The sequence below is a fragment of the Sulfitobacter sp. THAF37 genome, assembly GCF_009363555.1.
In the GTDB taxonomy this organism is placed as follows: Bacteria; Pseudomonadota; Alphaproteobacteria; order Rhodobacterales; family Rhodobacteraceae; genus Sulfitobacter.
In genome coordinates, this window is the sequence record NZ_CP045372.1 from 113,175 (window position 1) to 170,845 (window position 57,671).

At 65.9% G+C, this 57,671-nt stretch carries 47 protein-coding genes, 1 tRNA gene and 1 riboswitch (2 of these 49 cut by a window edge); of the genes, 20 read left to right on the forward strand and 28 right to left on the reverse strand.

Annotation, left to right across the window (positions count from 1 at the left end; all coding sequences use genetic code 11):
* From FIU94_RS00605 to FIU94_RS00650, 10 genes are all read left to right on the forward strand, one after another.
* A protein-coding gene (locus FIU94_RS00605; RefSeq protein WP_152463932.1) for a cytochrome b/b6 domain-containing protein crosses the window boundary here: on the forward strand, nucleotides 1-137 show its end. It extends 418 nt beyond the left edge of the window; 137 of the gene's 555 nt are visible here — the last part of the coding sequence; its start codon lies off the left edge, out of view; its stop codon occupies nucleotides 135-137.
* A 65-nt stretch (nucleotides 138-202) separates the two neighbouring features.
* The gene (locus FIU94_RS00610; protein WP_152463933.1) at nucleotides 203-1,306 is read left to right on the forward strand and encodes a TFIIB-type zinc finger domain-containing protein; all 1,104 of its coding nucleotides are present in this window, start codon (nucleotides 203-205) and stop codon (nucleotides 1,304-1,306) included.
* On the forward strand, nucleotides 1,303-1,977 hold the full coding sequence (locus FIU94_RS00615; protein ID WP_152463935.1) for a nitroreductase: 675 nt from the start codon (nucleotides 1,303-1,305) through the stop codon (nucleotides 1,975-1,977). The genes FIU94_RS00610 and FIU94_RS00615 overlap by 4 nt, the downstream gene beginning before the upstream one ends.
* The gene (gene dtd, locus FIU94_RS00620) at nucleotides 1,977-2,423 is read left to right on the forward strand and encodes a D-aminoacyl-tRNA deacylase (protein WP_152463937.1); all 447 of its coding nucleotides are present in this window, start codon (nucleotides 1,977-1,979) and stop codon (nucleotides 2,421-2,423) included. Before FIU94_RS00615 ends, dtd begins: the two co-directional genes overlap by 1 nt.
* A gap of 832 nt (nucleotides 2,424-3,255) precedes the next feature.
* Nucleotides 3,256-5,250: a CocE/NonD family hydrolase gene (locus FIU94_RS00625; RefSeq protein ID WP_152463939.1), complete on the forward strand. Its 1,995-nt coding sequence runs from the start codon at nucleotides 3,256-3,258 to the stop codon at nucleotides 5,248-5,250.
* A 122-nt stretch (nucleotides 5,251-5,372) separates the two neighbouring features.
* Nucleotides 5,373-6,971 (forward strand): ABC transporter substrate-binding protein, encoded by a 1,599-nt coding sequence (locus tag FIU94_RS00630; RefSeq protein WP_152463941.1) that lies wholly within the window; start codon nucleotides 5,373-5,375, stop codon nucleotides 6,969-6,971.
* Nucleotides 6,972-6,983: 12 nt separating this feature from the next.
* A complete protein-coding gene (locus FIU94_RS00635; RefSeq protein ID WP_152463943.1) occupies nucleotides 6,984-7,940 on the forward strand; it encodes an ABC transporter permease in 957 nt (318 codons plus the stop codon).
* Between the two features lie 160 nt (nucleotides 7,941-8,100).
* Nucleotides 8,101-8,916 (forward strand): ABC transporter permease, encoded by an 816-nt coding sequence (locus FIU94_RS00640; protein ID WP_152463944.1) that lies wholly within the window; start codon nucleotides 8,101-8,103, stop codon nucleotides 8,914-8,916.
* Nucleotides 8,913-10,550: an ABC transporter ATP-binding protein gene (locus tag FIU94_RS00645; protein WP_152463945.1), complete on the forward strand. Its 1,638-nt coding sequence runs from the start codon at nucleotides 8,913-8,915 to the stop codon at nucleotides 10,548-10,550. Before FIU94_RS00640 ends, FIU94_RS00645 begins: the two co-directional genes overlap by 4 nt.
* A gap of 200 nt (nucleotides 10,551-10,750) precedes the next feature.
* Entirely contained in the window at nucleotides 10,751-11,587 is an 837-nt protein-coding gene (locus FIU94_RS00650; RefSeq protein WP_152463946.1) for an alkaline phosphatase family protein, read from the forward strand.
* Between the two features lie 33 nt (nucleotides 11,588-11,620).
* On the opposite strand, the gene FIU94_RS00655 is transcribed toward FIU94_RS00650, so the two are convergent.
* From FIU94_RS00655 to FIU94_RS00700, 10 genes are all read right to left on the reverse strand, one after another.
* The gene (locus tag FIU94_RS00655) at nucleotides 11,621-12,571 is read right to left on the reverse strand and encodes an alpha/beta hydrolase (RefSeq protein ID WP_152463947.1); all 951 of its coding nucleotides are present in this window, start codon (nucleotides 12,569-12,571) and stop codon (nucleotides 11,621-11,623) included.
* On the reverse strand, nucleotides 12,568-14,433 hold the full coding sequence (locus FIU94_RS00660; protein ID WP_152463948.1) for an acyl-CoA synthetase: 1,866 nt from the start codon (nucleotides 14,431-14,433) through the stop codon (nucleotides 12,568-12,570). The genes FIU94_RS00655 and FIU94_RS00660 overlap by 4 nt, the downstream gene beginning before the upstream one ends.
* Before the next feature lie 147 nt (nucleotides 14,434-14,580).
* On the reverse strand, nucleotides 14,581-16,383 hold the full coding sequence (locus FIU94_RS00665) for an ABC transporter transmembrane domain-containing protein (RefSeq protein WP_152463949.1): 1,803 nt from the start codon (nucleotides 16,381-16,383) through the stop codon (nucleotides 14,581-14,583).
* A 98-nt stretch (nucleotides 16,384-16,481) separates the two neighbouring features.
* Nucleotides 16,482-16,555, reverse strand: a tRNA-Gly gene (locus FIU94_RS00670).
* Between the two features lie 89 nt (nucleotides 16,556-16,644).
* Nucleotides 16,645-17,679, reverse strand: coding sequence for a pyridoxal-phosphate dependent enzyme (locus FIU94_RS00675; RefSeq protein WP_152463950.1), 1,035 nt, complete (start codon nucleotides 17,677-17,679; stop codon nucleotides 16,645-16,647).
* A gap of 36 nt (nucleotides 17,680-17,715) precedes the next feature.
* Nucleotides 17,716-18,288: a hypothetical protein gene (locus FIU94_RS00680; protein WP_152463951.1), complete on the reverse strand. Its 573-nt coding sequence runs from the start codon at nucleotides 18,286-18,288 to the stop codon at nucleotides 17,716-17,718.
* Nucleotides 18,288-20,528 carry a xanthine dehydrogenase family protein molybdopterin-binding subunit gene (locus tag FIU94_RS00685; RefSeq protein ID WP_152463952.1) on the reverse strand — a complete coding sequence of 747 codons (2,241 nt, stop codon included), beginning with the start codon at nucleotides 20,526-20,528 and terminating at the stop codon, nucleotides 18,288-18,290. Before FIU94_RS00685 ends, FIU94_RS00680 begins: the two co-directional genes overlap by 1 nt.
* A 2-nt stretch (nucleotides 20,529-20,530) precedes the next feature.
* The gene (locus FIU94_RS00690) at nucleotides 20,531-20,989 is read right to left on the reverse strand and encodes a (2Fe-2S)-binding protein (RefSeq protein WP_152463953.1); all 459 of its coding nucleotides are present in this window, start codon (nucleotides 20,987-20,989) and stop codon (nucleotides 20,531-20,533) included.
* A gap of 388 nt (nucleotides 20,990-21,377) precedes the next feature.
* Nucleotides 21,378-22,505, reverse strand: a complete 1,128-nt coding sequence (locus FIU94_RS00695; RefSeq protein ID WP_152466898.1) for an S-(hydroxymethyl)glutathione dehydrogenase/class III alcohol dehydrogenase — start codon at nucleotides 22,503-22,505, stop codon at nucleotides 21,378-21,380.
* A 102-nt stretch (nucleotides 22,506-22,607) separates the two neighbouring features.
* Nucleotides 22,608-23,060 (reverse strand): Lrp/AsnC family transcriptional regulator, encoded by a 453-nt coding sequence (locus tag FIU94_RS00700; RefSeq protein ID WP_152463954.1) that lies wholly within the window; start codon nucleotides 23,058-23,060, stop codon nucleotides 22,608-22,610.
* Between the two features lie 131 nt (nucleotides 23,061-23,191).
* Here FIU94_RS00700 and FIU94_RS00705 point away from each other — a divergent pair, with 131 nt between their 5' ends.
* Nucleotides 23,192-26,590, forward strand: coding sequence for an indolepyruvate ferredoxin oxidoreductase family protein (locus tag FIU94_RS00705; protein WP_152463955.1), 3,399 nt, complete (start codon nucleotides 23,192-23,194; stop codon nucleotides 26,588-26,590).
* 42 nt (nucleotides 26,591-26,632) lie between these two features.
* On the opposite strand, the gene FIU94_RS00710 is transcribed toward FIU94_RS00705, so the two are convergent.
* From FIU94_RS00710 to xylF, 5 genes are all read right to left on the reverse strand, one after another.
* Nucleotides 26,633-27,106: a CIA30 family protein gene (locus tag FIU94_RS00710; protein ID WP_152463956.1), complete on the reverse strand. Its 474-nt coding sequence runs from the start codon at nucleotides 27,104-27,106 to the stop codon at nucleotides 26,633-26,635.
* 3 nt (nucleotides 27,107-27,109) lie between these two features.
* Nucleotides 27,110-28,546, reverse strand: a complete 1,437-nt coding sequence (gene xylB / locus FIU94_RS00715) for a xylulokinase (protein ID WP_152463957.1) — start codon at nucleotides 28,544-28,546, stop codon at nucleotides 27,110-27,112.
* A complete protein-coding gene (locus FIU94_RS00720; RefSeq protein WP_152463958.1) occupies nucleotides 28,546-29,295 on the reverse strand; it encodes an ATP-binding cassette domain-containing protein in 750 nt (249 codons plus the stop codon). The genes xylB and FIU94_RS00720 overlap by 1 nt, the downstream gene beginning before the upstream one ends.
* Nucleotides 29,296-30,597 (reverse strand): sugar ABC transporter permease, encoded by a 1,302-nt coding sequence (locus tag FIU94_RS00725; RefSeq protein ID WP_152463959.1) that lies wholly within the window; start codon nucleotides 30,595-30,597, stop codon nucleotides 29,296-29,298.
* A 140-nt stretch (nucleotides 30,598-30,737) separates the two neighbouring features.
* On the reverse strand, nucleotides 30,738-31,769 hold the full coding sequence (gene xylF / locus FIU94_RS00730; RefSeq protein WP_152463960.1) for a D-xylose ABC transporter substrate-binding protein: 1,032 nt from the start codon (nucleotides 31,767-31,769) through the stop codon (nucleotides 30,738-30,740).
* Nucleotides 31,770-32,058: 289 nt separating this feature from the next.
* On the opposite strand from xylF, the gene FIU94_RS00735 reads away from it, so the two are divergent.
* Nucleotides 32,059-33,243: an ROK family protein gene (locus FIU94_RS00735; protein ID WP_368407138.1), complete on the forward strand. Its 1,185-nt coding sequence runs from the start codon at nucleotides 32,059-32,061 to the stop codon at nucleotides 33,241-33,243.
* Nucleotides 33,240-34,724, forward strand: a complete 1,485-nt coding sequence (locus tag FIU94_RS00740) for a CRTAC1 family protein (RefSeq protein ID WP_152463962.1) — start codon at nucleotides 33,240-33,242, stop codon at nucleotides 34,722-34,724. Before FIU94_RS00735 ends, FIU94_RS00740 begins: the two co-directional genes overlap by 4 nt.
* Before the next feature lie 63 nt (nucleotides 34,725-34,787).
* Here FIU94_RS00740 and FIU94_RS00745 read toward each other — a convergent pair whose 3' ends face one another.
* From FIU94_RS00745 to FIU94_RS00760, 4 genes are read right to left on the reverse strand one after another with little or no spacing between them, the layout of a single operon-like run.
* Complete coding sequence (locus FIU94_RS00745) at nucleotides 34,788-36,131, reverse strand: cytochrome-c peroxidase (protein ID WP_254702581.1); 1,344 nt, start codon at nucleotides 36,129-36,131, stop codon at nucleotides 34,788-34,790.
* A gap of 27 nt (nucleotides 36,132-36,158) precedes the next feature.
* Nucleotides 36,159-37,640: a glucosylglycerol-phosphate synthase gene (gene ggpS / locus FIU94_RS00750; protein WP_152463963.1), complete on the reverse strand. Its 1,482-nt coding sequence runs from the start codon at nucleotides 37,638-37,640 to the stop codon at nucleotides 36,159-36,161.
* A complete protein-coding gene (locus FIU94_RS00755; protein WP_152463964.1) occupies nucleotides 37,630-38,394 on the reverse strand; it encodes an HAD-IIB family hydrolase in 765 nt (254 codons plus the stop codon). The genes ggpS and FIU94_RS00755 overlap by 11 nt, the downstream gene beginning before the upstream one ends.
* A complete protein-coding gene (locus FIU94_RS00760; protein WP_152463965.1) occupies nucleotides 38,394-39,524 on the reverse strand; it encodes an NAD(P)H-dependent glycerol-3-phosphate dehydrogenase in 1,131 nt (376 codons plus the stop codon). Before FIU94_RS00760 ends, FIU94_RS00755 begins: the two co-directional genes overlap by 1 nt.
* A gap of 396 nt (nucleotides 39,525-39,920) precedes the next feature.
* On the opposite strand from FIU94_RS00760, the gene FIU94_RS00765 reads away from it, so the two are divergent.
* Entirely contained in the window at nucleotides 39,921-40,814 is an 894-nt protein-coding gene (locus FIU94_RS00765) for a UTP--glucose-1-phosphate uridylyltransferase (RefSeq protein WP_152463966.1), read from the forward strand.
* A gap of 34 nt (nucleotides 40,815-40,848) precedes the next feature.
* A complete protein-coding gene (locus tag FIU94_RS00770) occupies nucleotides 40,849-42,540 on the forward strand; it encodes an alpha-amylase family glycosyl hydrolase (protein WP_152463967.1) in 1,692 nt (563 codons plus the stop codon).
* Between the two features lie 29 nt (nucleotides 42,541-42,569).
* Here the strand turns inward: FIU94_RS00770 and FIU94_RS00775 are convergent, their stop codons facing one another.
* On the reverse strand, nucleotides 42,570-43,436 hold the full coding sequence (locus tag FIU94_RS00775) for a GTP-binding protein (RefSeq protein ID WP_152463968.1): 867 nt from the start codon (nucleotides 43,434-43,436) through the stop codon (nucleotides 42,570-42,572).
* Nucleotides 43,433-45,061, reverse strand: a complete 1,629-nt coding sequence (locus tag FIU94_RS00780) for an amidohydrolase (RefSeq protein WP_152463969.1) — start codon at nucleotides 45,059-45,061, stop codon at nucleotides 43,433-43,435. The genes FIU94_RS00775 and FIU94_RS00780 overlap by 4 nt, the downstream gene beginning before the upstream one ends.
* A gap of 96 nt (nucleotides 45,062-45,157) precedes the next feature.
* Between FIU94_RS00780 and FIU94_RS00785 the strand changes: the two genes are divergently transcribed.
* The 5 genes from FIU94_RS00785 to FIU94_RS00805 all read left to right on the forward strand — a co-directional run bounded on the left by FIU94_RS00785 (nucleotide 45,158) and on the right by FIU94_RS00805 (nucleotide 50,798).
* Nucleotides 45,158-46,084 (forward strand): LysR family transcriptional regulator, encoded by a 927-nt coding sequence (locus tag FIU94_RS00785; protein WP_152463970.1) that lies wholly within the window; start codon nucleotides 45,158-45,160, stop codon nucleotides 46,082-46,084.
* Between the two features lie 199 nt (nucleotides 46,085-46,283).
* Nucleotides 46,284-47,291 carry a TRAP transporter substrate-binding protein gene (locus FIU94_RS00790; RefSeq protein WP_152463971.1) on the forward strand — a complete coding sequence of 336 codons (1,008 nt, stop codon included), beginning with the start codon at nucleotides 46,284-46,286 and terminating at the stop codon, nucleotides 47,289-47,291.
* A 67-nt stretch (nucleotides 47,292-47,358) separates the two neighbouring features.
* Nucleotides 47,359-47,898 carry a TRAP transporter small permease gene (locus FIU94_RS00795; RefSeq protein WP_152463972.1) on the forward strand — a complete coding sequence of 180 codons (540 nt, stop codon included), beginning with the start codon at nucleotides 47,359-47,361 and terminating at the stop codon, nucleotides 47,896-47,898.
* A complete protein-coding gene (locus tag FIU94_RS00800; protein ID WP_152463973.1) occupies nucleotides 47,895-49,184 on the forward strand; it encodes a TRAP transporter large permease in 1,290 nt (429 codons plus the stop codon). Before FIU94_RS00795 ends, FIU94_RS00800 begins: the two co-directional genes overlap by 4 nt.
* A 15-nt stretch (nucleotides 49,185-49,199) precedes the next feature.
* Nucleotides 49,200-50,798 carry an amidohydrolase family protein gene (locus tag FIU94_RS00805; RefSeq protein WP_152463974.1) on the forward strand — a complete coding sequence of 533 codons (1,599 nt, stop codon included), beginning with the start codon at nucleotides 49,200-49,202 and terminating at the stop codon, nucleotides 50,796-50,798.
* Nucleotides 50,799-50,828: 30 nt separating this feature from the next.
* Here FIU94_RS00805 and FIU94_RS00810 read toward each other — a convergent pair whose 3' ends face one another.
* The 7 genes from FIU94_RS00810 to FIU94_RS00840 all read right to left on the reverse strand — a co-directional run.
* On the reverse strand, nucleotides 50,829-51,209 hold the full coding sequence (locus FIU94_RS00810; protein WP_152463975.1) for a rhodanese-like domain-containing protein: 381 nt from the start codon (nucleotides 51,207-51,209) through the stop codon (nucleotides 50,829-50,831).
* A gap of 69 nt (nucleotides 51,210-51,278) precedes the next feature.
* Nucleotides 51,279-51,905, reverse strand: a complete 627-nt coding sequence (locus tag FIU94_RS00815; protein ID WP_152463976.1) for a d(CMP) kinase — start codon at nucleotides 51,903-51,905, stop codon at nucleotides 51,279-51,281.
* Complete coding sequence (gene aroA, locus FIU94_RS00820; RefSeq protein ID WP_152463977.1) at nucleotides 51,902-53,254, reverse strand: 3-phosphoshikimate 1-carboxyvinyltransferase; 1,353 nt, start codon at nucleotides 53,252-53,254, stop codon at nucleotides 51,902-51,904. The genes FIU94_RS00815 and aroA overlap by 4 nt, the downstream gene beginning before the upstream one ends.
* Nucleotides 53,255-53,439: 185 nt before the next feature.
* On the reverse strand, nucleotides 53,440-54,141 hold the full coding sequence (locus FIU94_RS00825) for a tRNA (guanosine(46)-N(7))-methyltransferase TrmB (RefSeq protein WP_152463978.1): 702 nt from the start codon (nucleotides 54,139-54,141) through the stop codon (nucleotides 53,440-53,442).
* 129 nt (nucleotides 54,142-54,270) lie between these two features.
* Nucleotides 54,271-55,452, reverse strand: coding sequence for a methionine adenosyltransferase (gene metK, locus FIU94_RS00830; protein WP_152463979.1), 1,182 nt, complete (start codon nucleotides 55,450-55,452; stop codon nucleotides 54,271-54,273).
* 4 nt (nucleotides 55,453-55,456) lie between these two features.
* A riboswitch (SAM-SAH riboswitch) is annotated at nucleotides 55,457-55,506 on the reverse strand.
* 38 nt (nucleotides 55,507-55,544) lie between these two features.
* A complete protein-coding gene (gene lnt, locus FIU94_RS00835) occupies nucleotides 55,545-57,050 on the reverse strand; it encodes an apolipoprotein N-acyltransferase (RefSeq protein ID WP_152463980.1) in 1,506 nt (501 codons plus the stop codon).
* Nucleotides 57,047-57,671, reverse strand: partial view of a hemolysin family protein gene (locus FIU94_RS00840; RefSeq protein WP_152463981.1) — the 3' portion only. It continues 275 nt past the right edge of the window; only the last 625 of its 900 coding nucleotides appear in the window; the start codon falls outside the window, past its right edge — the gene reads right to left on this strand; the stop codon is at nucleotides 57,047-57,049. The genes lnt and FIU94_RS00840 overlap by 4 nt, the downstream gene beginning before the upstream one ends.

A 57,671-nucleotide genomic window follows, 5' to 3' on the forward strand; every position in this document is an offset into this window, starting at 1 on the left:
AGATCCACATCTTCGAGTTCTACCTGCTGGCCGCGATCGCCGTGGGACATGCCGCTTTCCACATCTGGCGCCACCTGAAGCTGCGCGACAATGCCCTGCGCATCATGGCCCCCCGCGCGCTGCACCGGTTTTTGTGACGACCCGTCTGGAAGCCCCCGCGCAACGACGCTAACCTGTGGCGGAGACCGCCAGCGGAGCCATCATGGACGAGCAGACACACGCCCCGCAGGCCGAGCACCGCTTTCCCTGCGAAAGCTGCGGATCGGACCTGCGCTATGACCCCGGCGGGGGTCGACTGGTCTGTGATCATTGCGGCAACACGCAACCGCTTGAGGGGGTCGGCGCACGGGTCGGGGGCATCGCCGAACTGGACCTCGACGCCGGGTTCGCCGCCGCGCTGGACGCCGGCGAGATGCAGGAAACCCGCGTCACCACCTGCCCAAACTGCGCGGCACGGGTGGAATTCGACGGCACCGAACACGCCAAGGAATGCCCGTTCTGCGCGACCCCGGTGGTGGTGGACACCGGGATTACCCGTCAGATCAAACCCCGCGGCGTCCTGCCCTTTGCGCTGGACGAATCCGCGGCCCGCGATGCCATGTCGACCTGGCTGGGCCAGCTGTGGTTTGCCCCCGGCGGGCTGCAGGACTACGCGCGCAAGGGGCGGCGCATGCAGGGCATCTATGTGCCGTACTGGACCTACGACGCCGACACGAAATCGGCCTACCGGGGCGAACGCGGCACCGTCTACTACGTCACCCGCACCGTCATGCGCGACGGCAAACGCGTACAGGAACAGGTCCCCCAGATCCGGTGGCAATCTGCCTCGGGCCGGGTCAGGCGGTTCTTCGACGATGTGCTTGTGCTGGCCTCCACCGCCCTGCCCAAACGGTACACCGACGCGCTGGAGCCCTGGGACCTGGCCGCGCTGGAACCCTATGCGCCGGAATACCTGGCCGGGTTCCGGGCCGAAGCCTATTCGGTGTCGCTGCAGGACGGCTTTGCCCAGGCCCGCGCCCACATGGACCGTGTGATCGAACGCGACGTGCGGTTCGATATCGGTGGCGACAGGCAGCGCATCCACGGGATCGAAACACAGCTCGGCAACCTGACCTTCAAGCACATCCTGTTGCCGGTCTGGCTTGCCGCCTACAAGTACCGCGGCAAGACCTACCGCTTCGTGGTGAATGGCCGGACCGGCCGGGTGCAGGGCGAACGCCCCTACTCGGCGGTCAAGATCGCCTTCGCCGTCATTCTCGGCCTTATCGCCGCGGCAATCATCGGATACCTGGCAGCACAGCAATGACCCAATACGACACACTGACCGCTCTCCTGGAGGCGCGCTATTCCTGCCGTGCCTTTTTGCCCGATCCCGTTCCGGACGAGACCGTCGAACGCATCGTCGACGCCGCCCGGCACGTGCCGTCCTGGTGCAATGCGCAGCCCTGGCAGGTCAGTGTCACCCGGGGAGCGGCCACCGACCGCTTCCGCGCGGCGCTGACGAAGGCCGCGACCGAAGGCACGCCGCCCAAGCCGGACCTTGCCTGGCCCAAGGGATATTCCGGCGCCTACGCCGAGCGCCGCCGCACCTGCGGTTTCCAGCTGTACGACGCGGTCGGCATCGAGAAATCCGACCGCAAGGCGCGCCAGGCGCAGATGCTGCGCAACTACGCGCTGTTCGACGCGCCGCATGTTGCCATCGTGCATTCCCCTGCCGAGCTTGGCCCCTACGGCGCCATGGATACCGGCGGTTTTGTCACCGCCTTCACCCTGGCGGCAACGGCCCTTGGGGTCGCCACCGTGCCGCAGGCCGCCATCGCGGCCTATGCGCCGCTGGTCAGGGATCTGCTGGGCATCGGCAACGACCGGCTGGTGCTCTGCGCGATTTCGTTCGGCTATGCGGATCCGGACGCGCCCGCCAATGGGTTCCGCACCGAACGCGCCACGCCTTCCGACATCATGGACTGGCAGGACTGATGCGCGCGCTGCTGCAACGCGTCACCAGCGCCTCGGTCACTGTCGCCGGGGAAAGGGTTGGCGAAATCGGCGCGGGGCTGCTGATCCTGGTCTGCGCGATGCCCCAGGACACGGAAGCGACAGCAGAGGCACTGGCGCAGAAGATCGCGAAGCTGCGGCTCTTCAAGGACGACGAGGGCCGGATGAACCTGAGCCTTGCGCAGACCGGAGGGGCGGCGCTGGTGGTCAGCCAGTTCACCCTCGCCGCCGATACCTCGCGCGGGACGAGGCCCGGCTTTTCCTACGCGGCAAAACCTGATGCGGCGCGCGCACTCTACGAGCATTTCGTGCGGCGGGTGCAGGACCTCGGGATCGAAACGCAGACGGGGTCATTCGGCGCGGACATGTCCGTGGCGCTGGTCAACGACGGCCCGGTGACGATCTGGCTCGACACCGAAGCACCTTGAGCGGGCGATGCGCCATCGCAGGCTGTGTCGCGCAAGAGCTCCGCGCGACGTGGCGCGCCCCGGGTTCGGCGATCGGTTCTTTGCCTTGTCCGCCGCTCCGGGGCCATGACACATTGACCACCTGCCCCGATTGAGCCCGCCCTTCCACCAAAAACCGCCCTTCCGGATCGACAAGGCGCCCTTTCTGCAAAGGCAGACCTTCCTGTAAAAGGCAGCCCTTCCTGCAAAAGGCAGCCCTTCCTGCAAAAGGCAGCCCTTCCTGCAAAAGGCAGCCCTTCCTGCAAAAGGCAGCCCTTCCTGCAAAAGGCAGCCCTTCCTGCAAAAGGCAGCCCTTCCTGCAAAAGGCAGCCCTTCCTGCAAAAGGCAGCCCTTCCTGCAAAAGGCAGCCCTTCCTGCAAAAGGCAGCCCTTCCTGCAAAAGGCAGCCCTTCCTGCAAAAGGCAGCCCTTCCTGCAAAAGGCAGCCCTTCCTGCAAAAGGCAGCCCTTCCTGCAAAAGGCAGCCCTTCCTGCAAAAGGCAGCCCTTCCTGCAAAAGGCAGCCCTTCCTGCAAAAGAAGACATGTCAAAAATGACATGTCTTCTTTTGCATTCATGTGCCCCCAAAGCCCCCCGAATCGCTCATCCTGCGCGGCCGGGACCCGAAATGTTTCGCGCAATTGATCCCGCGCCGGCGCCGCGCGCGGGGCGTCGGGACGCCGGCCCTGCCAGGGCATGGCGCAGCCGGTCCCGCACAGCGCCCCACCCTGAAAGCAGCCCCGCCTGCCGCCCCCGGAGACGCTTCGACATTCCGGCAACAGTTGACAAATCCGACGCCACCACGAATGTCTGGCCGCATGAAAACCCCACAGAACAGCCTGCGCGACATCGTCGAAGAGCCCGACCTGGGCATCACATTGTCTGACGGGTGCCGCCTGTCCGTCCGGATGTGGCGCCCCGAAGATGCCCATGACGATCCGGTCCCGGTGATCCTGGAATATCTGCCCTACCGCAAACGCGACGGCACCTGCGCCCGCGATGCGCTGACCCATCCGTGGTTCGCGAAACACGGCTACGCCTGCCTGCGCGTCGATATGCGCGGAAACGGCGACAGCCAGGGCCTGATGGAGGACGAATACACCGCACAGGAACAGGCCGACGCTGTCGAGGTCATCAACTGGGTCGCGGCACAACCCTGGTGCAACGGCAGCGTCGGCATGATGGGGATCAGCTGGGGCGGCTTCAACGGATTGCAGGTCGCCGCGCTGGCACCGGACCCGCTGAAGGCCGTCATCACCCTGTGCTCAACCGTGGACCGCTTTGCCGATGACATTCACTACAAGGGCGGCTGCCTGCTGAACGAAAACCTCGGTTGGGGGGCGACCATGTGGTCTTTTTCCAGCCGCGCGCCGGACCCTGCCCTGCGCGAGGACTGGCGCGAGATGTGGCTGGAACGGCTTGAGGCGGAACCGTTTCTGCCCTCGCTCTGGCTGCGGCACCAGCGACGCGACGCCTATTGGCGGCATGGTTCGGTGATCGAGGACTACAGCGCCATCAAGGCAAAGGTGCTGGCCATCGGCGGCTGGGGCGACGGGTACAAGAACGCGGTACCGCAACTGGTCGAGGCGCTGCCGGGGGCCAAGGGCATCGTCGGCCCCTGGGTCCACAAATATCCGCATTTCGCGATCCCCGAACCGCGCATCGGCTTCCTGCAGGAGGCGCTGCGCTGGTGGGACCGCTGGCTCAAGGGCATCGACACGGGTGTCGAGAATGACCCCGATTACCGGGCGTATCTGATGGACGGCGTGCCGCCCGCCACATGGTATACCGAACGACCCGGACGCTGGATCGCAGAGGCCAAGGGGGCGACGGCGCATCTGGAGACCAGCAGGCTGCACCTGACCGACACCGGCCTGTGCGACAGCGCCGCGCCCCTGACGGCCACCGTGTCCTCCCCGCCCCATTGCGGTGCCGATGCAGGCGAATACTGCGCCATCTGGCTGGGGCCGGAACTGCCCGGCGACCAGCGCGGTGACGATGCGCTTTCCACCACCTTCGACAGCGCGCCGCTAGAGCGTGACGTCGACATCGTCGGCGCGCCCCGGATCACCCTGACCCTGTCCAGCGACCGGCCGCAGGCGCAGATCGCGGTGCGGCTGAACCACATCCACCCCGATGGCGCCGCCACCCGGATCACCTACGGCGTGCTGAACCTCAGCCACCGCGAGGATGCGGAAGCGGTCCGCCCGATGACACCGGGCGAGCCCGTGGTAATCACCCTCGATCTGGACCACATCGCCTACCGCGTGCCCGCAGGACATCACCTGCGCGTCTCGATCTCGGACGCCTACTGGCCGCTGATCTGGCCCAGCCCCACGCCCACGCGGCTATCGCTGACGGCAGGACACATCGACCTGCCGCAACGCCCCACCCCCGGCGGAGACGAACACCAGTTCGAGCCGCCGACCGCCGCCGACCCCTGGGAAACCGAAGAGCTGCGCCCCGAGGCCCACATCCGCCGGCGCGAAACCGACATGGTGACTGGCGACATCACCCTCTTTATCGAGGATGACTTCGGCGCGGTCCGTGACTGCGATCACGGGCTCATCCACGGCTCGGTCGCCCGCGAGGCCTGGACCATCAATCCCGACGATCCGTTGTCGGCGCGCGGGCAGTGCCACTGGACCGACGAACTGGTCCGCGACGACATCGCCCTGCGGACGGAAACGACCTGCATGATGACGGCCAGCGCCACGGCATTTCACCTCAATGCCCGCATCGAAGCCTATGAAAACGACGAGATGATCTACGCAAGAGACATCGAGGACAGCATCCCGCGCGATCACATGTAGCACTGACGTCACAGAAACTGCCGTATTAAACCTTGCGACATGCCGAGAAATGGGCAAACTTGACTCATCAATCAATAAAACGGGCGAACAAGCGCCCAATTCCAAATGGGGAGTATCAAAACATGAACGAACAGCTGAAACACATGACCGGTCAGGTGGCCAAGGGCCTGATGACCCGCCGCGAATTTGTTGGCCGTGCGGCGGCGCTCGGCGTGACCGCTGCCGTTGCCAACTCCATGCTGGCCGACCGCGCCGCGGCGCAGGATGCGCCCAAGCGCGGCGGCACGATCAAGCTCGGCTCATCGGGCGGCGAATCCACCAACACGATGGACCCGGCACTGACCGCATCCGAAGTGCCGCTCTCCAACATCCGCCACTGGGGGGAAACCCTGACCGAGGTGAACCCCGATGGTTCCGTCGAAAACTGGCTGGCCGAAAGCGTCGAGGCGTCAGCCGACGCCAAGACCTGGACTTTCAAGATTCGCCAGGGCATCGAGTTCTCCAACGGCAAGACCATGACCTCCGAAGACGTGCTGAAAACCATGCAGCGCCACTCGGACGAGAAAAGCCAGTCAGGTGCCCTGGGCATCATGCGCGGCATCGTGGACATGAAAGCGGACGGCGACAATTTCATCGTGGAACTGGACACGCCCAACGCTGACCTGCCCTACCTGATGGCCGATTATCACCTCATGATCCAACCCGATGGCGGCATCGACGATCCCGCCGCGGGGATCGGCACGGGTGCCTACACCATCGAATTCGATGAGCCCGGCGTGCGCCACGGCTTCAAGATCCGCGACAACTACTGGAACCCGGACAAGCGCGGCTTTGCCGAATTCTCCGAAGTGCTGGTCCTGAACGACGCGACCGCGCGGACCGCTGCGCTGCAATCCGGCCAGGTGCATCTGATCAACCGCGTCGATCCCAAGGTGGCAAGCCTGCTGGACCGTGCGCCGAACCTGACGGTGGAATCCGCCTCCGGTCGCGGGCACTATGTCTTCATCGCGCATATCGACACGGCACCATTCGACAACAACGACCTGCGGCTGGCGCTGAAATACGCGATCAACCGCGAGGAAATGGTGGACAAGATCCTGCGCGGCTACGGCTCTGTCGGGAACGACATGCCGATCAACGAAAGCTATCCGCTGTTCGACGAGAGCATTCCGCAGCGCGAGCATTCCATCGAAAAGGCCAAGGAGCATTACGCGAAATCCGGCCACGACGGCAGCCCGATCATCCTGCGCGTCGCCGATGGTGCCTTCCCCGGTGCCGTGGATGCCGCCGCCCTGTTCCAGCAATCCGCCGAAGCCGCCGGTATCCCGCTGGAGATCAAGCGCGAACCCAACGACGGCTACTGGTCCGAAGTCTGGAACGTGCAGCCCTTCTGCGCCTCCTACTGGGGCGGTCGTCCGGTGCAGGACCAGATGTATTCGACGGCGTATCTGTCGACCGCAGACTGGAACGACACCCGCTGGAAGAAGCCGGAATTCGATGCGATGCTGCTTGAGGCGCGCGGCGAACTGGACACGGCCAAGCGCAAGGAAATCTATTCCGAAATGGGCCAGATGCTGCGCGACCAGGGCGGTCTGATCCTGCCGATGTTCAACGACTTCATCTCCGGCGTGGCCAACAACGTCGGCGGTTGGGAAACCGATCCCAATGGCGAAGTGATGAACAACAAGGCCAACATCAAGTGTTGGGTGACGGACGCGTAAGGACGCGCCCGGATGCATCCGATCCTGACCCTCATTGCCCAGCGCCTTGCGCTGGGCATCCTGCTGCTCTTTGCGGCCTCGATCCTGATCTTCGCCGGCACCTCGATCCTGCCCGGCGATGTCGCCCAATCCATTCTGGGGCAATCCGCCACGCCAGAGGCCCTTGCCAACCTGCGCGCGGAACTGGGCATGAACGAACCCGCCCTGTCGCGCTATTTCTCCTGGCTCGGGGGATTCCTGCAAGGCGATCTCGGCACCGCGCTGACCAATGGCCGCGACATCGCGGAAAGCCTTGGAGGCCGTCTCAAGAACACGCTGTTCCTCGCCTTCTGGGCCGCGGCCATCTCCGTGCCGCTGGCGATTTTCCTCGGCCTGCTCGCTGTCCGCTTCAAGGACCGCTGGCCGGACAAGCTGATTTCCGGCATCACGCTGACCACCATCTCAATTCCCGAGTTCATGATCGGTTACGTGCTGATCTACTGGATTTCGATCCAGCTGGGCTGGTTCTCCTCCGTCGCCATCATCAATGACGGCATGACGCTGGGCCAGAAACTGAACGCCATCGCCATCCCGGTCATGGTCCTGACCCTCGTGGTGCTCGCGCATATGATGCGCATGACCCGCGCCGCGATCCTGAACGTGATGCAATCGGCCTATATCGAAACCGCCGAGCTCAAGGGCATGCGGATGCTCACGATCATCCGCCGCCACGCGTTCCCCAACGCAATCGCCCCCATTGTGAACGTGGTGATGCTGAACCTCGCCTATCTCGTGGTGGGTGTCGTCGTGGTCGAGGTGGTCTTTGCCTATCCCGGCATGGGCCAGTACCTTGTCGATCACGTCAGCAAACGCGATGTGCCGGTGGTGCAGGCCTGCGGGCTGATCTTTGCCGCGGTCTACATCGGGCTGAACCTGGTGGCCGACATCGTGTCGATTCTCGCCAATCCAAGGCTGAGGCATCCAAAGTGAATTTTTCACCGAAAAAATTCACGCCGTGCGACCAAGCGTCTTTTAGCCAAAAAGACGCGGGGAGGCACCCGGTAGCGTTCAATCAGAAACGGGACGGTGGGCGGGGCGACTTGCGCGCCAGCGCAACAGCGCCGCATGCCGTCCACCGAAAGTCACCGATATGAAAAACATCCCCCTGTCCGCCATGATCGGCCTGTTCTTCACAAGTGTCTACTTCCTCATGGCCATCTTCGCCCCGCTGATCGCCCCCTACGGCATGGCCGAAACCGTCGGCGACGTCTGGGAAGCGCCCTCCTCCCAGTTCCTGCTGGGCACCGACAGCATCGGGCGCGACCTGCTGACCCGCCTGATCTACGGCGGGCGTACCACCATCTTTATCGCCACGATGGCGACCATCCTCAGCTTCGTCACCGGATCGGTCCTGGGGTTCTTCGCCGCGGTTTCCGGCGGCTGGATCGACCAGACCATCTCGCGCTTCGTCGATCTGATCATGTCGATCCCCTCGCTGATCTTCGCGCTGGTGGTGCTGTCGGTGATGCCGACAACCACCACGATCCTGATCGTGCTGATGGGTCTGCTCGATTCCACCCGCGTCTACCGTCTGGCCCGTGCCGTGGCAGTGGACATCACCGTGATGGATTATGTCGAGGCCGCCCGCCTGCGGGGCGAAAAGATCGGCTGGATCATCTTCCGCGAGACGCTGCCCAACGCATTGTCTCCGCTGGTCGCGGAAATGGGCCTGCGCTTTATCTTCGCGGTGCTCTTCATCTCTACCCTGTCGTTCCTGGGCCTTGGCGTTCAACCGCCGCTGGCGGACTGGGGCGGCATCGTGAAAGAGAACAAGGAAGGCATCAACTACGGCATTCAGGCGGCGCTCTACCCCGCCTATGCCATCGCCACCCTGTGCATTTCGATCAACCTGGTGGCGGACTGGATCCTGAACCGGACCACCTCGCTGAAAGGGGGCAGAGGATGAGCGACCCGCTTCTCAAAGTGCGCGGCCTGAAGATCGGCGCGACAATCTATCCGCCCGGCGAACGGCCCCGCGACATCGAGATCGTGCATGGCGTCGACTTCGACCTGGAGGCTGGCAAGGTCCTGGGCCTGATCGGCGAATCCGGTGCCGGCAAATCCACCATCGGGCTGGCCACGATGGCCTATGGCCGGGGCGGCGTGGAACTGACCGGCGGCGAAGTCTGGGTCAACGGCCGCGACATCCTGCAGACGCGCGTCGGCGACATCCGCCGCCTGCGTGGGGGTGAAGTCACCTATGTCTCACAATCCGCCGCCGCCTCCTTCAACCCGGCGAAAAAGATCATGGAACAGGTGACGGAGGCCGCGATCCGCCAAGGCAAGTTTTCCCGCAAGGAGGCCGAGGCCCGCGCCCGCGAATTGTTCGCCAAGCTCGGCCTGCCCGACCCCGACAACATCGGCAACCGCTACCCCCACCAGGTGTCGGGCGGCCAGCTGCAACGCTGCATGACGGCCCTTGCGCTGTGCCCCGAACCCGACCTCGTGGTGTTCGACGAACCGACAACGGCGCTGGACGTGACCACCCAGATCGACGTTCTTGCCGCGATCAAGGAGGCCATCGCCGACACCGGCGTTGCCGCGCTCTATATCACGCACGACCTTGCGGTCGTCGCACAGGTCAGCGACCACATCATGGTGCTGCAACAGGGTGCGATGGTCGAATACGGCACCACCGACCAGATCATCAACAACCCGCAGGAAGAATACACCCAGGCGCTGGTCTCTGTCCGGTCGATCAAGCACGAGGAAAAGAAGCCGACCGACAATCCGCTGCTGCGCGTTGAGAATATCACCGCGCGCTACAGGGGCACCGATTTCGACGTGCTCAAGGATGTGAACGTGGAGCTGCACCCCGGTCAGACCCTCGCCATCGTGGGCGAAAGCGGCTCCGGCAAATCGACGCTCGCACGGGTGATCACCGGTCTCCTGCCGCCCAATGAGGGGCAGATCGTGTTTGACGGGCGCAACCTGTCGCCCGCGCTGGCCCAACGCAGCTACGAGGACCTGCGCGAGCTGCAGATGATCTACCAGATGGCCGACACCGCCATGAATCCCCGCCAGACCGTGGGCACGATCATCGGGCGTCCGCTGGAGTTCTACTTCGGCCTCAAGGGCAAAGCCAAACAGCAGCGCATCCAGGAACTGCTGGACGAGATCGAACTCGGCGAGGGTTTTCAGGACCGCTTTCCAGCGGAACTGTCCGGCGGTCAGAAACAGCGCGTCTGCATCGCCCGCGCGCTTGCGGCCAAGCCCAAGCTGATCATCTGCGACGAGGTGACATCGGCGCTCGACCCGCTGGTGGCGGACGGCATCCTGAAACTGCTGCTCAAGCTGCAAAAGATCGAAGACGTCTCCTATCTCTTCATCACCCACGACCTGGCGACGGTAAAGGCCATCGCGGACAGTATCGCCGTGATGTTCCAGGGCGAGGTGGTGCGCTATGGGCCAAAGTCTCAGGTCTTGGCCCCGCCCTTCGATGCCTACACGGAACTCCTGCTCAGTTCCGTGCCCGAAATGAAACTGGGCTGGCTGGAAGAGGTGATCGAAACCCGTCGCATGGAAAGCGCCGGGAACTGACGCCTGACCGGCGCATTGCGTATCATTGCGCCCGGCCCGCAGGTGGTGAGGGCAGTCCGGGGGTGTGGGGTGCAGGTGCCGCCAGCGGTCACACGGGGCGCGATCGCGCCGTGATCTGACGGCCGGCGGCATCAGGTTAGACGTTGCACCCGTAAGAACCCTGCGCCACCATCCCCCCAACACTCACCGGAGGCCCCGACATGGACAAGAAACTGCTGCTGATCATCCTTGATGGCGTGCCCTACCGGAACTGGCGCCGCCTGTTCGGCAACCTCGAAGGCTGGGTGCAATCCGGCGATGCGCGGGTCTGGAAGCTGCGGGCGGTCCTGCCGTCGATTTCCGCCTCCTGCTATGCCTCGATCCACACCGGCGTTGCCCCGGCCCAGCACGGGTGTACCGGCAACGGAAACGTCTTTCGCCTGAAGGAAAAGGATGTCTTTGCCCAGGTCCGCGCGGGGGGCGGCGTGACGGGCGCGGTGGCGCATTCCTTCTGGTCGGAATTCTTCAACCGCCACCCCTTCGATTACGTCCGCGACATCGAGTACGACGAGCCTGACAGCGATACCATCAACCACGGACGGTTCCACACGATGACCGGCTACGGACATGTCAACCAGATGACCCCGTCCGACGTCGATCTCTTTGCCACGCTCACCAACCTCTGCCTGCGGTTCGGGCTGAACTACGGCATGCTGCACACCTGCACGCTGGACAGCATGGGGCACCGTTTCTTCCACGACTGCCAGGAAATGGACCACGCCTGCGCGGTCATGGACGAGATGCTGGCCCCCTTCATTTCCAAATGGATGGACGCGGGTTACGAGATCATCGTGACGGCGGATCACGGGCAGGACGACCGGGGCCATCATGGGGGCCGGGGCGAATTGCAACAGGATGCGGCGCTCTACTACTTCGGTCCGGCAGAGGGGCCGCGCCCCGATACCGTCATCGACCAGCTGCAGCTCGCACCCACGATCCTGCACCGGCTGGGCGCGCCGGTGGCCGATACGATGAAGGCGCAAAGCTTTCTCGGCTGAACGCCGCCGCCCGGGCGTCGTGCCCGCGCGGGGTCAGCCGTGAACCTTCCCATAGGGCCAGTCGCCACGCCCCAGCGCGGCGATCCCTTCGACCACCCGGTCGAAGAAGACCGCGGCACGCGACGACATGCTGCGCGCCCGCAGGCAGCCATGCACCATCCCCGGCTCGTTGAACCAGACCGCCTGCCCGCCCGCGGCGCGCAGCTTGTCGCGGTAGGCCTCGCCGTCGCTGGCGAGCGGGTCGCATTCCGCCGTGATCAGCACGCTGGGTGGCAGACCGGAAAAGTCGCTGTCACTTAGCGGCGCATAGCGCGGGTCATCCACGGGCGGCTCGGCCCCGCCGGTGCGGACCTTCTGATAGAACGCCATGTCCGCCAGGGTCAGCTGGGGCGCTTCGGCATGTTCCACGTAGGACCCCTGCCCCCAGTCGCCGCCCAGACCGGGATAGATCAGCACCTGCCCCACGATCCGGCCCTTCGCGCCCTGCCGCGCCTGATGCGACACAGCGGCGGCCAGGTTGCCCCCCGCGCTGTCCCCCGCCAGGATCAGCGGCCCCGGATGCACCCGCGCAATGCCCGTAAAAGCCGCATAGGCATCGTCGAAACAGCCGGGAAAGACGGTCTCGGGCGCCAGCCCGTAATCGACTGAGATCACGCGGTACCCCGTCCGGTCGCAGAGCGCGGCGCAGACGTCATCGTGGCTCTCCAGCCCGCCCACCACGAAGCCGCCCCCGTGGTAATAGACCACCGTAACGTCCGTGGGCGTCTTTTCGTAGATGCGGCAGGGCACGGCGCCATAAGGCAGGTCGCGCACCATGATACCCGGCGGCCTGCCCTGGTCGAAGATCCGGCACATCGCATCGTAGACGCGCCGCTGATCCTCGATGGACAGATCGACCGCATCCGGCGGATAGGCCGCGTCGAGCCTTTCGATATAGGCCCAGGTCTCGGCGTCGATCAGTGTCCGGTAGTCAGGCTGGCTCACGCAGGGTCCCAGGGCCGGGTAAAGCTGTCGAGAACCGCGCCGACCGCGTCGTTGGAGGCGCCGTTCATGCTGACCTTGGCCACCAGGCCGCGCTTCTTGTCGTCCACCACATGGTCCACCCGCGCCGCGCAGTCCGCGTCCTTGAGCGCCGCGTCATAAATCCGCGTAATCGCGTCCTTGCGCAGATCGGGCTTGAAGATCTTGCCCACCGCCGTCTTGGGCAGCTCCTTCATGATGGTGATGTGCTTGGGCTGCGCCGCGCGTTCATGCACCTTGTCGACGGCATAGGCCAGCAGTTCCTCCTCGGTCACTTCCGAGCCTTCGACAAGTTCGACGTAGGCGCAGGGCAACTCGCCCGCATGGGCGTCCGGCTGGCCGATGGCCCCGGCAAAGGCGACCGCGTCATGGCCCAGCAGCGCCTCCTCGATCTCGGCGGGGTCGATGTTGTGACCGCCGCGAATGATCAGGTCCTTGGAGCGGCCCGTGATCCACAGATACCCGTCCGCGTCCATCCGGCCCAGATCGCCGGTCCGCAGGAACCGCCCCTCGTAATAGAGATCCTTGTTCTTTTCCGTCTCGGTATAGGTGTTGCCGACATAGACACCGGGGTTCGACACGCAGATCTCGCCAATCTCGTCGACGCCAAGTTCCTTGCCGTTGCTGACGATCTTGACCTCGGTATAGGGAAAGGGAATGCCGATGGAGCCGACCTTTTTCACCCCGTCGATGGGGTTGCCCGACACCAGGCAGGTCGCCTCGGTCATGCCGTAGCCTTCGACGATGGTCATGCCGGTTGTCTTCTCGAACCGGCGGAACAGTTCCAGCGGCAGCGGGGCCGAACCGGAGAACGCTGTCTTGACGGTCGAAATGTCCGCATCCACCGGGCGCTGCATCGTCGCTGCCAGCGCGGTGGGCACCGAGACGACAAATGTCACCTTCCAGCGTTCCACCAGCTTCCACAGGTTGTCGAACACGCCTTCGCCCCGGTAGCCCTGCGGTGTCGGGAAGACGATATGCGCCCCCGACGACAGCGCGCCCAGCAGCATCACCTGGCAGGCCATGACGTGGAACAGCGGCAGCGGGCACAACATCACGTCGTCCTCTGTCAGCAGCAGTTCAGAGCCGACCCAGCCGTTGTAGATGGTGCCGGAATACAGGTGCTGCGCGACCTTGGGCATGCCGGTGGTGCCGCCGGTGTGGAAATAGAAGGCGACCCGGTCCTCCTGCACATCCTCGAATGTCAGCTCCTTGGGCTGCTTCGCGATCTCGGCGTTGAAGTCCAGGTACTTGGCCTGATTTCCCACCATCCCCTTGGGCCGGATCAGCGGCACGATCCAGGATTTCGGCGGCGTCAGGTAACGCACCAGGTCCACCTCCAGCACCGTGTGCACGCCGGGCGCCTGTTTGACCGCCTCGGCGGTCTTCTGGGCCACGTCGGTCTTGGGGAAGGGCCGCAGCGTGACCACGACCGATGCCCCCGTTTCGCGCAGGATCGACCCGATCTGGTCCGCATCCAGCAGCGGGTTGATCGGATTGGCGATGCCTGCCACGCCCCCGCCGAGCAATGCCAGCACGGTTTCGTTGCAGTTGGGCATGACATAGGCCACCACGTCCTTTGGCCCGACCCCGAGAGAGCGGAGCAGGTTGGCCGTCTGGCTGACCTTGTCCTTCAGCTGGGTCCAGGTAAACGTCTCTGCCTTGTCTTTCGGCCCCGACAGAATCTGATAGCTGATCGCCTTGTGGTCCGGAAACCTGGTCGCGGTGCGGTCGATCAGCCCATACAGCGTCTTGGGCACATCCCGTTCCGCCCAAGGCATTTCGCTTTCGATCTTCTTGCGATCTTCGATACCACTGTAACCCATGATCTATCCTCCCCGATTGCCGGTTTCCGGCTGAATTTTTCCAATCCGAAGGATGCGATGAAAACCTGCTTTCCGCAAGGTGATGTCCACCCGTGACGCAGGGGCAGCCGCAATGACGCAGCGGAAAACCCGCGCAGGCGGGCGGGGTTACTCGGCGGCGATGCCGTCGGTGAACTGCAGACGGGCCAGCCGGGCGTAAAGCCCCCCATTGGCCACCAGCGTATCGTGGCTGCCCATGGCGACCACGCGCCCGGCCTCCAACACCACGATGCGGTCGGCCTTCTTGACCGTGGCCAGGCGGTGCGCGACGATCAGGGTCGTGCGGTCCCGGCTCAGCGTGTCGACGGCGCTCTGCACCGCGCGCTCGCTCTCGGCATCCAGCGCGCTGGTCGCCTCGTCCAGCAACAGCACCGGCGCATCGCGCAGGATGGCGCGGGCAATGGCGATGCGTTGTTTCTGCCCCCCCGACAGCATCACGCCACGCTCGCCCAGGTAGCTGTCGTAGCCCTCGGGCAAGGCCGAGATGAAATCATGCGCGGCGGCGGCCCGTGCGGCGGCTTCAACCTCTGCATCCGTGGCGTCAGGTCGGCCGAAGCGGATGTTTTCAGACGCGGTCGCGGCGAATATCACCGGATCCTGCGGCACCAGCGCGATGGCGCGGCGAAAGGTGTCGCGCGCCACATCGCGCAGATCCACCCCGTCCAGCGTGATACGGCCCGATGCCGGATCGTAGAACCGCAGGATCAGCTGGATGATCGTGGTCTTGCCCGCGCCGGACGGCCCGACAAAGGCCACCGTCTCTCCCGGCTGGATGTCCAGCGTGACCCCGTCGAGCGCGGCAGTCCCGGGCCGGGCGGGATAGGCGAAATGCACGTCCTCGAACGAGATATGGCCGCGCGCCGGTTCCGGCAGCGCCGCCGCGGTAGCCGGGTCCTGCACCATGTCTTCGGCATTCAGCAATTCGACCAGCCGTTCCGTCGCGCCCGCCGCGCGTTGCAACTCGCCCCAGATCTCGGACAGGGCCGCGACCGCGCCGGCGACCATGACCGCGTAGATCACGAATTGCACCAGTGCCCCCGGCGTCATGTCGCCCGCGCGCACGTCGTTGGCGCCGATCCAGAGCACCCCGACCACGCCGCTGAAGACAAGGAAGATCACGATCACCGTCATCGCCGCGCGGGTCTTGATCCGGCGGCGCGCCGCGTCGAAGGACCCTTCCGTCATCCGGGCAAAGGCGTCGCGGGTGACTGTTTCATGGGTAAAGGCCTGCACCGTCTGCACCGCGCCCAGGCTTTCCGATGCGTTGCCCGACGAGGCCGCGATCCAGTCCTGGTTCTCGCGGCTGATGACCCGCAACCGGCGCCCCAGGACCAGGATCGGGATGATCACGGCAGGCACGATCAGCAGCACCAGCCCGGTCAGCTTGGCCGAGGTCAACAGCATCAGTGCCAGACCGCCCACGAAGATCAGCGCATTCCGAAGGGCGATGGAGACGGACGACCCGATAACGCTGAGGATCAGCGTCGTGTCGGTGGTGATCCGGCTCAGCACTTCACCGGTCATGATCCGTTCGTAAAAGGCCGGGCTCATGGAGATCACCCGGTCGAACACCGCGCGGCGAATGTCGGCCACCACCCGTTCGCCCAGCCGCGTCACCAGCGCATAGCGCAGCCCGGTGCCCACCGCCAAAAGCGCCGCGATCCCCAGGGCGGCCAGGAAATAGCGATCCAGAAGCTCCGTCTCCGCGACGCGGAAATTGTCCACCACCCGGCGCACCGCCAGCGGCAGGGTCAGCGATACCGTCGCCGTCAGCACCAGTGCCAGCACCGCCATCGCCATCAGCCCCCGATAGGGCCGCATGAAGGGCATCAGCGACTTCAGCGCGCCGATCCGCCGCGACTTTTCGCGTTCTTCGGTCTGGGTCGGTGCGGGTGCGGGAGTGCGTGCCATGCGTCGTCCTTTGTGTCGTGACGTGTCATGGCGCGGCAACAGGCGCGGGTCAAGCGCCCGAGGTGTCGCAGTCATTGAACAGGTGGAAAGCGGCAGGTTGGAGCGGGCGACGGGAATCGAACCCGTATCATCAGCTTGGAAGGCTGAGGTCTTACCATTACACAACGCCCGCGCTACCCCGGAGTTAAGTCATCCCGTCCGAAGCGTCAAGCCGGGGCATGGCAGCTTTGTGCCGTCCCCCGGCTGGCAGGGGGCTTTTGTCTACGTCTCGGGCCCCTCGCTGAGAACACACAGCACGGTCGATTCCGCCGTCAGCTCCAGCGCCGCGCGTCCGGCGTCGTCCACCGCCAGCAAGGCAGACAGCCCCGCCGCCCCGGACGGCGTCGAAGCAAGCCCGGCGACCATCGCCGTCCCGGCGCCCACCTGCGCCTCTTCCTCGGTGATCAGCGCAAAGGCATCCGCATCCCGCGCCAGCCCCTTCAGGGCGATGTGCGACGGCACCTTGCAATCGAGCCGTCCCATGATGCTGACCGGCCCCTGCGCGGTGACAACCCGGCCCGCGGCAACTGAATCCCGCAGGCAGGGCGCCGCTTCGGGCTCGACCACCACGATCCGGGGGGCATCGCCCCATGCCGCCCGCGCCAGCACCGCGCAGGCCGCCGCCAGCCCGCCGACACCGGCCTGAACAAAGACATGGCTGGGCGCCACCGGCATCTGGCGTATCGCCTCTGCCATGAGCACGAGGTAGCCCTCCATCACCCGCAGCGGCGTTTCGGTATAGCCATCCCACGACGCATCCGACAGCAGGTGCCAGCCCTGCGCCTGCGCTTCCATCTCTGCCGCCGCCATTGCCGCCTCGTAGGTTTCGCCCACCCGGCGTACCTCGGCGCCCTGCTCCTGCAGGCGTTCGGCAAAGGCGTCGGGCACCGTCTGCGCGATATAGATCACCGCCCGCGCGCCAAAGGCCGCCGACCCTGCGGCGACCGACAGCCCGTGATTGCCCGCGCTGGCGGTGACATAGGTGCGTCCCCGCGCCTCTGCCCCGTGGCGGGCTATCACATGGGCCGCCCCCAGGGCCTTGAAACTGGCTAGCCCCATGCGCCCGCGCTCATCCTTGACCCAGACCTGCGCCACCCCGGCCTCCACCGCGATGGCCTCGGCCTCGACCAGCGGGGTTTCCGCCGCCACGGGACAGCGCGCCAGCAGCGCCTCCACCCCGGCGGGATCCGACAGCGGATAGGGCACATCCCCCAACCCCGAAACGGCGACCGGGCGGGCGACCTTCAGAACATCCATGTGTCACCGCTCCGGCCCGACCGACCCGCTATCGGGTCAGTCGCAGGGGCCACCGGCGGCCCCCCAGATCTCCACATCGCGGGCGATGTCCTCGGGCGTGCCATCGGGCGCAGAACGTCCAGCGCCGGGCGCGTAGCCCCAGGCGACAAAGGCCGAGGTGCGCAGATGCTCGGCCAGTTCGGCAAAGTCGTTGCCATCGTTCGTGTCGGGGTCGCGCATCTGGGCGCAGACCTCTGCACTGGTGCGGCCCAGCCATTGCAGCTCGACCGGCGCCAGCCGCCATGCGTCGTCGATATGCGGCGGCGCATGGGGCACCGCGTTGGGCCGGTCGGCGGAGATATGACAGGTCCGGCAGGGCATGCTCAGCGCGCCGATCCGGGTCTCGTCCGCCATCACCCCCATGCCGTGGACGGTATCGGGCCCGTACCCAAGGCCGTTCCACATCGGCACATTGCTTTCGCCCACATGGCAGTTGGTACAGCGCGGGTGCGACACCTTTTCGAATATCCGCTCCCACGCCGCCAGCCCCTCGGCCCGGCTGGCGGTGGTGGTGGTGTCCTGTGCGGCCAGCGGGGTGGCCAGCAGGAATGCGGCGATCAGCAGGCGCATCAGACGAAATCCACGTGTTTCGAGAACGGCAATTCGCGGATGCGCTCGCCCGTCGCGGCAAAGATTGCGTTGCCCAGCGCGGGCGCCGCGGGCGGCACCCCCGGTTCGCCGATGCCGCGGATCCGGTCGCCGTTTTCCAGGCCGCGCACCACGATCTGCGGCGTCTGGTACAGGCGCATCCCCTCGAAGACGTGGTAGTTGTCCTGCTGGGCCACGCCATCCGCATAGGTCAGTTCGCAGTTCATCGCATGACCCAGCCCCCAGATGACGCCGCCGGAAAGCTGCGCCTCGAAGTTCACCGGGTCCAGCACCCGCCCCACATCGGCAGCGACAAAGACCTTGTCGATGCGGATGCCGCGATCGGTCCGGCTGACCTCCACCACCTCGGCAACCGGCACGCCGAAAGACAGGGTGAAGGCGACACCGCGCCCGCGTCCTGCCCCCGGGTCGCTGCCCCAATCCGACATCTCGCCCACCGCTTCCAGCACCTTGCGCGACGTGTCATGCCGACACAGGCGCAGACGTTCCTCCAGCGGATCGGCCCCGGCGGCGTGGCACAGCTCGTCCAGAAAGCACTCGTGCAGGAACCCGTTGCCCGAGGCCCCGACGGACCGCCACGAACTGACCGGGACCATCGGCGGCACGCGGTATCCCGTGACCCGGTAGTCCGGAATGGCATAGGGCTGATCCCAGGCCCCCGCCACGATGGCCACATCCGGCCCGATGGCGGGCTGGCCCAGCCGCTCTAGCGAAGACGCCGACACCGAGGGCGCGGCGATGCCGAGGTCGTAGACCGCGACCTGCCCCCCCGCCACCGCCCCGCGGGCCCGGCTGATCGCCAGCGGGCGGGGGAAGTCGTGGGTCATGTCCTCTTCCCGGCTCCAGACCATCTTGATCGGCGTGTCGGGCATCTGGACCGCGATTTCCACCGCCTGGCGGATGTAATCGTCCTCCAGCCGCCGACCGAAGCTGCCGCCGGACATCAGCACATGAACCCGCACCGCCTCTGGCTCCAGCCCCGCGACGGCGGCGGCGCCGTCCTGGACAAAGCGGGGGATCTGCGTGCCGGTCCAGATGTCCAGCACGCCCTCCGACAGGCGCACGACGACCGACATCGGCTCAAGCGGCGCATGCGCCAGGTAGGGAATGCGGTACTCGGCCTCCAGCACCTCCGCCCCCTCCAGCGCGGCCGCCACGTCGCCCTCATCCTTGAACCGGCTGTCCTGCCGGTCATCGACAAAGGACGCGGCCACATCCGCGAACTGCGCGGCGCTGTCGCCTTGATAGGGCGACGGGCCCCAGTCCGCCTTGACCGCATCCGCCGCCCGGAAGGCACGCCAGGTGTTGTCCGCAACCACCGCGAAACCGCCCGAGATCGGCAGGATCGCCTGGACGCCGCGCATCTGCTCGGCCTCGCCCGCGTCAAAGCCCAGGATGCCGCCGCCCAAGGCCGGATTGGTGCGGGTGGTGGCATGGACCATCCCCTCCATCCTCAGGTCGATGCCATAAGGCTGGGTGCCGGTCGATTTCGCCACGATGTCCGTGCGCTGATGATCCCTGCCCAGCGCCCGCCACTCGGAGGGGTCGCGCAGGTTCACATCCTGCACCGGCTCGATTTCGGCCGCCGTGGTCGCAAGATCGGCATAGGCCAGCCGCATGCCGTCGGGCAGCACCACCGCGCCGCCCTGCGTGCTCAGCTGGTCACGCTCCAGCCCGGTCTGGCGGGCAGCGGCGGCCAGCAGCGTCTCACGGGCGACGGCCCCCGCGTGGCGCAGGCGCTCGTACATGTCCGGCACGGTCGAAGACCCGCCCGTCAGCTGCAGGCCCATGACCTTGGCCATCACCTGTGCCGCGCCGCGCCCCGTGCGCGCCATCAGCGTGTCCGAGGTCGCCGCGATGGGAAATCCCTCTGCCGCCACCACGCTGTTGTAATAGGCGGGCGAGGGCATGCCCGGCTCAATCCGCACATCTGCCAGGTCCACATCCAGTTCCTCGGCCAGAAGATGCGCCTGGATCGAATAGGCCCCCTGCCCGACATCGGCACGCGGGGTAATCAATGTCACCCCCTGCGCATCCACCTTGACGAAGGGGTTGAACGTGGCCTCGCCCGGTTGCAGATCGGCTTCAAGCGGGTTCTTCACGTCGCGTTTGTAGAGATAGGCGCCAAAGGCGACGCCCCCCACCACGGCGACCGACCCCACCAGGAATGTGCGCCGCGCGATTGTTCTGGCCCGCCCCATGCTCAGACCCCCTGCAATTTGGCTGCGGCGGTTTTGACAGCGGCACGGATGCGCGGATAGGTCCCGCACCGGCAGAGGTTCCCGCTCATCGCGGCGTCGATCTGGGCGTCCGTCGGTTCGGGGTTCAGATCAAGCAAGGACGCCGCCTGCATGATCTGACCCGACTGGCAATAACCGCACTGGGCGACCTGATGTTCAACCCAGGCCGCCTGCACCGCATGCAGCGCCACCGGCGTGCCCAACCCTTCGATCGTCGTCACTTCGCCGTCGACTTCACCGGCAAGCAACTGGCAGGACCTGACGGCAACCCCGTCGACGTGAACGGTGCAGGCCCCGCACTGCGCGATCCCGCAGCCGTATTTCGGTCCGGTTATTCCCAGCTCATCGCGCAGCACCCACAAAAGCGGCATGTCCTCTTCGACATCCACCTCGTGGTCCGCCCCGTTGACGCGCAGCCGCATGATCTGTCTCCTGCTGATCCTCTGCACCCAGCTTAACGCCTGATACGGGCAGGTAAAGGACATGAAATCCGCGCGCCGGATGACGGCACGGCAGTTCCCCAGCTTTGAGGCACTCGTTTTCCATGTCGTCGCGCCGCCCGATCCGACATCCGCGCAGCGAAACAGAAATGATCAGCGACAAAGAAGGTCGGCGCGTGCCGGACGTCCGGCACGGCGGCAGCGCGGGCGTGACGGCGCGGAAGGCGGCCCGCCTGTTCGCAGTTCCTGGTCAACACACCCTGGCCAAAAAGAAAGAACCGGCCAGTCCCCGCGAAAACGGGTACCGGCCGGCCTGAGGTCAAACGTCTTTGAGGGGCCAGTGCGGTGACACCCTGCCGGTGTCAGTCCCCTAGAACTCCACCACCGCGCGAATGGACTTGCCTTCGTGCATCAGCTCGAACCCCTTGTTGATCTCGTCCAGCGTCAGCTTGTGCGTGATCATCGGGTCGATCTCGATCTTGCCGTCCATGTACCAGTCCACGATCTTGGGCACATCGGTACGGCCCTTGGCACCGCCGAACGCCGTCCCCTTCCAGACCCGTCCTGTGACCAGCTGGAAAGGCCGGGTCGAAATCTCGGCCCCTGCCGGGGCGACACCGATGATGACGCTCACCCCCCAGCCGCGGTGCGAACATTCCAGCGCGTCGCGCATCACCTTCACATTGCCCGTCGCGTCAAACGAATAGTCGACACCGCCGAAGGGGTCCTTTTCGGTCTTGGTCAGGTCGATGATCGCCTGGACCGTGTTCTCGACCTTGGACGGATTGACGAAGTCGGTCATGCCGAACTTCCTGGCCATCTCCTGCTTGTCGTCGTTCAGGTCCACGCCGATGATCTTGTCGCAGCCCGCCATGCGCAGGCCCTGGATCACGTTGAGGCCGATGCCACCCAAACCGAAGACCGCCGCGGTCGAGCCGATTTCGACCCCCGCGGTGTTGATCACCGCACCGATGCCGGTGGTCACGCCGCAGCCGATGTAGCAGATCTTGTCGAATGGCGCGTCATCGCGCACCTTGGCCAGCGCGATCTCGGGCATCACCGTGTGGTTCGCAAAGGTCGAACAGCCCATGTAGTGGTGGATCGGGGTGCCGTCGTCAAAGGAGAAACGCGACGTGCCGTCGGGCATCAGCCCCTTGCCCTGCGTGCCCCGGATCGCGGTGCAGAGATTGGTCTTGCCCGACAGGCAGGCGGCGCATTCGCGGCATTCGGGGGTATAAAGCGGGATGACATGATCCCCCGGCTTCAGCGTGGTCACACCCTCGCCCACTTCCATCACCACGCCCGCGCCCTCATGGCCCAGAATTGCGGGAAACAGCCCTTCCGGGTCATCGCCCGAGCGGGTGAATTCGTCGGTATGGCAAATACCGGTCGCCTTGATCTCGATCAGCACTTCGCCCTTCTTCGGTCCCTCCAGGTTCACTTCCATGATTTCCAAGGGTTTTCCCGCCTCAAGGGCGACGGCGGCACGGGTCTTCATCATGCGGTATCCTCCGGTGTTGAATTTGTCGCAAAAGGCCCGTCCCGCACCGCGATGTCAAGCGGCAGGCAACGCAGGCGGGGAATTTAGATGCGCCGGGGTTCAGCCACCCAGCGGCGCGTTCGCCTTGATCCGCCGCAACACCACGTTTGTCTGGGCCGAATTGACGGCGGGTTGCAGGAACAGGAATTCCTCAAGAAAGCCGTTATAGGCGTCGATGTCCCGGCACAGGACCCGCAGGTGGTAATCCGCCTGCCCCGTGGTCGCGTAACACTCCGTCACCTCTTCGCGCAGCTGGACCGCCGCGATGAAGCGCGCCAGCGCCTCGGTGTCGTGCCGGGTCAGATGCACATGCACGATCGCCTCGAACCGCAGCCCCATGCGCGCCGGGTTCACCAGCGCGCCGTAGCGTTCGATCACCCCGGCATCCTCAAGCGTCTTGACCCGACGCCAGCACGCGGAGGTGGAAATGTTCAACTTTTCCGCCAGCTGAGCGTTTGACTGGCGGGAATCCTGCTGCAACTGGTGAAGGAGCTTGCGGTCGATGTCATCCATGAGCTTTTGAACAACCTTTTCGTAAATCAGCCATTTTCCGGAAATCGAATCCAGAATTCCGGCAATTCACCGCGAAGATAGACAGGAAAAACCCCGAAGACCATGCTAACCTGACCTTTCAGGAGGATACCATGACCAAGCAGGACCAGACGTTTCCCACCTACAAGCTGGACGACCGCTACGCGCTGCCGCGCGGGCGTGTCTTCATGACAGGCACGCAGGCGCTGGTGCGCATCATGCTGGACCAGGCGCGGCGCGATCGGGCCGCGGGGCTGAACACCGCCGGATTCGTCTCAGGCTACCGCGGCTCCCCGCTTGGGGGGCTGGATCAGGAGATGTGGCGCAACAAGCCGCGCCTTGACGAGGGCCGCATCAGGTTTCTGCCCGCCGTGAACGAAGACCTTGGCGCGACCGCCGTTCTGGGGGCGCAGCAGGCCCACCTGGACCCCCATGCCGAGGTCGAAGGCGTCTTTTCCATGTGGTACGGCAAGGGACCGGGCGTGGATCGGTCGGGCGACGCGCTGAAACACGGCAACGCCTATGGGTCCGCGCCCAAGGGCGGTGTGCTGGTGGTCGCGGGTGACGATCATGGCTGTGTGTCTTCCTCCATGCCCCACCAGTCCGACGTCGCATTCATGTCGTGGTTCATGCCGACGCTCAATCCCGCCAGCGTCGCCGAATATCAGACCTTTGGCGAATACGGCTTTGCCCTGTCGCGGTTCAGCGGCACCTGGGTCGGGTTCAAGGCGATCTCCGAAGCGGTGGAATCGGGCGCGTCGATTGATCTGGCCCACGACCGGGACTTCGTACAGCCCGATTATACCGCCCCGCAGGGCGGGCTGCATGTGCGGCTTGGCGACCTGCCCTCGCCGCTGATCGAGACCCGGCTGCATGACAAGCTGCAAGCCGTCGAAGCCTTTGTCGAGGCCAACCCCATCGACCGGCGCATCTACGACCTGCCCGATGCGCCCTTCGGGATCGTGACCACCGGCAAGGGGCATCTCGACCTGATGGAGGCACTGCGCCTGCTGGGCCTGACCGAGGACCGCTGCCGCGCGCTTGGCATCGACATCTACAAGGTCGGCATGGTCTGGCCGCTGGCCCGCCGCGACGCGCTGGCCTTTGTCCGTTCCAAGCGCGAGGTGCTGGTGATCGAGGAAAAGCGCGGCATCATCGAAAGCCAGTTCAAGGAAGCGTTCTACGACTGGCCGGGGTCCAAGCCCAAGCGCATGGTCGGCAAGCACGACGAGAACCTGGAAGAACTGGTGCCCTGGACGGGCGAGCTGTCGCCGCTGAAACTGGTGCCGATCCTGGCCGCGCGGCTGCACGCGTTCTTTCCCGACGAAGGCTTGCAGGACAAGGCCCACGCGCTGACCGACACGCCGCCTACCCTGCTCAACGTGCCGGGGGCCACCCGCACGCCCTACTTCTGCTCGGGATGCCCGCACAACACCTCGACCAAACTGCCCGAAGGCTCCACCGCCAATTCCGGCATCGGCTGCCACGTCATGGCGTTCTGGATGGACCGCGACACCGCCGGTTTCGCCCAGATGGGCGGCGAAGGTGTGCCGTGGATCGCCACCTCGATGTTCAACGGCGGCAAGCATGTGTTCCAGAACCTCGGTGAGGGAACCTGGTATCACTCCGGTTCGCTGGCGATCCGGCAGGCCGTCGCCGCCAAGACGAACATCACCTACAAGGTGCTCTACAACGACGCCGTCGCCATGACCGGCGGACAGCCCGTAGACGGCCCCGTCTCGGTCAACGCCATCGCCCAATCGGCCCGTGCCGAAGGCGTTGACCGCATCGCGGTCGTCTCGGACATGCCGGAAAAATTCATCCGCTCGGACTTCCCAAGCGGGACCAGCTTCGACCACCGCCGCGACCTCGACACGGTACAGCGCGAACTGCGCGAGATTCCGGGCGTCACGGTCCTGATCTACGAACAGATGTGCGCGACCGAGAAACGCCGCAAGCGCAAGCGCGGCACGCTGGAGGACCCGCCGAAGTTCGTGATGATCAACGATCTGGTCTGCGAAGGCTGCAACGATTGTTCACTGGAATCCAACTGCCTGAGCGTGGAGCCGAAAAAGACCGAATTCGGGACCAAGCGCCAGATCAATCTCAGTACCTGCAACAAGGATTACTCGTGCCTCAATGGCTTCTGCCCGTCCTTCGTGACGATCGAGGGCGCCACCCGCCGCCGCAAATCCGGCGCCGGTTTCGACGTGGCAGAAATGGCCGCCGCCCTGCCCGCCCCCGACCTGCCCCGGCTCGACGCGCCTTATGACCTTCTGGTCACCGGCGTCGGCGGCACGGGTGTCGTGACCGTGGGCGCGTTGATCTCGATGGCCGCGCATCTGGAGGGCAAAGGCGCCTCCGTACTCGACTTCACCGGCTTTGCGCAGAAGTTCGGCACGGTGCTGGGCTATGTGCGCCTCGCCAACCGGCCCGACGATGTGCATCAGGTCCGGATCGAGCAAGGAAGCGCCGACGCCGTCATCGGCTGCGACATGGTGGTCAGTTCGGCGCCCAAGGCGTCGGCCCACTACCGCAAGGGCACGCGGATCGTGCTGAACCGCGCGGAAATGCCCACCGGCGACCTGGTGCTGAACCGCGATGCGCATCTGGCGATGGACACCCGCGAGGCGGTGATCGCCGATGTGGTGGGCGCGGACAACCTCGCCGCCTTCGACGCCAACGCGATGGCCGAACGGCTGATGGGCGACGCGGTCTTTGCCAATGTGATGATGCTGGGCTTTGCCTGGCAAAAAGGGCTGGTGCCGGTCTCGCTCCCCGCGCTTCATCAGGCGATCGAGCTGAACGGCGTGGCCCCCGACCGCAACAAGGATGCCTTTGCCTATGGCCGTGTCATGGCGGCGGCCCCGGATAAGCTGGAACTGCCGCGTGCGGCAGAACCGGATGACACGGTTCAGGGCCTGATCGACCGGCGCATGTCCTTCCTGACCGACTACCAGAACGCAGGCTACGCCCGGCGCTATGCCGACACGCTGGCCCGCTTTGCCGAAGCCGGGGCCAGCGACGACATGCAGCGCGCGGCGGCGAAATCGCTGTTCAAGCTGATGGCCTACAAGGACGAATACGAGGTCGCCCGCCTGCACAGCCAGACCGGCTTTGCCGACCGCATCGCCGAGGAATTCGAAGGCGACTACAAGGTCAAATACCACCTTGCCCCGCCGATGTGGCCCACCGGCCATGACACCCGCGACCGCCCGTTCAAGAAAACCTTCGGGCCCTGGATGGGCGCGGCCTTTGGCGTTCTGGCGCGCCTGAAGGGCCTGCGCGGCAGCTGGGCGGATGTGTTTTCCTACGGGGCCGACAGGCGGATGGAGGTGGCGCTGATCGGCTGGTACGAGGACCTGCTGCACCGGGTGGCCCGCAGTGCGCTGCCCGAAGAGGACAAGCTCGCCCTGCTCGCCGCGCCGATGGACATCCGGGGCTATGGCCCGGTGAAGGAAAAGGCGGCTGAAAAGGTCCGCGCCGAGGTTGAGGCAGGTCTGGCGGCGTAGGTTCCTACAGCGCAAACGCCGCTGCGTGTGCCAGCAGGGCGATCAGACGTTCACCAGCCGCACGGTGCCCACCGCCACCTCCGCATGAAACACCCGGCCGATGCCCAGCACGCCGATCCGGCGCAGCCGCGCGGGATCGAACCTGGCGTCGGTGCGGTGCGGCTCGAACCCGGAGAACGGAAACGTCAGTGTCCGCCAGTCGGGCTCAGCGACGAAGGCGCTGCGAAAGGACTGCCAGGGCCGGGTCAGGTCCTCTGTCCGCAGGCGCAGGTCATAAGCTCCGCCATTGCCCCGCACCTCCAATGCGATGGCGTTCCAGCCACTGGCGTCGAAACCACCGCCGTCCGGCTGAAGATCAAAGGCCATCTGCACGAAACCGCCGTCATTCTCCAGCGATACGTCGCCGGTCAGCCGCATGGCGTCGCGCCCCGCCACAGGCTCGCGCCGCGCGTGGCCGGTGGACACACCGCCCATCACGGTATCCGCGACGAATTCCCAGTCGGGGTTCAGCTGCATCGCTCAGGCCAGGCCGCGCAGCAGTTCATACGCGGCGCGATACCGTTCGTGCCCGTCGGCCAGAGCCGCGCCCAGGTCCGCGTCCGGTGCGACCGTCCGGTCGATCGGCGGCTTGGTCGCACTCTCGGCGCCGGTCCCGGTCGCCGCCATCTGACCCAGCCGGGCCGCCCCCAGCGCCGCGCCGAAATCGCCCGCCCGTGGCACCTCCAGCGGAAAGCCCAGCGTGCTGGCCAGCATCGACAGCCAGTGGTCCGACCGCGCCCCGCCGCCCATCGCCAGCGCGCTTTCGATCCGCGTGCCGGTGGCGGCCAGCGCACGGTTGCAATCGGCAAAGGCATAGCTGACGCCCTGCAGCACCGCCCGCGCCGCCGCCCGGGCATCGGTCGCATGATCCAGGTGCAGGAACTGGCCACGGATCGCCGCATCGTTATGCGGCGTCCGCTCTCCGCCGAGGTAGGGCAGGAACAGGGTCCGGCCCGGCGGTTCGACCCGCCCCAGATCGCGCGTCAGATCGGCCGCCGATTGACCGGTCAGCCGCGACAGCCACTCCAACGCGTCGGTGGCCGCCAGGATCACGCCCATCTGGTGCCAGGTGTCCGGCACGGCATGGCAAAAGCTGTGCACCGCAGTTTCAGGGTCAGGCCGGTAGCCGTTCGTGGCGGCAAAGAGCACCCCCGACGTGCCCAGCGACAGGAACGCGGTGCCGTCCTGCACCACCCCGGCCCCGATGGCCGTCGCCGCATTGTCGCCCGCGCCCCCCGCGACCACGGCCCGCGGCAGGCCCAGCAGTGTCGCGAGGTCCGCGCGCAAACGCCCCGAGGGCGCGGCGCCTTCGACCAGTGCCGGCATCTGGTCACGGCTCAGGTTGCAATCGGCCAGCAGTTCGTCCGACCAGTCCCGCGCGCCGGTATTCAGCCAGGCGGTCCCGGCGGCATCGGACATGTCCGACACATGTTCACCCGTCAGGAACAGACGCAGGTAGTCCTTGGGCAGCAGCACCTTCGCTATCCTGTCAAACACCTCGGGCTCGTTTTCCCGGACCCAAGCGACCTTGGGCGCGGTAAAGCCGGGAAAGACGATGTTGCCGGTGATGTCGCGGAACCGGGCCTTGGCGTCCATCGCGGCGGCCTGCGCATGGCTGCGGGTGTCGTTCCACAACATGCAGGGCCGCAGCGGCGCGTCGTCGCCGCCGATCAGCGTGGCCCCGTGCATATGCCCCGACAGGCCGATCCCGGTGACACCGGAACAATCGTGCGTTGCCGCCAGCGCCCCCAGCGCCTTGACCGCCGCGTCGCACCAGCTTTGCGGGTCCTGCTCTGACCAGCCGTCCGCGGGGCGCTGCACGCTCAGCGCGACCGCCTGCTCCGCCAGCACCTCATGCGCGTCGTCAATCAGGATCGCCTTCAGCGAGGAGGTGCCAAGGTCCAGACCTATGTACATCAGGCCGCCTCCCTCGGGTTCTTGCCCAGTATGATCATCGACAGGATGTCGTCCTCCGTCACGTCCTCCACCCGTTCCGTGCCGACCATCTGACCGTTCTTCATCACGGCCACGCGGTCGCACAGATCCATCATCTCGCGGGTATCGTGGCTGATCAGGAAGATGCCCAGACCCTGTTTCTTGAGCTCCTGAATCAGATCGGCCACCATCGCGGTCTCATGCACCCCCAGCGCCGCCGTGGGTTCGTCCATGATCAGGATCTTCGCGTTGAAATAGACCGCACGGGCAATCGCGACCGACTGGCGCTGCCCGCCGGACAGGGCCGACACCGGCTCTTTCAGCTTTTTGAAATTGGGGTTGAGCCGCGCCATGATCCTGCGCGTCTCCGCCTCCATCCGGTCGTCATCGACAAAGCCCAGAGGGGTGGTCAACTCACGCCCCAGAAACAGATTGCTCGCCGCATCGAGATTGTCGGCCAGCGCCAGCGTCTGGTAGATCGTCTCGATGTTGTAGTCGCGGGCATCGCGGGGCGACTGGATCGTGGCACGTTCACCCTCGATCCAGATCTCGCCCGAATCCATCCGGTAGGCGCCCGACAGCATCTTGATCAGCGTCGACTTTCCGGCCCCGTTATGGCCCAACAGGCCCACGACCTCACCCGCGTTGAGCGTGATGCTGACGTTGTCGACCGCCTGCACCCCGCCAAAGGCGATGGAGACGTTCTTCATTTCGACCAAAGGCGATGTCATCTACTTGGCCCCCATACGTTTTCTATACAGAATGTCGATAAAGACCGCAAAGACCAGCACCGCCCCCACCACGATGTTCTGCAGCGGCGCATCGACGCCGACCATCGCCATACCCGATTGCAGCGATTGCATGATCAGCGCACCCAGTATCGCGCCATAGATCGTGCCGATGCCCCCCGACAGCGCGGTGCCGCCAATGACAGCCGCCGCGATCACCCGCAGTTCGTCCAGAGTGCCGAGATCGTTGGAATGGTTCGCCAGCCGGGCCGAGGCGACGATGGCGGAAATCGCGCAAAGCGCGCCGATCAGGGCAAAGATCTTGACCGTCAGCAGCCGCGTGTTGATGCCCGACAGCTCCGCCGCGTCGGGGTTGCCGCCGGTGGCAAAGATGTAGCGCCCCAGCCGCGTCCGCCGCGCGATCACCGTCATCACGATGGCAATCGCCAGCAGCAGCAGGACGGAAATCGGCAGACCGTAGACGGCCGTGCACCCTTCCGCCTCTGCGCAGCCGTACTTGGCGGGGTTGCGGGCCACCACCCGCTCGGGCACCTCGTAGGCGGTCAGGATTGCGATGAACCCGCCGATGGCCAGCGCGGCGATCACCGCCAGCGCGACTTCGGCCCAGAGCGGCTTGACCGGAAAGTCATGCGCCACCTTGACCCGCCGCGCGTTGAATATCAGCGCAACCGTGGCCAGGATTGCCACGATACCGATGCCCCAGCTCAACGGGCCGCCCAGGGTGCCGTTGATGCCGCCGAAAACCATGAACGTCTGGTCCAGCGGACCGATGGTCTGACCCGCGGTCATGTACCAGCCGACGTTGCGCCAGACCAGGAAACCGCCCAGCGTGACGATAAAGGCGGGAATGGCCAGGTAGCCGACCATCCAGCCGTTGAAGGCCCCGATCACGGCGCCCAGCACGATCCCCCCCGCAATGGCGATCCAGGGAATGGCCCAATGCCCTATCTCAAGGCCCAGTCCCGGCAGCCACCGCACCTGCAGCATCGCCATCAGCGCCGAACAGGCCGCCAGCACCGCGCCCACCGACAGGTCGATGTGCCGGGTGACGATGACAAAGACCATCCCGGTCGCCATGATAGCGACCGAAGCGGTCTGGATCGTCAGGTTGAAAATGTTGCGCGGCGTCAGGAACCGGCCATCGGTCAGGATGTTGAAGACCAGCGCAACCAGCACGAAGGCACCGATCATCCCCAAGAGCCGGGTGTCGATCTCAAGCTGGTTGAGGAAACTGCGCTTCGGCGCCTTCTGGCTTGGCCGCGTATCTGTGGTGGTGTCGGTCATGTATCAGCCCCTCGCATGTGGCTCGGGCGGCCCCGGGGGGACGGCGTGGCGCTCTGCGGTTGATGGGAATTGGCGTCAGCCCGCACGGCGCGCGGGCGGCGGCGAGAGGGGGCGACTGGCGCCGCCCCCTCTGTGCACGATCAGTTGCAGGGGGCCGGACCGTCGGTCACGCCCTGGCACAGCGCGTCCTGGCTGATCCAGCCTGCGTCGGTGACGACCGTGAGATTGTCGGCGGTCACTGGCACGGGGGCCAGGAACTTGGCCGTCAGCGTGGTGCCGCCGGGCGAGGTCCATTCCTCGGCGCCGTCGATGGCCGACATGTCGGTGCCACCCGCCAGCGCCACCGCGATTTCACCCGCGGCCTTGCCAAGCTCGCGCGCGTCCTTCCAGACGGATACGGTCTGCGTGCCCTTGGCGACGCGGTTCAGCGCGGCGTGGTCGCCATCCTGACCTGACACCGGGATGCCTTCCATGCCCTGCGCGGTCAATGCCGCGACAACACCACCGGCGGTGCCGTCGTTGGAGGCGACGACCGCATCGACGTTGTTGTCGTTGGCGGTCAGGATCTGCTCCATGTTGCGCTGCGCGTTGGCAGGCAGCCAGCCGTCGGTGTAGGCCTCGTCGACGATGGTGATCTCGCCCGCGTCGATCGCCTCTTGCAGGACTTCCTGCTGACCGCCGCGCAGGAAATCCGCGTTCGGATCGGTGGGCGAGCCCTTGATCATCACGTAGTTGCCGGTCGGCTGGGCCTCCAGCACCGCGCGGGCCTGCATCCGGCCCACTTCGACGTTGTCGAAGGTCAGATAGAAGGCGCGGTCGTCTTCGATCAGGCGGTCATAGCCGACAACCGGAATGCCCTCGTTCGCCGCGGCATTGATGGCCGGGCCGATGGCGGCGCTGTCCTGCGCCAGGATGATCAGCGCGTCGACCCCCTGCGCGATCAGGCTTTCCACATCCGACAGCTGCTTGGCCGAGGACGACTGCGCATCGGCGGAAACATAGGTCGCCCCGGCGGCGTCCAGAGCTTCCTTGATCGCCGCCTCGTCGGTCTTCCAGCGTTCTTCCTGAAAGTTCGACCAGCTCACGCCGACCGTCATGCTGTGACTATCCGCCCAGGCGAATGAGGTGAATCCTGCGACCGCAACGCCAGCCGCGAGCATTTTCTTGAACATCGGTTCCTCCCTTATGATTCCCCCTGTCCCGCAGGAGGCGAGTCAGATGACCCTGAGCTTAACGTCGCCCAATTTATTTCAGCTGTCAAAATAATACTTCTCTGATCGCCCGGTTTTTCACAGATTTTCCTTCCCAAACGCCGCGACCTTCGCCAGAATTGCGCCATCCCGTCAAAAATCGGCGGCTTTATGTTTAGAGATTGAACTTATGGATGGTCACAGCGCCGACCTCGCACATACCCCGCTGACGGGATGCGGTCCTCAACTGACCAGAGGGCGGGCAGCCAACGTGCCGCTGCGACTCCAGATTTTCGATTATGTGCGCGCAAACGGGTCCGCCGCAAGGGCCGACATCACCCGCGCGCTCGACATCAGCGCAGGGTCGGCCACCACCCTCACCGCGGACCTGATCGCCGCGGGCCTGCTGCGCGAGGTGACAGGCGTCGCCCGCGAATCCGGCCGCGGCCGCCCGCCGGTGGCACTTCGGGTCGTGCCCGAAGCGGCCCATGTCATCGGGATCAAACTGTCCTACAACCGCCATACCGCCGTCCTGACGGATTTTGCCGGCACCATGCTGGCCGACGCCGCGCTGCCCACGCAGCACACCACCCGCAGCATGCCGCAGTTGCTGGACGAAATCGCCGCACTGATCGACGGCGTGCTGGCCAACGGCGGCAAGTCGCGCGCCGACATCCGCGCCGTCGGCATCGGGATGCCCGGCATCATCGAATTCGATACCGGCACCATCGCCTGGTCCGCCCTGCTGGAGGACCGCGACCAGAACCTGCGCAACGCCTTCGCGGCGCATTTCGACATGCCGGTCTATATCGACAATGACGCCAACATGCTGACGCTGGCCGAACTGTGGTTCGGCGAGGGGCGGCAGAAAAGCGATTTCGCCGTCGTCACCATCGAGAACGGCGTCGGCATGGGGTTGGTCCTGAACAACAGGCTTTACCGCGGTGCGCGCGGCATGGGGCTGGAACTGGGCCATACCAAGGTGCAGCTCGACGGGGCGCTCTGCCGCTGCGGGCAGCGCGGCTGCCTCGAAGCTTACCTGGCCGATTACGCCCTTGCCCGCGAGGCGGCCACCGCGCTGGGACAGCCCCCCGATACCCCGCAAAGCAGCCAGATGCTGCTGGAAACCCTGTTCCGGCGGGCCAAGTCCGGCAACCGCGCCGCCCGCACCATTTTCGAACGCGCGGGGCGCTACCTGTCGGTCGGCCTGTCCAATGTGGTGCAGCTTTTCGATCCGGAACTGATCATCCTGTCCGGCGAGCGGATGCAATACGACTACCTCTACGCCTCGGAGGTGATGACCGAAATGCAGGAGCTGACCCTGTCGGAGGGCCGCGCGCCCTGCGAAGTGGCGATCCACGCCTGGGGGGACCTGGTCTGGGCGCGGGGTGCCACCGCACTGGCGCTGTCGGCGTTGACCGATACCCTGCTCGGCGGTGAAGGAGACGCGGCGTGAAATGGCGCGCGGCCCTGCTCGCCTGCCTGATCGGCACCGCCGCACAGGCCGACCCGCAGTTCGAAGACCGCTCGACCGCCCTGCCCGACCACCGCTACACCGGCGGATGGGAGCATTTCGTCGGCGGGGGCGTCGCGGTCTTTGACTGCGACGGCGACAGCCTGCCCGACATCTTCGCCGCCGGGGGTGCCTCTTCTGCCACGCTGATCCGCAATCGGGGCGGTTTCCGGTTCAGTCCGGCGTCGCTTGCGCCCCTCACAGGTGTCACCGGCGCTTACCCCATCGACATGGACGGCGACGGCATCACCGACCTCTTCGTGCTGCGGGCGGGCGCGAACCTTGCGCTGCGCGGGGGGCCGGACTGCACCTTTACCGATGCCACCGAGGGCTGGGGCCTGCCGACGGACACCCGGTGGAGCACCGCCTTCACCGCCTGGTGGGAAGGCGATGACAGCCGCCCCACGCTGGCCATCGGCAACTACGTGGACCGCACCGATCCCGACGGCCCCTTCGAGGCCTGCGATGAAAACACGATCCTGCGCCCGGTCACGGGCGGATACGACGCCGCGCCGCTCACGCCGGGCTTCTGCCCCCTGTCCATGCTGGCGGCACGGGATGCGCGGGGGCGGCCCGCGCTGCGGCTTTCCAACGACCGGCACTATTATGTCACCGGCGGCCACGAACAGATGTGGGACATCGCCGAACGCCGCTTTCTCGGGCCCGAAGACGGCTGGCAGAACGTCGCGCTCTGGGGCATGGGCATCGCCTCGCGCGATATCACCGGGGATGGCGCGGACGAGGTGATGCTGACCTCGATGGGCGACCAGCTGATGCAGATCGCACAGCCGGACGGCACCTACGCCGCCGCCCCTTACAGCATCGGCACCTATGCCCAACGGCCCCATGTGGGCGACGACGGGCGCCCCTCCACCGGCTGGCATGCCGAGTTCGGCGACATCGACAACGACGGCCGCGCCGACCTGTTCATCGCGAAGGGCAACGTGGACCAGATGCCCGGCCTCGCCACCCGCGACCCGAACAACCTGCTGATGCAGCGGCCCGACGGCACCTTCGTCGAACGGGCGGCCAAGGCTGGCGTCGCCACCACCGACAGGTCGCGCGGGGCCGCCCTGGCGGATTTCGACGGCGACGGGCGGCTGGACCTTCTGGTGCTGAACCGCCGCGCGCCGCTTGAGATCTATCGCAACGTGACCGAGGGTACCGGCAACTGGATCGGCCTGCGCCTGCAGCAGCAGACCGGCAACCGCGACGCCATCGGGGCCGTGGTCACGGTCGAAACGCCCCGCGGGCGCCAATCGGTACAGCAGGTGATCGGCGGGGGGCATGCGGGCGGTCAGCTCCTGCCCCGGCATTTCGGTCTGGGGGCGGCACCCCGCGCCGACGTCTCCGTGCGCTGGCCGGATGGCGTGACCACGAGGCACCGTCTGGATGCGAACCGCATCCACCGCATCGCGCGCTGACACAAAGGCACCCGGTGCCGCCCGAAACCGGGGCTGCCAGACGTTCCGCCCCGACCGGATGGCTCAGCGCGGAACCGGCAAGCCGCTGGGCACCGTTTCCGGCACCCCCAGCCGACCCTCTGCCGCGACCGGGTCGGTCAGGGTATTCAGGAAGGCGACGATCTGCCCCACCTCCTCGGGCGACAGACGCACCGGTGGCACCCTGACCGCGCCGAGGATCGCCGCGACCTGCGCGGGGTCCCGCATCACCGCGAAATCCTCTGCCTTTGGAACCGTCAGCACCGCCTGATCCTCGGTATAGGCGGCCATGCCCGCCGCCGGATCCGCATGGGCGGCGACAAAGGCCGCAAGATCGCGGTGTCCGCCCGCATGACCATAGGGCGCCGTCAGCGCCACGTTGCGCAGGGACGGCGTGCGGAACGCGTAAAGGTCGTCGGGATCGCCCGTCACCCGAAACCGCCCCTCGTCGCGGTGATGATCCTCAAAGCTTGCCGATTTGCCCGGCCCGATCTGGGGCGTCCCCATGGCGTGAAAATCGTGATCGGTCAGGAACGGTCCGCTGTGACAGCCCGCGCAGCCCGCCGCGCCGTAGAACAGCCTCAGCCCGGCCTGCGCCGCGCCCTCCAGCGCCGCCTCCCCCCGCAGCACCGCGTCGAAAGGGGCGGTGTCCGATCGCCACTCATGCGCCATGAACACGGCGATGGCATTGGAAATGTCGGTAAAGGCGATGTCTTCGGGACCCGCGACATGCGGATAAACGGCCCGGAACCGCGCGGCATATTCGGGCACCGCCGCCACCCGGCGCGCGATCAGGTCCCATGCGCCGCCCGGCCCTGTGATGACCCCCTGCCGCACCGCCCGTGCCACGTCGTTCTCGCGGTGAGAACCCGCCATTTCGTCCCGGCTGAGCACCGGGAACATGGTCTGTGCCGACAGGACAGAGGCAAAGCCGCCGACCATATCCGCATCCATCGGCGTCCGCAGCCCCCCTGGCCGGTCGGCGTCCACCTCCAGCCTGCCATCGTGGAACATGACCGAGAACTCATGCGCCCCAAGGTTGAACAGCCCCGGCGCGTTGCGGGGGATACGTTCTTCCGGCGGATTGTCGGGGTCCGCCACCCGGTCGGGACCCAGACCCAGACCGCCATCGCCCAGCGCCAAAGATACCCCGTCGCCGGTGCCGAAATCCGGATGATGACAGGTGGCGCAGGCCACGCTGCGGTTGCCCGACAGGATCGGATCGTAGAACAGCACCTGCCCCAGCCGCGCCTCTTCGAGGTCGACGGGCCGGTAATCGGCGTCGCCGACCGGGTCGGGCAGCGTCTGGGCAGGCGCAGCTGCGGGCCAGCACAGCGCCCCCAACAGCACCCATCGCAATGGAAAGGACCGGATCATGCCCCGCAGCATAGCAGCTGTCCGGGCCCGTGAAAGGGGTCAGCCGCCGGTCTTGGCGTCGAACTGGCGTTTATGCTCATCCGCCCAGGCGTCCAGCGTATAGCGGAACACGGCCTTGCGCAGTTCCGCCATACGGGCGCGGCGTTCCTCCTCGGGCATGTCCAGCGCCGCCAGGATCGCATTGTCCATCGACCGATGCGAGAACGGATTGGTGATCACCGCCGAATGCAGTTCCACCGCCGCACCGGCGAATTCAGACAGCACCAGCGCCCCGTCGCCATCGCTGCGCGCCGCGACGAATTCCTTGCAGACCAGGTTCATCCCGTCCACCAGGGGCGTGATCCAGGCCACATCCGCCGCCATGTAATAGGACAGCAGCTGCTCGAACGGAATCGCCCGCGAGATCAGCGCGATGGGCTGCCACTCCAGCGTGCCAAAACGGCCGTTGATCCGGCCCGCCGTCTCTTCGATCCCGGTCTGGGTGCGGGCATAGGCCGACATGTTGCGGTCCGCACTGACCGAGACATGCATCAGCCGCACCTTGCCGCGCAGCTTCGGATTGTCGTCCAGCACCCGCTCGAAGCTTTCCAGCTGGTCCACGCCACCCTTGGTATAATCCGTCCGCCCGACCGACAGTATCAGCTTCTCGTCGCCCATCTCCTTGCGAATGTCATCCGCCTTGGCGATCAGCTCGGGTTCTTTCGACCGGCCCGAGATATACTCGGCGTTGACCCCGACAGAGGCCGAGCTGATGGCGATCCGGCGCCCGTCCTGAACGATCGCGGTCGGCACCCGCCGTTCGCTCAGCGCCGTGCCGTCCGACACCAGATCGTGGTTGACCGGCCCGGTGGTGATGTCGTCCAGGTCGAACAGCGAATTGGCCACCGCGACGAAGTTGGACGCGTAGCGCGGGATATGAAAGCCGATGATGTCGCATTTCAGCAGGCTGTCCACGATCTCGCGCCGCCACGGCAGCACGTTGAACATGTCCGCCGCCGGGAAGGGCGTGTGGTGGAAAAAGCTGATCGTGACATCCGAGCGCAGCTGCCGCAGGTAGCCCGGCACCAGCCACAGGTTGTAGTCATGCACCCAGACCCGCGCGCCATGCCCCGCCTCGCGCGCCGCCGCTTCGGCAAAAGCCCAGTTCACCTCGCGAAAGGTGGGCCAGTCGACCGGATCGTAATTGAACTTTTCCTTGAAGCTGTGAAGGATCGGCCAGAACGCCTCTTTCGAAGAGACGTGGTAAAAGCTTTTGACCTGCGCCTCGCTCAACGGCAGGCGGGACACGTTGTAGGTGCCGTGATTGTCGTTGATCTCGACCACCTTGTCGAACTCGGGGTTGGCCGGATCATCGGCCAGTTTCCAGGCAACCCAGGTGGCATGTTCGGCGGTCCCGAAAAAGCTCTTGAGCGTGGGCACAATGCCATTCGGGCTCTTGTTCTCGCGCAGGACCGTCTTGCCGTCCTTCTCGATTTCCTCGTAGGGCTGGCGGTGGTACACGATGACCAGATCAGATGACATCTGTCAGTATTTCCTTTGCATCGGGATGAAGATCGAACGCGATCATGGCTTCGACGATACCGGCAGCGCCGATGGCGCTGGCGCGGTGGATACGCGGCAGGTCGGGCAGCGCCGCGATCAGCTTGCCTTCGGACCCGCCCACAGCCACGGCGGGTGTGCCCGCCACCAGCATCGACAGATCGTTCAGCGTGTCACCCGCCGCCAGCACCCGCGACGTGTCGACCCCCAGATGGTCCAGCAGCCGCAGCAACGACGGCCCCTTGCTGACCCCCCGCGGCAGCACGTCCAGAAACCGGTTGTCCGATATCAGCACGTCATGGCCCATGCCCTCGATCACCTCGGCGGCGCGTGGGTCATAGGCATCCGGCTCATAGTCAAAGCTGACCCGGTAGCGAAACGCGGTTTTCTGTTCCACCAGCCCGGGAAAGGGCTTCAGCGCCGCCCGCACCCGATCCGCGCTGTCGTTCCACCGGGCCGCGATCTCGCGCTCAAGCGGCTCGATCGGAGTGATCCCCTTGTCGGGATGCACCTGTGCGATGCTGGTGCCGACGTCGCAGACCGCGTATTCAGGCCAGGGCAGTTCCTTTGACGCGCAGGTATCAAAGATGAAATCGGGGTCGCGTCCGCTGACAAAGATCAACCCGACGGTGTCGCGGTTGTCCTCGATCCAGCGATAGAGCGCACGGCGGTCCGCCTCCGTTCCGCCCAGAAACGTGCCGTCAAGGTCGGTCGCCAGAACAAAAGGCTTGTCCATCAGGCCACCCCGCCGTCGAGCCGGGTCATGGATTTCTGCGCCGGGTTGTTCAGCGTCAGGTCCATGGCCCGGGGTTCGGCCGAAATCGGTTGCGTCCAGAGATCGGCAAAAGCCTCGTTCAGGTCGCGCCCTTCGTGCAGGATGGCAAACACCGTCTCGCAGATCGGCATCGCAACCTTCACCCGCTTCGCCAGATCGATGACCGACCGCGCGTTCGCCTCGCCTTCCACGACCACCGGCGCCCCGTCAAAGCACTGGTCGCGCGCAATCCCCTGCCCCAGTTGCACGCCCAGCGACATGTTGCGGGAGGTCTGGCTGGAACAGGTCAGCGTCAGATCGCCGGTTCCCGCCAGCCCCGTCACCGTCTCGCGGCGTCCGCCCAGCGCCTCGGCCAGGACCTTCATCTCGTCCAGACCCCGCGTGATCAGGGCCGCGCGGGTGTTTTCGGCAAAGCCCGCGCCGGTCATCATGCCACAGCCGATGGCAACCACATTCTTGACCGCGCCGCCGATTTCGACCCCGACGAGGTCGTCTGAAATATAGGTCTTGAAGAAACCCGTGCTCATCGACAGGGCCAGCCGCGCGGCGGGGCTGTGCGACGGCTCCAGCCGGTCGCGGTGGCTGAATTCGAAAGCCACGGTCGCCGCCGTGGGATGGCCCAGCGCCGTCTCGCGGGCGAAGGTCGGACCGGAAATCGTGCCCACGGGCACATGCGGCAGCTCTTCGGCCACCACCTGCGACATCAGATAGCCGGTGCGCTGCTCGATCCCCTTGGTACAGATCGCCACCGGCGTCCCGTCCTTGACCAGCCCCGAGATGCGCGCGGCCATGCTGCGCACCGCGCCCGATGGCACCACCAGCAGGACAGCGTCCGCCCCGGTCAGCGCCGCCTCAATGTCGTCCGTTGCCTCCAGCGTCGGCGGCAGGTCGATGCCGGGCAGATACTTGGCGTTCACATGCCGCGCGTTGATGCCCGCCACCGTCTCGGCGTCGCGGGCAAAAAGCCGCACGTCGCGCCCCGCCTTCGCGGCAACGCTTGCCAGCGCCGTCCCCCAGGCACCGCCGCCAATGACAGCAAGTCGCGCATAGGGTTGTTCCTGTGTCGGCAACACCTTGATGTCGGCTGTCATTCCTGCACTCCTCTTTTGGTCGCCTGCTGCCCGTAGGTCGGGGTTTTGCTGAATTAAGACCTAAGGGGATGACTTGTCAGTTCAATGAAAGAGCCGGTTATGCCCCCCAAAACATGGGAAAACCTTTCGAATTCTGCCTAAGAATTGAGCATGTGGCAATATATCGGGCAATCGCGTTGCGGGCTGACCGTCGGCGGCAAAGCCACGCGGGCACCGCGTAAGAATTTGATAAGGATCGAAAAATTCCCCACCACTCCGGTATTTTCGCGCAGAGTCAGGCCAGCGGGTGGTTCGATCGGCATGACTGCCCCTGGCAGAACAAACCGCCACTTTTTTTGACTTTCTGCAGGTGCAGCCTTACCTCTTTCAGGTGGTGTAAACAGGAGTGGACGAGCAATGAAAAAGACAGTGCGCACAGCAATTTTCCCGGTGGCCGGCATGGGGACCCGGTTCCTTCCCGCGACCAAGGCGGTCCCGAAAGAGCTGCTGCCGGTGCTCGACACCCCCCTGATCCAATATGTGATCGACGAGGCGCGCGACGCCGGGATCGAGCGGATGATCTTCGTCAATCACCCGTCGAAATCCGCCATCGAACACTACGTCCTCGATGACACCGATCTCTGCGCCTCGCTTTGTGAAAAAGGCAAGGATGCCCTGGCCCGCGAGCTGAAAAACGCCGCGCTGGACACGGAAACCCACGACATCGTCTTCGTCCATCAACACGAACCACTGGGCCTTGGCCACGCCATCCTCTGCGCGGCCGAGCACGCCCTGCCGGGTGCCGTGGCGGTGCTGCTGCCCGACGATCTGATCCTCAGCGGCACCGGGTGCCTCAGCCAGATGATCGAAGCCTACGAGGCCGGGCCGGTGGATCACATGCTGGCCACGATGGAGGTCCCGCGCGAGACGGTTTCCAGCTACGGCGTCCTGTCGATCTCCCACCACGACACCACGCTGGCCTATTGCGACGGGCTGGTGGAAAAACCGGAGGTAGAGGCGGCCCCTTCCACCCAGGCGGTGGTCGGGCGCTATATCCTCCACGGCGACATCTTCGACACCCTGCGCGGCCAGAAGCCCGGCGCGGGCGGCGAGATCCAGCTGACCGACGCCATCGCGGCGGACATCGGCGAAAAGACCGTCGCGGGCTTCCGGTTCATCGGCAAACGATTCGACTGTGGCTCCAAGGACGGTATGCTGAGCGCGCAATTGTTCCTGGCCCAGCAGGACGCCCGCTTTGACCACGTCATCGGCGACTTTCTCAGCGCCAATCAACAGATGAACGTCGCCTGACCGGACGCGCTGCGGGACCATCCCAAAGGCTGACATGAAAGACATACCTTCCCCAGACCCCGACTGGTGGCGCGGCAGCGTCATCTACCAGATCTATCCGCGCAGCTTTCAGGACAGCAACGCGGACGGCATCGGCGATCTTCAGGGCATCGTTCAGCGCATCGACTATGTGGCCAGCCTCGGTGTCGATGCGATCTGGGTCTCGCCCTTCTACCGGTCGCCGATGCAGGACTTCGGCTATGACGTCAGCGACTATTGCGACGTCGATCCGATCTTTGGCTCGCTGGCGGATTTCGACGACCTTGTCGCGGCGGCGCATGGCGCCGGCGTCAAGGTGATCATCGACCTGGTGCTGTCGCACACCTCGGATCAGCATGCGTGGTTCGCCAACAGCCGCGCCTCCCGCGAGGGTACGCTGGCGGACTGGTACGTCTGGTCGGACCCAAAGCCAGACGGCACACCGCCCAACAACTGGCTGTCGATCTTCGGGGGCTCGGCCTGGCACTGGGACCCCCGGCGCGAACAATACTACCTGCACAACTTCCTTACTTCTCAGCCCGATCTGAACCTGCACAATCCACATGTGCAGTCCGCCCTGCTCGAAGTGATGCGCTTCTGGCTCGACCGCGGCGTCGATGGCTTCCGCTTCGACACCGTGAATTTCCTCTTTGCGGACAAGGACCTGCGCGACAATCCGGCCTTGGCAAAGGCACAGCGCAACGAGATCCTGACGCCGTCGGTCAATCCCTACAACTACCAGGACCACGTCAATTCCAAGAACCGCCCCGAAACGCTGGACTTCATCAAAAGGGTGCGCGCGCTGCTGGACGAATACGGCGCCGTCACCTCGCTGGGCGAGATCGGCGATGCCGCCAAGGGGCTGGACCTGCTGGGCCAGTACACCCGCGGCACCGACGGGCTGCACATGTGCTACGCCTTCGAGTTTCTGGCCGCAGAGCCGCTCAACGCCTCCCGCGTGGCGGAGGTGCTTTATACCATCAACCAGGTCGCCCGCGACGGCTGGCCCGCCTGGGCGTTCTCGAACCACGACGTGATGCGCCACTCCAGCCGCTGGCATCTGACCCCGGCGGCGCAACGCCTCTATGCGACGCTGTTGATGTGCCTGCCCGGCGCGGTCTGCCTCTATCAGGGCGAAGAGCTGGGCCTTGAGGAAGACGCGATCAGCTTTGAAGACCTGCAAGACCCCTACGGCCGCGAATTCTGGCCCGAATACAAGGGCCGCGACGGATGCCGGACCCCCATGGTCTGGGATCAGACCGAGGCCAACGCAGGCTTCAGCACCGGGGTCCCCTGGCTGCCGCTGAGCAACGAGAACCGGCACCGCGCCGTACACACCCAGGAGGCCGAACCGGGCGCGATCCTGCATCACTACCGCAATGCCATCGCGTTTCGCCGCAAACACCGGGCATTGCAGGTCGGGCGACAGGAAAACGTCTATGTTTTCGGCGACGTCCTGCACTTTCAGCGCGTGACGGAGGATGCGACCATCTTCTGCGCCTTCAACATGTCCGACACCCCGTCGATCCACAGCCTGCCCGCGGGCGAATGGAAAACCATCGGTCGCAAGATCGGCAGCGCCAGTCCTTCCCCCGACGGGCGGCTGCATCTGGGGCCCTGGCAGGTCTGCGTGGCCCGTAAACTGTCGGACGAGGCGGGGTCAGACCCCGCGCCGGACAAGGGCGACAGCACAGCCGACGGCCCGTAGCCGGGGCGCGCTGCGTCGTGGGCGCTGCGTCAGCCCGCCCGCCACCAGTCGTCGATCTGCCGGGCGGTGATCCGTGCCGCCGGACCCAGCCCCACCAGCGACGTGGCCTGCGCGTCCTCGGCAGGCAGAATGTCCGCCTGCCGCCCCACCGCCTGCACCTCGACCCCGCCGCGGTCGGTCCGGCAGAACCCCTTCAGCCGGTACAGCCCCTCGGGTCGCGCCGCCAGCTTGCGCTCCAGCACCGCGTGGGGGATCACCGCGTCCGACCGGTGGTGCCAGGTGGCATAGGCCGGGTGCGCCTGTGCGGTGCGGGACCGGGGCTGCGGCATGAGGTCCAGAAGCAGCTCCGACACCGACACGCCGCCCAGTGCCAGCGGCAACGGCAGCCCCTCTGCCTTCAGCCGGGTCGCCAAGGGCTGAGGCATCTCATCCACCTTGGTCAGCACCGTCAGATCCGCCGCCGTGACCTGGCGCAGCACCTGCGGCGCGATCAGCGGATCGTCCAGCAGCCCGCCCATGGCCAGCCCGTCGATCAGCGTGACGATCCCGGCATAGCTCAGGTCCGGCTCCGCAATGGCGGCATTGGCGATGGCCATCGGATCGGCCACGCCGCTGGCCTCGATGAGCAGGTGATCGGGCCGCGGCCTGCGGTCCAGCGCATCGCCCAGCGCCATGAACAGATCGGCCCCCATGGTGCAGCAGACGCACCCGTTGGTCAGCGCGATCACGTCCTTCGTCCGGCGGCTGATCAGGGCCTGGTCGATGTTGATGGCGCCGAAATCGTTCACCATCACCATCAGCTTCAGCCCGTGGTCCTCGGCCAGCAACCGATTGATCAGCGTGGTCTTGCCCGCGCCGAGATAGCCGCTGATCACCGTAAGCGGCAGCCGCATCATAGCAGTGCCACCTGCCCGCCCAGCACCGTGCCCAGCACCGGCACATCCTTCAGCGCCGCGGGGTCCACCGCTGTCGGGTCCTGCCCCAGCACCGCGAAATCGGCATATTTGCCCGGCTCGATACTGCCGATCTCGGCATCCATCTTGAGCGTATAGGCCGCCCCCAGCGTGATCAGACGCAGCGCCTCCTCGACCGTGATGCGCTGTCCCTCGCCCAGGGTCCGGCCGGTCATGGTCTGGCGCATCACCGCACACCAGGCGGTAAAGAGCGGCCCCAGCGGCGTCACCGGCGCGTCCGAATGGATCGCCACGTTCACGCCCGCATCCAGCGCCGAGCGCACCGCATTCATCCGCCGCGCACGGCCCAGCCCCAGCGTCAGCTCCGCATGCTGGTCCCCGAAATAATAGAGATGGTTGGCAAAGATATTGGTGCAGACCCCCAGTTCCGCCGCGCGACGATACATGTCGGCGTCCATCATCTGGCAGTGCTGCAAGACGTGCCGCGCCCCGGGCCAGGGGTGCTTGCGCGCCGCCGCCTCCAGCGCGTCCAGCGCCACCTCGGCGGCCTCGTCCCCGTTGACATGGATGTGCATCTGGATGCCATGCTTCTGCATCCCCTCGCACACGGCGAATATTTCCTCCGGCGGGGCGTTCCAGATCCCGTTGGGCTGCCCGCCCACATAGCCCGGCCATTTGACCCGCGCGGTCCAGCCCTGGATCGACCCGTCGGTCATGATCTTGATCGCGCCCAGCCGCAGCTTGTCTGTGGACCGTTTGCGCATCGCCTGGACCCGCGCCGCCAATGCCTCGGGGTTGGCCCCCGTCGCGCCCAGCGCGGGCACCAGCCGCACCCCGAAATCGGCGGCGTCCGTGACCTGCACCATGGCGTCGATGTCCTCGTCCTCCATGCTGGAATAGAGATCTGTCACCGTCGTCACCCCCGCAAGGCGGCAGACCTGCGCATAGGTGCGCATCGTGTCCCGGCCCTGCGACAGCCCGCGAAAGTCGATGCCCACCCGGCGCATCACCGGGAACATCGCGGCCATTTCCTGCAACTCGCCCGTGGGCGCGCCATCCGCCCCCTTTACCACACCTTCGACATTGCTGGCCGCCGTATAGCTCGCCTGTTCCAGCGCAACGGAATTCACGCACATCAGATGAAAATTGGAAAACAGCACCGCCACAGGCCGGTCAGAGGCCACAGCATCCAGATGCGCCTTGTTCAACCGCTCGGTGCTGAGGAAGATCGGGTCGAACCCCCAGGCGATCAGCGGCGCGCCGTCGTCCAGGGTCTGCGCATGGGCGCGCAGCCGCTCGATCACCGCGTCGATGGTGGTCATGCCCGGATGACGCTCGCCCTGCGGGTCGATCCGGTCGTGATAGCCCGCATAGGCGAAATCCCACATGCTGCCCGCCATCATATGCGCGTGCCCCTCCACCAGGCCCGGCATCAGCACCGCGTCCGCCAGCCGGTTGTCGACCTCGGCCTTGCCCCATTGGTCGGCGCAATCCGCCCCGCCCACTGCCAGAATGCGCCCGTCGCGCACCGCGACATGGGTGGCGACCGGCATCGACGGGTCCATGGTGATGATCTTTTTCGCGTTGAATAATGTAATGCTGCCCATGTCGGCCCTCCGCTTTGGCGTTCTTGGTAACGCAGCTTTATTGCTGGCCAAAATAGATTTACTGTCCCTCAAAGGCACAGAAAATGTAGTGACGCGATGAATTTCACCCTCAAGCAACTGCTCTATTTCGACGCGGCGCGGCGCAACCGGTCCATCGCGCGGGCCGCGGCCGAGATGAACATCTCGCAGTCCTCGATCACGGCGGCAGTCGACCAGATCGAACAGAGCGTGGGCGTCGAGCTGTTTCGCCGCATCCCGGCCAAGGGGGTCGTGCCCACCCGAATGGGCGACGAAGTCGGCCGCCACATCTCGGGCTTTCTGGAACAGGCGCGGCTGTTCCAGTCCGACATGATGTCGCTGGGCGGCAACCCCACCGGCACCCTGCGGCTGGGATGTTTCGAACCCACCGCCCCCTATGTGCTGCCGCCCCTGCTGCGCCGCATTTCCGACGGCTACCCCGAGATCCGGATCGACCTGATGGAGGGCGACATGGAACAGATGTCGGATGTGTTGCAGACCGGCGCGGTGGATGCCGCCCTGACATACGAGATGGAAGTGCGCCCCGAGCACAGCTTCGTGCCGCTGTTCGAGGCACCGCCCTACGCGCTGGTGCCTGAAAGCTCGCACCTCGCCCACCGGACGGAGCTGTCGCTGCAGGACCTCGTGGACGTGCCGATGGTGGCGCTGGATGTGCCCCGGACCCGGGGCTACTTTCAACGGCTGTTCAAAAACGCCGGGCTGACCCCCACCGTGGTTCATAGCACCAAGTCCGGCGCCGTGCTGCGCGGGCTGATCGCGGCGCAGTTCGGGCATGGCATATTGAACATCTGCAGCCCCGCCGACCGGGACCCGACGCAGGGCTACCTGTCACTGCCGATCGTCGCACCCGTTGAAAACCCGGTCTTCGGGATCGCTTACGCCCCGCAGCTCGAAAACTCTGCCGTGGTGCGCGCGGTGATCGACACCGCCTCTGAACTGGCCGCCGAGGGCGGGTTCGACCACCTGTCCATCGCAAGCCGCTAACTGCATTTAATGCAACATTACAGAACAGAAAAAACATTTTGTGTAGATAGGGCTCTCCTCTAGCCTTCTCGACAGGGGACAGACTGCCGCCAGGTGCGCAGGCGGGCCGCCGGCCCGCACCGCAGGTTTCGCACCACACGAGAGCCCCACGATAATGTGCCACCCCGAATTGGCACGCGACACCGACATGGAGTATCCGATGCTGAAACGAACTTTCCTCAAACTGGCTTCGACCACGGCGCTTTCGCTGGGCGTGGCCCTGTCCGCCCTGCCCGCGATGGCGCAGGACGTCACCATGAACCTCGGCTTCGGCGCGCCCGAAACGTCGATCTACGGCCGCTTCGGCACGCTTTTCAAGGACAACCTCGAAGAGATGTCAGACGGCGCGATCGAGGTGAAGCTGCGGTGCTGCAACCAGATCTCGACCGAGGATGACGCCTTCAAGGCGATGCAGCTCGGCACCGTGGACGGCTTTATCATCACCGCCAACAACGTCTCCCCCCATTGGCCGCTGATGGATGTCACCGTGCTGCCCTATATCTTCCAGGACGGCGACCACCTGCTGCGCGTGCTCGACGGTGAGGTCGGCCAGGAGATCAAGGACAAGCTGCAGGCCGAAACCAGCGTTCACCTGCTGGCCTACGGCCCCGCGCTCTACCGCGACTTCTACAATTCGGTCCGGCCCGTCAACACGATGGCGGACATGGAAGGGCTGAAAATCCGGGTACCGAAAAACGAAGTCATGATCGCCACGTTCGAAGCTTTCGGCGCAGAGCCGGTGCCGCTGGCCTGGTCGGAAACCCCCACCGCCCTGCAGACCGGCACGGTCGACGGCGGTGACAACGGCACCTCCTTTATCCGCGACATGAAGTTCTACGAGTTCGAACCGCACCTGGTCATCCTTGAGCATTTCGTCTCCATGTCGCCGCTCTTTGCCTCCGACGCGTTCATGAAGCGGCTGACCGACGAACAGCGCCAATGGGTTCACGACGCCGCCGATGCGGCAGGCGCGGAACTGCGCGAGCAGGTCGAGAACGAGACCCAGGAAATCCGCGAGTGGCTCGCGACCGAAGGCGGCATGGCCATGACCACGCCGGACAAGACCGACTTCATCGCCGCCGCCGAAAAGATCCAGAACGAATTCGCCGAGGCCCGCGGCCCCGAGTTCGTGGAACTTGTCGGCAAGATCCAGGACGCCGCCAACTAAGGCGCCCCGGCGGGGCCGCTGCCTGCGGCCCCCCCCTTTCCCCTCTCTCCCTTTCAGAGGAAAAGCCATGGCCGCGCTGAAACGGATCATCCGTCATTTCGAAGAAGCGATCGCCTGCGTCTGCATCGTCGTCATCGCGGTCTGCGTCTTTGCGCAGGTGGTGGCGCGCTACCTGTTCGGCACCGCCCTGCACTGGTCAGAGGAAGTCGCCTCAATGGCGATGGTCTGGGCCGTCTACATGGGCGCGGCCTATTGCGTGCGCGAACGGTTCCACATCCGCATCCTCGTGGGGGTCAAGGCGCTGCCCGAAGCCTTCGGCCGCTGGGTCATCTTCCTGTCCGACGCGCTCTGGGCGTTCTTCTGCATCTTCATGATCCGGGTCGGGTCCGACTATCTGACGACCATGTGGAAATACAAATCCTACAGCCCCAGCCTGGGCATCGACCAGTTCTGGCCCCAATCCATCCTCGTCATCGGCTACGCCCTGATGCTGCTGCGCCTGATCGAGCTTTACATCGGCTGGTACCGCGAGGGCCGCAACGGCCTGCCGGGGATGTTGAACGAAGACTGGGAAGAGACCCTCGAAGACAAGGAACAGACCCTGTGAGCCCGCTTCTGATCCTGTGCATCGCCTTTGTCGTGCTGACCGTCATCGGCGTGCCGCTGTTCGCGGCCGTGGGCCTGACCACCGCGCTGGCGCTGTTTCTGATCGACATCCCCTACACGCTGATGGCGCAGACGGGCTATTCCAGCCTCACCCCCTTTCCGCTGCTGACCATCCCGCTCTTCGTGCTGGCGGGCCGCCTGATGGAGGTGGGCGGCATGGCCACGCGGATGATCGGGATCGCCACCAATCTGGTCGGGGCCTACCGCGGCTCCATGGGGCTGGTTACGGTTTTCGCCTGCATGCTCTTTGCCGCACTCTCAGGCTCCGGCCCCGCCACCACGGCGGCCATCGGTTCGGTCACTGTGCCCGCGATGAAAAAGGAAGGCTACGACGTGCCCTTCGCCGCGTCGATCACCGCAAGTGCCGGCGCGCTCGGCAGCCTGATCCCGCCGTCGAACCTGATGATCATCTACGGGCTGGTGTCCGAAACCTCGATCCCGCGGCTGTTTCTGGCCGGGATCGTGCCGGGCATCGTCGTCACCCTGCTGCTGATGCTGACCACCTATATCATCGCGCGCAAGCGCGGCTACGGCGGCGACGGGGCCGCGTTTTCCTGGGGCCCGTTCCTGCGCGCCTGCTGGGACGGCAAATGGTCCATCGGCGCGCCGGTGCTGATCCTGGGCGGCATCTATGGCGGTATCTTCACCCCCACCGAGGCGGCGGGCGTGGCGGTGTTCTATGCCCTGTTCGTGGGTCTTGTCGTCTACCGCGAACTCACCCTTGCCAAACTGATCGAGGCGCTGAAATTCACCGCCCTGCTGACCGGCATCCTGATCCTGATCACGCCGACGCTGGCCTTCGGGCAGCTCACCGCGTTCTACGACATCCCGACAGCGGTACAGAACGGGATCACCGCGCTGACGGAAAACCGCGTTCTGGTGCTGCTGCTGATCGGGGTGTTCTACATCTTCATCGGCACCTTCATGGAGTCGCTGGCCCAGATCGTGCTGTTCACCGCCGTCTTCCTGCCGCTGGCGACGTCGCTGGGCATCGACCCGGTGATGTTCGGCATCTTCACCGTCATCACCTGCGAGATCGGCTTTCTCACCCCGCCACTGGGCGCGAACCTGACGGTGGCCGCGCGGATCTCGGGCATCTCGATCGAGCGGATCTCGGTCGCCGTGCTGCCCTTTATCGGGGCCTATATCATCGGGATGCTGATCCTGATCCTGGTGCCCGACCTGACCACCTTCCTGCCGGACCTGATCTACGGCCCGTCCAGATAGGCAAAGGAAACCGCGATGTTCGACACCATTCTCCGGGGCGGCACCGTCATCGACGGCACCGGGCGACCCGGCTTCACCGGCGATGTGGGCATCACCCGCGGCAGGATCGTCGAGGTCGGCGACCTTGCCGCCGCCGGGGCCGCCAACGTGATCGACGTCTCCGGCCTGACGGTCGCGCCGGGGTTCATCGACATGCACACCCACTCTGACTTCACCCTGATCGCGGATGGCCGCGCGGAAAGCCAGGTGCACCAGGGCGTGACAACCGAAGTCGTCGGCCAATGCGGGATCAGCTGTGCGCCGGTCTGCACCCACGACGCGATCAAGTCGGTCTCGCCGTGGTACACCGACGGCCCCCATCGCGCCGACTGGCGCAGCTTTGGCGACTACCTCGATGCGCTCGAACACACGGACCTCGGCGTCAACGTGATGGCGTTTGTCGGCCACGGCACCATCCACCGCGCGGTCCTGGGCGACCAGCTGCGCGCGGGCGAGCCGGACGAGATTGCCCGGATGGCCCGCATGGTGGACCAGGCGATGGATGAAGGCGCGGGCGGCTTTTCCACCGGGCTTGAGTACTGGCCCGGCATCCTGGCCTCCCCCGAACATCTGGTGCCGATGTGCGAGGTCGCGGCCAAGCGCGGCAGGCTCTACGCCACCCATGTGCGCAACCGCGACACCGAATACGACCTCGGCTTTGCCGAGGCGATCTCGACCGCCCGCCAGTCCGGCGCGCGACTGCAGATCTCGCACATCCAGCCCAAGTTCGGCGCCCCCCGTCACGCCATGGAACACACGCTGGACATGATCGACGTCGCCCGCCGCCATGACGTCGACATCGCCTTTGACGTGATCCCGCATGACTGGAACCACACGCTGATGGCCGCGATCCTGCCGAAATGGGCACAGGAAGGCGGCCACGCCGCCCTGATGCAACGCCTCAGGGACCCCGAGGCCCGCGACAGGATCAAGGCCAACCCAAAGCCGATGTGGCTGATCGTCAAGGCACGCAAATGGCAGGACGTGGTCTTGCTGAACGCGACCGAGAACAAGGACCTGGTCGGCGCCGACTTTGCCGAAATCGGCCGGATGCGCGGCGTCGACCCCTACGATGCCGTGCTCGACATCCTGCTCGAGGAGGGCGACAATCTGTCCGGCGCGATCTGGTCGTCGAAATCCTTCAAGGACGACGATGTGGACCTCTGCCTGTCCCAGCCGGAATGCGCCGTGATCTCGGACACCGTCGCCGTCGCCAACGAAGGCATTCTCAAGGACCACGTCGGATCCCTTTCAGGCTACGGCTGGGCCGCGCGGTTCCTGCAATACTACGTGCGCGACCGCAAAGTTCTGGGGCTGGAGGCCGGTGTGCAAAAGATCACATCGATTCCCGCCCGGCGCCTGGGGCTGACGGACCGCGGCAGCCTGCTGCCCGGCTACACCGCCGATGTCTGCGTCTTCGACCCCGCGACGATCACCAGCAACGCCACATCGCGCAACCTGCGCCGCTATGCCAGCGGCATCGCCCATGTCCTGGTCAATGGCCAGCTGTCCATGCACAACGGCGCGCGCACCTCGGTCAACGCAGGTCAGGTGCTGCGCGACTTTGCCGCCTGACGGGGCCGGTCGGCAAAGCCGCCGGGCCGGTCAGCCCTCTTCGGTCGGGCCGCCCGCCTCTTTCCAGCCGGGAAAGCCGCCGATGTTGGTGACATTGGTATAGCCCATCGTCTGCAGGGTCTTGCCCGCCAGGGCCGCCTGCCCGCCCGCACCGCAGATCAGGTAGATCTCGGCGTCCTTCTTCAGCACGGGGTTGTAGAATTGCTCCATCGCGGGATCGGCGCGGAATTCGATCATGCCGCGCGGAATCCGCTGCGCGCCCTTGATGGTTCCGCTTTTTGCAATGTCGCCGCTGTCGCGCACATCGACAAAGACACCGTCGCCTTTGGCATGTTTGGCAATCGCATCCTCCGCGCTCATCTTCGGCACAGTCGCGTTGGCGTCATCGAGATAGTCTTTTGCGGATTTCATTGAGGCTCTCCTTGCTTGGCTCGGCCCTCAGATAGCCCGGTTCCGGCCCAAGGCCAGCCCTGCGCGTCCTCAGCCCTGCGCGGCCAGCTTCGCGTCGATCAGGGCGACAGCCGCCGCCACCGCCGCGTCGATCGCCATCTCCGTGGTGTCGATCTGCACCGCGTCCCGGGCCGGCCGCAGCGGCGCATCCGCCCGCCCCATGTCACGCGCATCCCGCGCCTCGACATCCGCCAGCACCGCCTCGAAGGTGGTATCGACCCCCTTGCCCTGCAACTCCGCGAACCGACGGCGCGCGCGCACGTCAGCCCGGGCGATCACGAACATCTTCACCTGCGCATCCGGGCAGATCACCGTCCCGATGTCACGCCCGTCCAGCACCGCGCCCCCGGCCCGCGCGGCAAAGCTGCGCTGAAAGTCCACCAGCAGCGCCCGCACCTCGGGCATCGCGGCCACCCGGCTCGCCGCCTGGGCAACCTCGGGCAACCGCAGGCGGTCATCCTCCAGATCCGAGGGCACCAGCGCCCGCGCCGCCGCCTCGGGCAATGCGCCATCCAGCACCTTCGCCCCCACCGCGCGGTACAGCAGCCCGGTGTCGAGATGGGCAAAGCCGAAATGCCGTGCCACCGCCTTGGAAATCGTTCCCTTCCCGGAAGCTGCCGGTCCGTCGACCGCCACTGTGAACCCATTCACCTTCATTCTGCCCCCCGGTCGATCCGCGCACCCAAGGCCCGCATCAAAGGCTCGAAAACCGGAAAGGACGTGGCGATGGGCCCGCCATCGTCCACCGCCACCGGCGCGGTCGCGGCCATCCCCAGAATCAGAAACGACATGGCGATCCGGTGATCCAGATGGGTGGCACAGGTGGCCCCGCCCGGCACCTGGCCATGCCCCCGCCCCGTGACAACCCACCAGTCCGGCCCTTCCTCCACCTCGACCCCGTTGGCGCGCAGCCCCGTGGCCATCGCGTCGATCCGGTCACTCTCCTTGACCCGCAATTCCCTGACCCCGCGCATCTCCGTCCGGCCTTCGGCAAATGCCGCAACCACCGACAACACGGGATATTCGTCGATCATGCTCGCCGCGCGTTCCGGCGGCACCGCGATCCCGCGCAACTCAGGCGAGAACCGCGCGCGCAGGTCCGCCACCGGCTCGCCGCCCTCCTCGCGTTCGTTCTCATAGGTCAGGTCCGCGCCCATCTCGCGCAGCGTGGTGAACAACCCCGCCCGCGTCGGGTTCAGCCCGATCCCCGGGACCAGCACATCGGACCCCGGCACGATAAGCGCCGCACAGACCGGAAAGGCCGCCGAAGACGGATCGCGCGGCACCTCGATGCGCTGCGGTATGAGCTCGGGCTGCCCGGTCAGGGTGATCACCCGCCCCTCCGCCGTCTCCTCCACGGCAACCTCGGCGCCAAAGCCCGCCAGCATCCGCTCCGTATGATCGCGGGTCGCCTCCGCCTCGATCACCACGGTCTGCCCCGGCGCGTTCAACCCCGCCAGCAGCACGGCGGATTTCACCTGCGCCGAAGGCACCGGCACGGCGTAACGCACCGGCACCGGCTCAACCGCGCCCACCAACGTCATCGGCAGACGCCCGCCCGCGCGCCCCACCGCCTGACAGCCGAACAACGCCAGCGGGTCTGTCACCCGCGCCATCGGACGGCCATTCAGACTGGCATCCCCGGTAAAGGTCGCAACAATCGGAGAAGTCGCCATCGCCCCCATGATCAGCCGCACCCCGGTGCCGGAATTGCCGCAGTCGATCACCGTCTCCGGCTCGGCGAAACCGCCCACGCCGACGCCATGCACCGACCACTTGCCGCCACCGTGATCAGTCACCTCCGCCCCGAAGGCCCGCATCGCACGGGCGGTGTCCAGCACATCCTGCCCCTCCAGCAGGCCGGTGATCGTGGTCTCGCCCACCGCCATCGCCCCCAGGATCAACGATCGGTGCGAAATCGACTTGTCGCCGGGCACCTCGGCCGTGCCGGTCAGCGGCCCGCAGGCCTGCGAGGTCATCGGAATGGGGTCACCATGGGCTGACATCTGAACGTCCCTAACTGTTTCCGGCGGGTTCTACCCTACCCCCCAGGCAGGGTCCATGCCGGCATCCCGCTTCTTTATGCCGACAAATACTTCAGAGCGCGAGACAGCGTCTCGCACCGATTTGGCAGAGCCAAATCAATGAAATCGCGTGCGGGCCGCAGGCCCGCGCATTCAGGCCCTCCCGGTCAGGCCCGGCGGAACGTCAGATAGTGCGGCCTGCGCCCCTCGCGCAGTGCCTTCCTTTCATAACGGGTGGGCAGCCAGTCGTCCCAGGGCGCGCGCCAGTCCCCCGGCCTCTCCGCCAGCCAGTCGAACCCGTGCCGCGGCACCTCCTCCAGCGTCTGGCGCACATAATCCTCGATGTCGGTGGCAACCCGAAGGATCGCGCCGGGTGCCATCACCCGCGCCAGGGGGGCCAGATGTTCGGCGGTGACGAACCGGCGGCGGTGGTGCCGCGCCTTGGGCCAGGGATCGGGATAGAGCAGAAACGCCCGTTCAATCGCCCCCTCGGGCAGCACGTCGAACAGATCGCGCGCGTCGCCCGGATGCACCGCGAGGTTCGTCACCCCCGCGCGCCGGATCTTGCCCAGCAGCATGGCGACCCCGTTGATATAGGGCTCGCAGCCGATGATCCCGACCTGCGGATTGGCCGCCGCCTGATGCACCAGATGCTCCCCCCCGCCAAAGCCGATCTCCAGCCATACCGGCCGCCCACCGAACCGCGCGCCCAGGTCCAGGGGGGCCCGCGCCGGGTTCGCCTCCCAGCTGACCGGACCCGGCGACAGCGCCTCCAGGTCCTCGTCGAGGTAGGTTTTCTGGGACTTCTTCAGCGCCTTGCCCTTGAGGCGGCCATAGAAGTTGCGGCGGGGTCTGACGGCATCACTCATGCCCCGCGCTTTAGCCGCCCGGAGCGCGGCCCGCAAATGAAAAAGCGGCCCCCGAAAGGGCCGCCAGATCGTCTGCTGCGCTGCACCTGTCCCCGCGGGGACAGTGCGGGCGTTGCGTTCATCTTCGGGTCAGACCGCGGCCTTCAGCTTGTCGGCCAGATCGGTACGTTCCCAGCTGAAACCGCCATCCGCCTCGGTCGCGCGGCCGAAGTGACCGTAGGCGGCGGTGCGGGCGTAGATCGGCTTGTTCAGCTCCAGCTGCTCGCGGATGCCGCGAGGCGTCAGGCTCATGACCGAGCGAATCGCCTTTTCCACCGCCGCGTCCTCGACCTCACCGGTGCCGTGGGTATCGCAGTAGATCGACAGCGGTTCGCTGACGCCGATCGCATAGGACAGCTGGATGGTGCATTTCGACGCCATGCCGGAGGCCACCACGTTCTTCGCAAGGTAACGCGCGGCATAGGCTGCGGACCGGTCCACCTTGGTCGGATCCTTGCCCGAAAACGCGCCGCCGCCATGCGGAGCGGCACCGCCATAGGTGTCCACGATGATCTTCCGGCCGGTCAGGCCCGCATCGCCGTCAGGCCCCCCGATCACGAAGACGCCCGTGGGGTTCACGTGCCACACGGTGTCATCGCGGATCCAGCCGTCGGGGAGCACGTCGCGGATATAGGGTTCCACGATGGCGCGGATGTCGGCGCTGGTCTGGCTTTCGCTCTCATGCTGGGTGGACAGCACGATAGAGCTCACGCCCACCGGCTTGCCATTTTCATAGACCACCGACAGCTGGCTCTTGGCGTCCGGGCGCAGGGTCGGCTCGGTGCCGTCCTTGCGGACCTCGGCCAGCCGGCGCAGGATGGCGTGGGCGTAGTGGATCGGCGCCGGCATCAGCTCGGGCGTCTCGTCGGTGGCAAAGCCGAACATGATGCCCTGGTCGCCCGCGCCCTCGTCCTTGTTGTCGGCCGCGTTCACGCCCTGGGCGATATGCGCGGACTGCGGGTGCAGCAGGTTGGTGATCTCGCAGGTGGCGTGGTGGAACTCGTCCTGCTCATAGCCGATGTCCTTGATACAGGCGCGGGCGATGCCCTCGACCTTTTCAAGGTAGCTGTCCAGCTTGGACTTGTCGGACAGTCCGACCTCGCCCCCGATGACCACGCGATTGGTGGTGGCAAAGGTTTCCGCCGCAACGCGCGCCTCGGGTTCTTCCGCGATGAAAGCGTCGAGGATCGCGTCGGAAATCCGGTCGCAGACCTTATCGGGGTGGCCCTCGGATACGGATTCCGAGGTGAAGGTATAGTTCTGTCGGGACATGTCGTGCTCCAAATGAAATACAGACGCCACGTCAGGAAGCCGTTGTGGCGCGATTTCGCTGGCTTATCGGGGCATTGCGCCAAGGTCAATCGCTAAGGTCTGGCCTGACCCCTCCGCCTCGCGTGCAGGCCGCAGGCCGCCAGCGCGAGCAGCACGAACAAGGCGGCGGGCGCATCGCCCTTGCGGCGATACGCGGTGATCCGACCGGGTGCGGGAAGCGCCGCGTCGAGAAAACCGGCGGTGTTGAGCGGCAGGCTGGCGGTCACGCGGCCTTGCGGGTCGATCATGGCCGAGATGCCGGTGTTCGCCACCCGCGCCAGCGGCAGCCCCTGTTCGATGGCCCGCATCCGGGCCTGCGCCAGATGCTGGCGCGGCCCCGCCCCACGTCCGAACCAGGCGTCATTGGTGATCTGGATCAGAAAGTCGGGCCGCTCGGACGCCGCGTTCACATCATGGGCAAAGACCGCCTCGTAACAGATCAACGGCAGCGCCCGGCCAAGCGGGCCGAAATCCAGAAGCCGCGCCCCCGGCCCGGCGGTATACCCGTGGCCCTGGTTCGCGGCGAGCCCGTATATCCCGAACCGCGCCATGACATCGCCCAGCGGCATGTATTCCCCGAAGGGCACCAGATGATGTTTGTCGTAGGTCTGGGTCACGGCCCCGCTTTGATCAAGCGTGATCATCGCGTTGAAATAGCGCAGGTCGTCGCTGCGCTGGACGCCCAGCGCCACCGGCGTGTCTCCGCCGGCGCGGGCGATCTCTTGCAGCGCGGTGCCGGCCCATTCGAGGTTCCAGGGAATCGCGGTCTCCGACCACAGCACCAGATCGGGTGCGGCGCCTTCGGGCGGGGCGGCGGTATATTGCAACTGACGTTGGAAAAAGACCGGGATCTTGTCCGCATCCCACTTGTCCTTCTGCGCCGCATTGGGCTGCACCAGCCGGATCGTATGGCCCGACAGGGGCGCCTGCCCCCCCGGCACCGGCAGCAGGAGGGCCGCCAGCGTCGCCAGCACCACCCCTTCGCGCAGCAGCCGCCAGGGCCAGCGGGGCCGCGAGGTGAATGCCGTCGCCGCGCAGACCGCCACACAGATCACGATCGCGTTCAGCCCGTGCGGCCCGACCCAGGCCAGCGCCTGCCCCGCAATCACGCTGACCGTCGATTGCGCCGGACTTGCCCAGGGAAATCCGGTGAAAAGATACGCGCGCACCAGTTCCGCCGCGGCCCAGCAGGGGATCAGTGCCCAGGGGCTGCTCCGCGACAGCTTTCGCGCGCCCCAGAACGCCACGCCCCAGAACAGCGCCATGCCCGCCGCCAGGAACACCAGCGCAAAGGGCGCCATCCAGCCGTGCCGCGCAACATCCACCATGAAGGGCGAGACGATCCACTGCAGCGCATGCATGAAATAGCCCAGCCCGAAGGCCCAGCCGGTCAGCGCCGCCTGCCGGGGGGTCTTTTGCGCGGCAAAGAGCCATGCCGCACCGATCATACCCAGCAGCATCAGCGGCGGCAGGTCGTAGGGTTGCTGGCCGAAGGCGGCCCCTGCCCCGAAAAGCGCCGCGAGAATATATGCCTGCCACGCCCCGAGGCGTCGGGTCATCCCGAGGCCCCGGTGGTGCGGACCCGCAATCTCTTGATCCGGCGCGGATCGGCTTCGATCACCTCGAACTCCGGCCCGTCCGGATGCAGCACGACCTCACCCCGCGCGGGCACCCGGCCCGAGAGCATGAAGACCAGTCCGCCCAGCGTGTCGATCTCTTCCTTGTCGACGTCGTCGTGATCGGTCAGGGAATGGCCGATCTCGGCTTCGAAATCCTCCAGCGGGGTCTTGGCAAGGGCAAGGTAGGTGCCGGGCTTTTCCTTGGTCCAGTACTTGCCCTCGTCCACGTCGTGCTCGTCCTCGATTTCGCCGATGACCTGTTCGATGAGGTCCTCGATCGTCACGAGGCCATCGACCCCGCCGTATTCGTCGATCACCAGCGCCATGTGGCGGCGTTCGGTCTGCATCTTGGTCAGCAGAACGCCGATGGTCATGCTGGGCGGCACGAAAAGCAGAGGGCGCAGCATGCCCGCCATGTCGAAATCGTGACCGTGGCCGTTAAAGCCGTATTGCAGGGCCAGGTCCTTGAGGTGGGCCATGCCGACCGGTGTATCCAGCGTGCCATCGTAGACCGGCAGGCGGGTCATGCCGCTTTCCTTGAAGACATCGACCAGCTCTTCG

Coding starts and splice junctions, on each gene's coding strand:
- FIU94_RS00610 (WP_152463933.1), top strand. CDS start 203: ATGGACGAGCAGACACACGCCCCGCAGGCCGAGCACCGCTTTCCCTGC.
- FIU94_RS00615 (WP_152463935.1), top strand. CDS start 1,303: ATGACCCAATACGACACACTGACCGCTCTCCTGGAGGCGCGCTATTCC.
- dtd (WP_152463937.1), top strand. CDS start 1,977: ATGCGCGCGCTGCTGCAACGCGTCACCAGCGCCTCGGTCACTGTCGCC.
- FIU94_RS00625 (WP_152463939.1), top strand. CDS start 3,256: ATGAAAACCCCACAGAACAGCCTGCGCGACATCGTCGAAGAGCCCGAC.
- FIU94_RS00630 (WP_152463941.1), top strand. CDS start 5,373: ATGAACGAACAGCTGAAACACATGACCGGTCAGGTGGCCAAGGGCCTG.
- FIU94_RS00635 (WP_152463943.1), top strand. CDS start 6,984: ATGCATCCGATCCTGACCCTCATTGCCCAGCGCCTTGCGCTGGGCATC.
- FIU94_RS00640 (WP_152463944.1), top strand. CDS start 8,101: ATGAAAAACATCCCCCTGTCCGCCATGATCGGCCTGTTCTTCACAAGT.
- FIU94_RS00645 (WP_152463945.1), top strand. CDS start 8,913: ATGAGCGACCCGCTTCTCAAAGTGCGCGGCCTGAAGATCGGCGCGACA.
- FIU94_RS00650 (WP_152463946.1), top strand. CDS start 10,751: ATGGACAAGAAACTGCTGCTGATCATCCTTGATGGCGTGCCCTACCGG.
- FIU94_RS00660 (WP_152463948.1), bottom strand. CDS start 14,433: ATGGGTTACAGTGGTATCGAAGATCGCAAGAAGATCGAAAGCGAAATG.
- FIU94_RS00665 (WP_152463949.1), bottom strand. CDS start 16,383: ATGGCACGCACTCCCGCACCCGCACCGACCCAGACCGAAGAACGCGAA.
- FIU94_RS00675 (WP_152463950.1), bottom strand. CDS start 17,679: ATGGATGTTCTGAAGGTCGCCCGCCCGGTCGCCGTTTCGGGGTTGGGG.
- FIU94_RS00680 (WP_152463951.1), bottom strand. CDS start 18,288: ATGCGCCTGCTGATCGCCGCATTCCTGCTGGCCACCCCGCTGGCCGCA.
- FIU94_RS00685 (WP_152463952.1), bottom strand. CDS start 20,528: ATGGGGCGGGCCAGAACAATCGCGCGGCGCACATTCCTGGTGGGGTCG.
- FIU94_RS00690 (WP_152463953.1), bottom strand. CDS start 20,989: ATGCGGCTGCGCGTCAACGGGGCGGACCACGAGGTGGATGTCGAAGAG.
- FIU94_RS00695 (WP_152466898.1), bottom strand. CDS start 22,505: ATGAAGACCCGTGCCGCCGTCGCCCTTGAGGCGGGAAAACCCTTGGAA.
- FIU94_RS00700 (WP_152463954.1), bottom strand. CDS start 23,060: ATGGATGACATCGACCGCAAGCTCCTTCACCAGTTGCAGCAGGATTCC.
- FIU94_RS00705 (WP_152463955.1), top strand. CDS start 23,192: ATGACCAAGCAGGACCAGACGTTTCCCACCTACAAGCTGGACGACCGC.
- FIU94_RS00710 (WP_152463956.1), bottom strand. CDS start 27,106: ATGCAGCTGAACCCCGACTGGGAATTCGTCGCGGATACCGTGATGGGC.
- xylB (WP_152463957.1), bottom strand. CDS start 28,546: ATGTACATAGGTCTGGACCTTGGCACCTCCTCGCTGAAGGCGATCCTG.
- FIU94_RS00720 (WP_152463958.1), bottom strand. CDS start 29,295: ATGACATCGCCTTTGGTCGAAATGAAGAACGTCTCCATCGCCTTTGGC.
- FIU94_RS00725 (WP_152463959.1), bottom strand. CDS start 30,597: ATGACCGACACCACCACAGATACGCGGCCAAGCCAGAAGGCGCCGAAG.
- xylF (WP_152463960.1), bottom strand. CDS start 31,769: ATGTTCAAGAAAATGCTCGCGGCTGGCGTTGCGGTCGCAGGATTCACC.
- FIU94_RS00745 (WP_254702581.1), bottom strand. CDS start 36,131: ATGCTGCGGGGCATGATCCGGTCCTTTCCATTGCGATGGGTGCTGTTG.
- ggpS (WP_152463963.1), bottom strand. CDS start 37,640: ATGTCATCTGATCTGGTCATCGTGTACCACCGCCAGCCCTACGAGGAA.
- FIU94_RS00755 (WP_152463964.1), bottom strand. CDS start 38,394: ATGGACAAGCCTTTTGTTCTGGCGACCGACCTTGACGGCACGTTTCTG.
- FIU94_RS00760 (WP_152463965.1), bottom strand. CDS start 39,524: ATGACAGCCGACATCAAGGTGTTGCCGACACAGGAACAACCCTATGCG.
- FIU94_RS00765 (WP_152463966.1), top strand. CDS start 39,921: ATGAAAAAGACAGTGCGCACAGCAATTTTCCCGGTGGCCGGCATGGGG.
- FIU94_RS00770 (WP_152463967.1), top strand. CDS start 40,849: ATGAAAGACATACCTTCCCCAGACCCCGACTGGTGGCGCGGCAGCGTC.
- FIU94_RS00775 (WP_152463968.1), bottom strand. CDS start 43,436: ATGATGCGGCTGCCGCTTACGGTGATCAGCGGCTATCTCGGCGCGGGC.
- FIU94_RS00780 (WP_152463969.1), bottom strand. CDS start 45,061: ATGGGCAGCATTACATTATTCAACGCGAAAAAGATCATCACCATGGAC.
- FIU94_RS00785 (WP_152463970.1), top strand. CDS start 45,158: ATGAATTTCACCCTCAAGCAACTGCTCTATTTCGACGCGGCGCGGCGC.
- FIU94_RS00790 (WP_152463971.1), top strand. CDS start 46,284: ATGCTGAAACGAACTTTCCTCAAACTGGCTTCGACCACGGCGCTTTCG.
- FIU94_RS00795 (WP_152463972.1), top strand. CDS start 47,359: ATGGCCGCGCTGAAACGGATCATCCGTCATTTCGAAGAAGCGATCGCC.
- FIU94_RS00805 (WP_152463974.1), top strand. CDS start 49,200: ATGTTCGACACCATTCTCCGGGGCGGCACCGTCATCGACGGCACCGGG.
- FIU94_RS00810 (WP_152463975.1), bottom strand. CDS start 51,209: ATGAAATCCGCAAAAGACTATCTCGATGACGCCAACGCGACTGTGCCG.
- FIU94_RS00815 (WP_152463976.1), bottom strand. CDS start 51,905: ATGAAGGTGAATGGGTTCACAGTGGCGGTCGACGGACCGGCAGCTTCC.
- aroA (WP_152463977.1), bottom strand. CDS start 53,254: ATGTCAGCCCATGGTGACCCCATTCCGATGACCTCGCAGGCCTGCGGG.
- FIU94_RS00825 (WP_152463978.1), bottom strand. CDS start 54,141: ATGAGTGATGCCGTCAGACCCCGCCGCAACTTCTATGGCCGCCTCAAG.
- metK (WP_152463979.1), bottom strand. CDS start 55,452: ATGTCCCGACAGAACTATACCTTCACCTCGGAATCCGTATCCGAGGGC.
- lnt (WP_152463980.1), bottom strand. CDS start 57,050: ATGACCCGACGCCTCGGGGCGTGGCAGGCATATATTCTCGCGGCGCTT.